The organism is Nitrospirillum bahiense (assembly GCF_007828025.1).
GTDB lineage: Bacteria > Pseudomonadota > Alphaproteobacteria > Azospirillales > Azospirillaceae > Nitrospirillum > Nitrospirillum amazonense.
The window spans coordinates 517,058-573,727 of the sequence record NZ_VITO01000001.1 but is presented as its reverse complement, the minus strand read 5'-3'; the positions used below and the strand labels follow the sequence as shown (position 1 = coordinate 573,727).

Annotated in this window: 49 protein-coding genes (2 of these 49 only partly in view); 22 read left to right on the top strand and 27 right to left on the bottom strand. The window is 68.6% G+C overall.

Going from position 1 to position 56,670, the window contains the following annotated elements; genetic code table 11:
• Positions 1 to 163, top strand: partial view of an MFS transporter gene (locus tag FBZ88_RS02425; RefSeq protein WP_246138458.1) — the end only. The gene continues 1,265 nt to the left of window position 1, outside the view; only the last 163 of its 1,428 coding nucleotides appear in the window; its start codon lies off the left edge, out of view; it ends in the stop codon at positions 161 to 163.
• Positions 160 to 1,857, top strand: a complete 1,698-nt coding sequence (locus tag FBZ88_RS02420; RefSeq protein ID WP_145615230.1) for a tannase/feruloyl esterase family alpha/beta hydrolase — start codon at positions 160 to 162, stop codon at positions 1,855 to 1,857. Before FBZ88_RS02425 ends, FBZ88_RS02420 begins: the two co-directional genes overlap by 4 nt.
• 156 nt (positions 1,858 to 2,013) lie before the next feature.
• On the opposite strand, the gene FBZ88_RS02415 is transcribed toward FBZ88_RS02420, so the two are convergent.
• The gene (locus FBZ88_RS02415; protein ID WP_145615229.1) at positions 2,014 to 3,438 is read right to left on the bottom strand and encodes an amidase; all 1,425 of its coding nucleotides are present in this window, start codon (positions 3,436 to 3,438) and stop codon (positions 2,014 to 2,016) included.
• A 196-nt stretch (positions 3,439 to 3,634) separates the two neighbouring features.
• Between FBZ88_RS02415 and FBZ88_RS02410 the strand changes: the two genes are divergently transcribed.
• Positions 3,635 to 4,516, top strand: a complete 882-nt coding sequence (locus FBZ88_RS02410; RefSeq protein ID WP_145615228.1) for a LysR family transcriptional regulator — start codon at positions 3,635 to 3,637, stop codon at positions 4,514 to 4,516.
• A gap of 52 nt (positions 4,517 to 4,568) precedes the next feature.
• Here FBZ88_RS02410 and aptA read toward each other — a convergent pair whose 3' ends face one another.
• The 3 genes from aptA to FBZ88_RS02395 are packed head-to-tail and all read right to left on the bottom strand — an operon-like array spanning position 4,569 to position 7,625.
• Positions 4,569 to 5,912, bottom strand: coding sequence for an omega-aminotransferase AptA (gene aptA / locus FBZ88_RS02405; protein ID WP_211102475.1), 1,344 nt, complete (start codon positions 5,910 to 5,912; stop codon positions 4,569 to 4,571).
• Positions 5,913 to 5,922: 10 nt separating this feature from the next.
• Positions 5,923 to 7,371, bottom strand: coding sequence for a sodium:solute symporter family protein (locus tag FBZ88_RS02400; RefSeq protein ID WP_145615227.1), 1,449 nt, complete (start codon positions 7,369 to 7,371; stop codon positions 5,923 to 5,925).
• Positions 7,368 to 7,625 (bottom strand): hypothetical protein, encoded by a 258-nt coding sequence (locus FBZ88_RS02395; RefSeq protein ID WP_145615226.1) that lies wholly within the window; start codon positions 7,623 to 7,625, stop codon positions 7,368 to 7,370. Before FBZ88_RS02395 ends, FBZ88_RS02400 begins: the two co-directional genes overlap by 4 nt.
• A 347-nt stretch (positions 7,626 to 7,972) precedes the next feature.
• Here FBZ88_RS02395 and FBZ88_RS02390 point away from each other — a divergent pair, with 347 nt between their 5' ends.
• Complete coding sequence (locus FBZ88_RS02390) at positions 7,973 to 10,336, top strand: TonB-dependent receptor (protein ID WP_145615225.1); 2,364 nt, start codon at positions 7,973 to 7,975, stop codon at positions 10,334 to 10,336.
• A gap of 76 nt (positions 10,337 to 10,412) precedes the next feature.
• On the opposite strand, the gene FBZ88_RS02385 is transcribed toward FBZ88_RS02390, so the two are convergent.
• Complete coding sequence (locus tag FBZ88_RS02385; RefSeq protein ID WP_186464157.1) at positions 10,413 to 11,306, bottom strand: LysR family transcriptional regulator; 894 nt, start codon at positions 11,304 to 11,306, stop codon at positions 10,413 to 10,415.
• Between the two features lie 394 nt (positions 11,307 to 11,700).
• Positions 11,701 to 12,645 carry a LysR family transcriptional regulator gene (locus FBZ88_RS02380; RefSeq protein ID WP_145615223.1) on the bottom strand — a complete coding sequence of 315 codons (945 nt, stop codon included), beginning with the start codon at positions 12,643 to 12,645 and terminating at the stop codon, positions 11,701 to 11,703.
• Positions 12,646 to 12,765: 120 nt separating this feature from the next.
• On the opposite strand from FBZ88_RS02380, the gene FBZ88_RS02375 reads away from it, so the two are divergent.
• From FBZ88_RS02375 to FBZ88_RS02355, 5 genes are all read left to right on the top strand, one after another.
• Positions 12,766 to 13,314 carry a carboxymuconolactone decarboxylase family protein gene (locus FBZ88_RS02375; RefSeq protein WP_145615222.1) on the top strand — a complete coding sequence of 183 codons (549 nt, stop codon included), beginning with the start codon at positions 12,766 to 12,768 and terminating at the stop codon, positions 13,312 to 13,314.
• 86 nt (positions 13,315 to 13,400) lie between these two features.
• Positions 13,401 to 14,261, top strand: coding sequence for an alpha/beta fold hydrolase (locus FBZ88_RS02370; protein ID WP_145615221.1), 861 nt, complete (start codon positions 13,401 to 13,403; stop codon positions 14,259 to 14,261).
• 89 nt (positions 14,262 to 14,350) lie between these two features.
• Positions 14,351 to 14,734, top strand: a complete 384-nt coding sequence (locus FBZ88_RS02365) for a nuclear transport factor 2 family protein (RefSeq protein ID WP_145615220.1) — start codon at positions 14,351 to 14,353, stop codon at positions 14,732 to 14,734.
• A complete protein-coding gene (locus FBZ88_RS02360; RefSeq protein WP_211102474.1) occupies positions 14,731 to 15,498 on the top strand; it encodes an SDR family oxidoreductase in 768 nt (255 codons plus the stop codon). The genes FBZ88_RS02365 and FBZ88_RS02360 overlap by 4 nt, the downstream gene beginning before the upstream one ends.
• Before the next feature lie 55 nt (positions 15,499 to 15,553).
• Entirely contained in the window at positions 15,554 to 16,528 is a 975-nt protein-coding gene (locus FBZ88_RS02355; protein ID WP_246138457.1) for an alpha/beta fold hydrolase, read from the top strand.
• 116 nt (positions 16,529 to 16,644) lie between these two features.
• On the opposite strand, the gene FBZ88_RS02350 is transcribed toward FBZ88_RS02355, so the two are convergent.
• The 20 genes from FBZ88_RS02350 to FBZ88_RS02260 form a co-directional block, all read right to left on the bottom strand.
• On the bottom strand, positions 16,645 to 17,493 hold the full coding sequence (locus FBZ88_RS02350) for a CPBP family intramembrane glutamic endopeptidase (protein ID WP_145615219.1): 849 nt from the start codon (positions 17,491 to 17,493) through the stop codon (positions 16,645 to 16,647).
• 39 nt (positions 17,494 to 17,532) lie between these two features.
• Complete coding sequence (locus FBZ88_RS02345) at positions 17,533 to 20,109, bottom strand: excinuclease ABC subunit UvrA (RefSeq protein ID WP_145615218.1); 2,577 nt, start codon at positions 20,107 to 20,109, stop codon at positions 17,533 to 17,535.
• Between the two features lie 71 nt (positions 20,110 to 20,180).
• Complete coding sequence (locus FBZ88_RS02340) at positions 20,181 to 20,411, bottom strand: DUF2783 domain-containing protein (protein ID WP_145615217.1); 231 nt, start codon at positions 20,409 to 20,411, stop codon at positions 20,181 to 20,183.
• Positions 20,404 to 21,927: an FAD-dependent oxidoreductase gene (locus FBZ88_RS02335; protein ID WP_145615216.1), complete on the bottom strand. Its 1,524-nt coding sequence runs from the start codon at positions 21,925 to 21,927 to the stop codon at positions 20,404 to 20,406. The genes FBZ88_RS02340 and FBZ88_RS02335 overlap by 8 nt, the downstream gene beginning before the upstream one ends.
• A 54-nt stretch (positions 21,928 to 21,981) precedes the next feature.
• Positions 21,982 to 23,718 carry a ubiquinone-dependent pyruvate dehydrogenase gene (poxB, locus tag FBZ88_RS02330; RefSeq protein ID WP_145615215.1) on the bottom strand — a complete coding sequence of 579 codons (1,737 nt, stop codon included), beginning with the start codon at positions 23,716 to 23,718 and terminating at the stop codon, positions 21,982 to 21,984.
• A 79-nt stretch (positions 23,719 to 23,797) separates the two neighbouring features.
• A complete protein-coding gene (locus tag FBZ88_RS02325; RefSeq protein WP_145615214.1) occupies positions 23,798 to 24,784 on the bottom strand; it encodes a C-terminal binding protein in 987 nt (328 codons plus the stop codon).
• Between the two features lie 17 nt (positions 24,785 to 24,801).
• Positions 24,802 to 25,662 (bottom strand): fumarylacetoacetate hydrolase family protein, encoded by an 861-nt coding sequence (locus FBZ88_RS02320; protein WP_145615213.1) that lies wholly within the window; start codon positions 25,660 to 25,662, stop codon positions 24,802 to 24,804.
• 39 nt (positions 25,663 to 25,701) lie between these two features.
• On the bottom strand, positions 25,702 to 26,562 hold the full coding sequence (locus FBZ88_RS02315) for an alpha/beta fold hydrolase (RefSeq protein WP_145615212.1): 861 nt from the start codon (positions 26,560 to 26,562) through the stop codon (positions 25,702 to 25,704).
• A gap of 168 nt (positions 26,563 to 26,730) precedes the next feature.
• Complete coding sequence (locus tag FBZ88_RS02310) at positions 26,731 to 27,348, bottom strand: helix-turn-helix domain-containing protein (RefSeq protein ID WP_145615211.1); 618 nt, start codon at positions 27,346 to 27,348, stop codon at positions 26,731 to 26,733.
• Positions 27,349 to 27,457: 109 nt separating this feature from the next.
• Complete coding sequence (locus FBZ88_RS02305; RefSeq protein ID WP_145615210.1) at positions 27,458 to 28,279, bottom strand: alpha/beta fold hydrolase; 822 nt, start codon at positions 28,277 to 28,279, stop codon at positions 27,458 to 27,460.
• Positions 28,280 to 28,326: 47 nt separating this feature from the next.
• A complete protein-coding gene (locus tag FBZ88_RS02300; RefSeq protein ID WP_145615209.1) occupies positions 28,327 to 28,557 on the bottom strand; it encodes a hypothetical protein in 231 nt (76 codons plus the stop codon).
• 30 nt (positions 28,558 to 28,587) lie between these two features.
• A complete protein-coding gene (locus FBZ88_RS02295) occupies positions 28,588 to 29,550 on the bottom strand; it encodes an alpha/beta hydrolase (protein ID WP_145615208.1) in 963 nt (320 codons plus the stop codon).
• A gap of 21 nt (positions 29,551 to 29,571) precedes the next feature.
• The gene (locus FBZ88_RS02290) at positions 29,572 to 30,132 is read right to left on the bottom strand and encodes a helix-turn-helix transcriptional regulator (protein ID WP_145615207.1); all 561 of its coding nucleotides are present in this window, start codon (positions 30,130 to 30,132) and stop codon (positions 29,572 to 29,574) included.
• A 147-nt stretch (positions 30,133 to 30,279) separates the two neighbouring features.
• Positions 30,280 to 32,760: an ATP-binding protein gene (locus FBZ88_RS02285; RefSeq protein WP_145615206.1), complete on the bottom strand. Its 2,481-nt coding sequence runs from the start codon at positions 32,758 to 32,760 to the stop codon at positions 30,280 to 30,282.
• Between the two features lie 77 nt (positions 32,761 to 32,837).
• A complete protein-coding gene (locus tag FBZ88_RS02280; RefSeq protein WP_145615205.1) occupies positions 32,838 to 34,400 on the bottom strand; it encodes an MFS transporter in 1,563 nt (520 codons plus the stop codon).
• Positions 34,397 to 35,485, bottom strand: a complete 1,089-nt coding sequence (locus tag FBZ88_RS02275) for an HlyD family secretion protein (RefSeq protein ID WP_246138456.1) — start codon at positions 35,483 to 35,485, stop codon at positions 34,397 to 34,399. The genes FBZ88_RS02280 and FBZ88_RS02275 overlap by 4 nt, the downstream gene beginning before the upstream one ends.
• A gap of 4 nt (positions 35,486 to 35,489) precedes the next feature.
• The gene (locus FBZ88_RS02270; RefSeq protein WP_145615204.1) at positions 35,490 to 36,605 is read right to left on the bottom strand and encodes an FAD binding domain-containing protein; all 1,116 of its coding nucleotides are present in this window, start codon (positions 36,603 to 36,605) and stop codon (positions 35,490 to 35,492) included.
• Between the two features lie 3 nt (positions 36,606 to 36,608).
• Positions 36,609 to 36,743, bottom strand: a complete 135-nt coding sequence (locus FBZ88_RS31220) for a hypothetical protein (protein WP_281290093.1) — start codon at positions 36,741 to 36,743, stop codon at positions 36,609 to 36,611.
• Between the two features lie 140 nt (positions 36,744 to 36,883).
• Positions 36,884 to 37,882: an MBL fold metallo-hydrolase gene (locus FBZ88_RS02265; RefSeq protein ID WP_211102473.1), complete on the bottom strand. Its 999-nt coding sequence runs from the start codon at positions 37,880 to 37,882 to the stop codon at positions 36,884 to 36,886.
• Positions 37,883 to 38,126: 244 nt separating this feature from the next.
• Positions 38,127 to 39,134, bottom strand: a complete 1,008-nt coding sequence (locus FBZ88_RS02260) for a LacI family DNA-binding transcriptional regulator (RefSeq protein WP_145615203.1) — start codon at positions 39,132 to 39,134, stop codon at positions 38,127 to 38,129.
• A 126-nt stretch (positions 39,135 to 39,260) separates the two neighbouring features.
• Here FBZ88_RS02260 and FBZ88_RS02255 point away from each other — a divergent pair, with 126 nt between their 5' ends.
• The 11 genes from FBZ88_RS02255 (at position 39,261) to FBZ88_RS02205 (ending at position 53,298) form a co-directional block, all read left to right on the top strand.
• Complete coding sequence (locus FBZ88_RS02255) at positions 39,261 to 40,388, top strand: Gfo/Idh/MocA family protein (RefSeq protein WP_145615202.1); 1,128 nt, start codon at positions 39,261 to 39,263, stop codon at positions 40,386 to 40,388.
• Positions 40,389 to 40,413: 25 nt separating this feature from the next.
• On the top strand, positions 40,414 to 41,469 hold the full coding sequence (locus FBZ88_RS02250) for a sugar phosphate isomerase/epimerase family protein (protein ID WP_145615201.1): 1,056 nt from the start codon (positions 40,414 to 40,416) through the stop codon (positions 41,467 to 41,469).
• A 19-nt stretch (positions 41,470 to 41,488) separates the two neighbouring features.
• Entirely contained in the window at positions 41,489 to 42,481 is a 993-nt protein-coding gene (locus FBZ88_RS02245) for a sugar phosphate isomerase/epimerase family protein (protein ID WP_211102472.1), read from the top strand.
• 343 nt (positions 42,482 to 42,824) lie between these two features.
• Positions 42,825 to 43,463: a TetR/AcrR family transcriptional regulator gene (locus tag FBZ88_RS02240; protein WP_186464156.1), complete on the top strand. Its 639-nt coding sequence runs from the start codon at positions 42,825 to 42,827 to the stop codon at positions 43,461 to 43,463.
• A gap of 125 nt (positions 43,464 to 43,588) precedes the next feature.
• Complete coding sequence (locus tag FBZ88_RS02235) at positions 43,589 to 44,239, top strand: glutathione S-transferase family protein (RefSeq protein ID WP_145615199.1); 651 nt, start codon at positions 43,589 to 43,591, stop codon at positions 44,237 to 44,239.
• Positions 44,240 to 44,298: 59 nt separating this feature from the next.
• Entirely contained in the window at positions 44,299 to 45,231 is a 933-nt protein-coding gene (locus tag FBZ88_RS02230; RefSeq protein ID WP_145615198.1) for a DUF2268 domain-containing putative Zn-dependent protease, read from the top strand.
• A gap of 232 nt (positions 45,232 to 45,463) precedes the next feature.
• Entirely contained in the window at positions 45,464 to 46,888 is a 1,425-nt protein-coding gene (locus FBZ88_RS02225) for an efflux transporter outer membrane subunit (RefSeq protein WP_145615197.1), read from the top strand.
• Positions 46,889 to 46,892: 4 nt separating this feature from the next.
• Positions 46,893 to 48,101: an efflux RND transporter periplasmic adaptor subunit gene (locus tag FBZ88_RS02220; protein WP_246138455.1), complete on the top strand. Its 1,209-nt coding sequence runs from the start codon at positions 46,893 to 46,895 to the stop codon at positions 48,099 to 48,101.
• Positions 48,098 to 51,232: a multidrug efflux RND transporter permease subunit gene (locus FBZ88_RS02215; protein ID WP_145615196.1), complete on the top strand. Its 3,135-nt coding sequence runs from the start codon at positions 48,098 to 48,100 to the stop codon at positions 51,230 to 51,232. The genes FBZ88_RS02220 and FBZ88_RS02215 overlap by 4 nt, the downstream gene beginning before the upstream one ends.
• A gap of 13 nt (positions 51,233 to 51,245) precedes the next feature.
• The gene (locus FBZ88_RS02210) at positions 51,246 to 51,929 is read left to right on the top strand and encodes a winged helix-turn-helix domain-containing protein (protein ID WP_145615307.1); all 684 of its coding nucleotides are present in this window, start codon (positions 51,246 to 51,248) and stop codon (positions 51,927 to 51,929) included.
• Position 51,930: 1 nt separating this feature from the next.
• Positions 51,931 to 53,298, top strand: coding sequence for a sensor histidine kinase (locus tag FBZ88_RS02205; RefSeq protein ID WP_145615195.1), 1,368 nt, complete (start codon positions 51,931 to 51,933; stop codon positions 53,296 to 53,298).
• Here the strand turns inward: FBZ88_RS02205 and FBZ88_RS02200 are convergent.
• Positions 53,295 to 53,987, bottom strand: coding sequence for a DJ-1/PfpI family protein (locus FBZ88_RS02200; protein WP_145615194.1), 693 nt, complete (start codon positions 53,985 to 53,987; stop codon positions 53,295 to 53,297). The two genes, FBZ88_RS02205 and FBZ88_RS02200, sit on opposite strands and share 4 nt — an antisense overlap.
• Positions 53,988 to 54,094: 107 nt before the next feature.
• Between FBZ88_RS02200 and FBZ88_RS02195 the strand changes: the two genes are divergently transcribed.
• Together FBZ88_RS02195 and FBZ88_RS02190 are read left to right on the top strand one after the other, a co-directional pair.
• Positions 54,095 to 55,033 carry a GlxA family transcriptional regulator gene (locus FBZ88_RS02195; protein ID WP_145615193.1) on the top strand — a complete coding sequence of 313 codons (939 nt, stop codon included), beginning with the start codon at positions 54,095 to 54,097 and terminating at the stop codon, positions 55,031 to 55,033.
• A 352-nt stretch (positions 55,034 to 55,385) separates the two neighbouring features.
• On the top strand, positions 55,386 to 56,670 hold the 5' portion of the coding sequence (locus FBZ88_RS02190) for a methyl-accepting chemotaxis protein (RefSeq protein WP_186464155.1). Its footprint extends 587 nt past the window's final position; the window shows 1,285 of its 1,872 coding nt (coding positions 1-1,285); the start codon lies at positions 55,386 to 55,388; the stop codon falls past the right edge of the window.

Sequence of the window (56,670 nt, the reverse complement as noted above, 5' to 3'; positions counted from 1 at the left end):
CGGCGGCGGGTTCGCCCCGATCATCGCGACCGCCCTGTTCGCGAAGTACGCGTCGACCCTGCCGATCTCCATCTTCCTGTTCGGCGTGTGCTTCATATCGCTGACATGCACCTATTTCTTGACCCGGGACGCCAAATCATCTTCCGCCAGGCGAGGTTCATGACCATGAAGGTTTCAGCGCTTAACTTTTCAAAGCTCTTGACCCCGCTCGCCATGGCGATGGCGGCTTTCGCGCTCGCCACGCCGTCACCGGCGGCCGAAACGGCGACAGCGGCCGATGCCGCCCGCTGTGAGGCGCTTACCCAACTGCGCCTCAAGGACACCACCGTCGACAGCGCCGCGATGGTTGAAAAAGGGGCGGGGGTCCCTCCGGGTCTCCGCGACGCATCGACCCTGCCGGCCTTCTGCCGTGTTGTCGCCCATGTCCGATCGGCCCCCGATTCCGATATCGGGGTCGAGGTCTGGTTGCCGGTCGGCACCTGGGGCGGCGTCTTTCACGGCAACGGCAACGGGGGATTCGCCGGCGTGCTTCAGGGCGGGTACGGCAGCATGGTCAGCGGGTTGCGGCGCGGGTACGCCGTGGCGACGACCGATACGGGAACGGCACCCGCGACGCCGCTGGACGGCGATGCGCTTATCGGTCATCCGCGCAAGTGGAAGGACTGGGGCCGTCTGTCCACCCACATCATGACGGTGACCGGCAAGGCCATCGCCCAGGCCTATTACGGCCGGGGTGCCACGCGCTCCTACTACACCGGCTGTTCGACCGGGGGGCAGCAGGGGCTGATCGAGGCGCTCTATTATCCGGCGGACTATGACGGCATCCTGGTCGGCGCGCCCGTCATCAATCGGACCTGGGGACACGCCGCCGTCCTGTGGGACTTCATCGCCGCCAATCGCACACCCGGCAGCCACCTGTCGGATGCCAAGCTTCGATTGCTGAACGACGCGGCGGTCGCAAGCTGCAACCGTCGCGGCTACGGCCTGCAGGGGGACGCCTTCATCACCGACCCCCTCAGCTGTCCCTTCGATCCTGCGGAACTGGGCTGCCAGGGCGCGGAGTCCGACCAATGCCTGACGTCGGCCGAGGTCGCGACCGCCCGCGCGTTCTACGATGGCCCGACCACCGCGGACGGGCGCGCGGTCTTTTTCGGCTGGCCGCCGGGCAGCGAGGTTCAGGGCCGGTTCGGCTGGGCGTTCCTGCAGAGTGCTGCCAACGGCCAGCCGCAATTCGGCAGCCTGTTCAAATGGGTGTTCGGCGCCGACTGGGATTGGCGGGGCTTCGACCTTGATCGTGACATGCCCACGGTCGACCGGGCCCTGGGCGGCGATGTCAACGACGCGACCCGGGGAAGCTTGCGTGCGTTCAAGGCGCGCGGCGGCAAGCTGATTATTTATCATGGCCTGGCTGACACGCTGGTGCCGCCGGGCCAGTCGGTCGCGTTCTATGACCGCCAGGTGCATGAACTGGGGGGCATGGACCAGGCCCGGGATGTTGCCAGGCTCTTTTTGGCGCCCGGGCTGATGCACTGCGGTGGCGGCCCCGGCCCCGACGCGTTCAACTCGGCGCTTGGCGGCACGCCGCAACCGCCCGTCGGCGGTCCGGGGGACGACCTTTTCGCCTCGTTGGTCGATTGGGCCAACGGGGGACGCGCGCCCGACCGCGTGATCGCCACGAAGTTCGCGATGGGAGACCCGAAGACGATCCAGCTTCAACGGCCGCTGTGCGCGTATCCGCAAAAGGCGTCGTATGACGGACGCGGTTCGACCAGCGCGGCGGAAAGTTTCGTTTGCTCGTCCACGCCGAACCATTCGGAGGGGAACCGCCCGGAGGGTGACAAGGACGGGCAACATTGACGCGACGGGATCTTAAAGTCGGGGCCTGGTTGCGGGGCACTGAGATCGGCCACTCTGGCTCTTGTCACTTCCCGCCAAAAGCCCTGATGGAAGGTGGTGACCGTACTGGCCGGGCTGTCCACGGCGAATACGGAATCCAGGCGACGGCCGCCGTCTTCACGACCCACGCACCTGCGCAGAACCTTCCAATAATTCCGACAATTCGCTCCAGGGGCGCTGGGGCCCTCGTGCGTCCTCAAACCAGCGGGAGACGCGCAGCACGCCCATATCGTCGAAGCGCCGTCCCACGATCTGCAGGCCAATGGGCAGGCCCGTCGACGTATAGCCGCAGTTGATCGAGCTGGCGGGTTGCTCGGTCATGTTGAAGGGCATGGTGAAGCCGATGTGGTCGAAGGGCCGCGCGGGGTCGTTGTTGGGGCTGGGTAGCTCGGCCGCGAAGGCCGGCATGGGCGCCACGGGCGACAGGATGTAGTCATAGGCTTGGCTGGCCCGTACGCCCTGTTCCCGGATGGCCATCAGGCCGCTGAAGCCGCTGTAGATGGTCATCGCGTCATAGGCCGCGGCCGGTTCCACCCAGGCCCGGATATAGGGCAGGATCTTCCGGTAGCGGTCCTGGGGCAGATCCTTCGTCTCGGCCCAGAAGCGCATGCGGAAGAAATGGTCGAAGCCGTCGAACATCTCCGGTGTGACGAAGGGCGCCATCGGCTCCACCACCGCCCCGGCCTGCTCGAACAGGCGGGCCGCCGCCGTCACGGCTTCGGCCACTTCCGGCTCGGTGGGGGACCCGCATCCCGCGTCCAGCATCAGGCCGAAGCGCAGGCCCCGGACGTCGCCCGCCAGGTTTCGCCATGGCAGGTCGGCGGGCGGCAGGCTCATGAAGTCGCGCGCGTCGGGGCGGGAGATCACCGTCATCAGCAGTGCTGCGTCGTCCACCGTGCGCGTCATGGGGCCGGCGGAACGGCCCATATAGGGCGGGTCGATGGGAATGCGCCCGTTGTTGGGCTTGAACCCGAAGACGCCGCACCAGCCCGCCGGCAGCCGCACCGAGCCGCCGATGTCCGTGCCGACATGCAGGGGGCCGTAACCCGCCGCCGCCGCGGCACCCGCCCCGGCGCTGGACCCGCCGGGGTTGCGCGACAGGTCCCAGGGGTTGCGCGTCAACGGGTGAAAGCTGGAAAGCCCGGAGGAGAGCATGCCGTAATCGGGCACGGTGGTTTTGGTGAAGGCGATCGCCCCGGCCTCACGCAGGCGCGCCGTGATGGGCGCGTCCTCCGGTTGGGGGATGAGCTCCACAGCGGCCGTTCCCATGGGCTTGGGCACGCCGCGCGTGGCGATCAGTTCCTTGAGTGTCACCGGCAGCCCGTCCAGCGGGCCCAGCGCCGCCCCCTTCCGCCACCGCTCCTCCGAAAGCCGCGCGGCCGCCAGCGCGCCGTCGCCGTCCAGCGCGTAGGTCGCGTGCAGCAGCGGCTCCAGCCTCTCCACCCGATCGAGAACGGCCTCCATCACCTCCACCGGGGAAAGCGTGCCCGCGGCGAAGGCGTCGGACAGGGCGGTCGCGGTCAGGTCGGCGAGGTTGGTCATCAGGCTGTCTCTTTCAGTTGGCCGGGAGAAGGTGAGGAACGGGAAGGGGCCTCAACATAGGGTGGGGATGACGAAGCTCGGGTCGATCACCGCCCCGCCCGAGAGCCAGCGGCGGCTTTCAACTTGAGGATAGGATAAAGACCGGGCATATGTGGAAAAATGCGCATTATCGAGAAACTGTTGGGCGAATATGCCTATGCCGGACTGGGACGACGTGCACTTATTCCTGGCCGTGGCCCGCAGCGGGCGCCTCGTCGCGGCCGGCAAGGCGGTCGGCGTGGATCATACGACCATCGCCCGCCGGCTCGGCGCGCTGGAGGCGGCGCTGGACGTGCGGCTGTTCGACCGTTCGCCGCGCGGCGTGACATTGACGGAGGCGGGGCGCCTGCTGCTGCCCCATGCCGAGCGCATGGAAAGCGAGATGGAGGCGGCGGTGGCGCGTCTGGGGCCCCGGGGGGCGGCACCGTCGGGCGTGGTGCGCATCGCCACCCCGGAGGCCTTCGGCATGGCCATCGTGGCCCCGCATGTCGCGGAGTTCCACCGGCGCTATCCGGATCTGCGGCTGGACCTCGCGCCCGAGCCGCGGCAGGTCAGCCTGGCCAATCATGAGGCCGACATCGCCATCGTGCTCAACCGCCCGCCCAAGGGGCGCGTTTTTGCACGGCGGCTGGTGGATTTCCGCCTGTGTCTCTATTCGTCGGCGGACTACCTGGCGGAGCACGGCCCCGTCGCCAGCCGGGCGGAGCTGCGCCGGCATCCCTTCGTCTGGTACATGGACGAGAAGATCGACGATCCCGAGCTGCTCTACCTCAACGAGGTGATCCCCGATGCCCGGCCGGTGTTCCGGTCCACGTCCATTTCCGCGCAGCAGGGGGCGGTGGCCGCGGGGCTGGGGCTGGGCCTGCTGCACGCCTTCGCGGCCGAGGCCGATGCGCGCCTGGTGCGGGTGCTGCCGGAGGTGGAGGTGAAGCGCAGCTACTGGCTGGTGTTCCACGTCGATCACCAGCACCAGCCGCGGGTGCGTGCGGTGGTGGAGTTCCTGGACGAGCTGATCGAACGCTATCGCCCGCAGTTCTGAAACGCTGGTCCCGGCGGCGCTCTGCCGTTGGGACCAGCGGGCCTCTACGATGTCAGGCGAGGTCGGTCAGAACCTTGCCGATCTGTTCGAAAATGCGGGCGATCTGCGCCGGTGTGACGATCAGCGGCGGCGACAGCGCGATGATGTCGCCCGTGACACGCACCAGTACCCCCTCATCGAAGCAGCGGTGGAACACCTCCATCGCCCGCGCGCCGGGGGCGCCGGGGCGGGGGGCCAGTTCGATGCCGGCCATGAGGCCGAAATTGCGCACGTCGACCACATGGGGCGCCCCCCGCAGGGAATGGGCGGCCGTTTCCCAATGGTCTTCCAGCGCCCGAGCGTGGGCGAACAGCCCGTCACGCTCATAGATCTCCAGCGTGGCCAGCGCCGCTGCCGTGGCCACGGGATGGGCCGAGTAGGTATAGCCGTGGAAAAGCTCGATGCCCGGCTCGGCACTGTTCACGATGGTGTCGTGGACGTCGCGCGAGACGGCGACCGCGCCCATCGGCACGGTGCCGTTGGTGATGCCCTTGGCCATGTTGAGCAGGTCCGGCGTGACCCCGAACCGTTCGGACGCCGTGGCCGCCCCCACCCGGCCGAAGCCGGTGATGACCTCGTCGAAGATCAGCAGGATGCCGTGGGCGCGCGTGATCTCGCGCAGGCGTTCCAGATAGCCGACCGGTGGCACCAGCACGCCGGTCGAACCGGCCACCGGCTCCACGATGACCGCCGCGATGGTGTGCGCCCCGTGCAGGGCGATCAGCGCCTCCAGCTCGTCGGCCATCGCGGCGCCGCCGGCCGGCTGGCCGCGGGTGAAGGCGTCCGCCGGCCGATACGTGTGGGAAAGATGGTCCACCCCCGGCAGCTGCGTCTGGAACCCCTTGCGGTTGCCGCCGATGCCGCCCACCGCCATGCCGCCGAAATTGGTGCCATGGTACCCGCGCGCCCGGCCGATGAGCCGGTTCCGGCCGCCTTGGCCCCGGGCCAGGTGATAGGCCAATGCGATCTTGAGCGAGGTATCGGCGGACTCCGAACCGGAATTGGTGAAGAAGATACGGTCCAGCCCGGCCGGCATGATGGCCGACAGCCGGCTGGCCAGCTCGAAGGCCTGCGGGTGGGCCAGCTGGAACGTGGGGGCGAAGTCGAGCGTGGCGGCCTGCCGGGCGATGGCGTCCACGATTTCCGCCCGGGCGTGGCCGGCGTTGACGCACCACAGGCCCGCCGTGCCGTCCAGGATCTCCGCCCCGTCGGGCGTGCGGTAGGTCATGCCGCTGGCGCTGGCCAGCAGGCGTGGGTTCTTCTTGAAAAAGCGGTTGTTGGTGAACGGCATCCAGAAGGTGGACAGGTCGGCCTCGTTGCTCCGCAGCGGCGGGCTGCCGGCGACATCTTCAAGCATTCTCAGGATCCTAGTCATGTGAAGGAAGGGAAGGGGCCGCGCGCAGGCGCGTCAGCAGGGTGGCAGCCTGCCGGCGCGGGTGCAGGGCCGCGGCGGTGAGCATGACGGCGGTATTGAGCACCAGCCCCACCAGCCCGGCGTTGAGGCCGCCCACGTCGACGGCGGCCAGGTAAATCCAGAAGGCGGTGGCGTACCCCGCCGCCATGCCCAGGATCACCGCGCTGGCCCTGACGCGCGGCAGGAACAGCGCGGCGAAGAAGGCGGGCAGCGACTGGGCGATGCCGAAATAGAAGATGTTGTTGAGGGTTACGATAAATTTGCCCGATACCTCGGTGCCGATGATGGACAGCAGGATGTAGAGCGCGGTGACGACCTTGGCCCAGCGCCGCTGACCGGCCTCGGTCAGGCCTGAGACGATGTTGCGGGTAACCAGGGGACTGATGGCCAGGCACACGCTGCTGAGCAGCACCAGGCCCGAAAGCGTGATCGTGGCCAGTACCACGCCCACCACCCATTCCGGCAGCAGCGCCTGGGCGGTGGTGATGAACACGAAGTCCGGCTGCGGCGGTTGCAGGCCATGGAACCGGGCGAAGTAGGCCACGCACATAAGCAGGGGAAAAAGCAGCAGGTACAGCGGCGAAACCACCTGCGCCCTGCGGATGGCGCCGGGGTCGCGGGCGGAGAACAGGAAGGCCCAGGTTTGCGGGATCATGGCGAAGCCCGCCGCCTGCAGCACCATGGTCGATAGGGCGAAGACGAGGCCCTTATGGTCGCTGCCGGCCTGGGCGGATGCTGCCAATGCCGCCGCGCCGCCGACCTGCCCACCACCGGCCTGCCCGCCATCGATGTGCCAGTGGGCGATGGCCACGCCGCTGACCAGCAGGATCGCCGACAGCATCAGCACGTCCTTCAGGATGGCGACGAAGGCGGAGGCGCGCAGCCCGGCGATGATCACGTAGAGGAAGGCCATGCCCCCCGCCAGCGCCAGCAGCACCACCGGCGCCACCGGCAGTCCCAGGGAGGCCAGCACGATCTTCAGCCCCATGAACTGCGTGGTTCCCACCGGCACCAGCAGCAGGATGGCGGAGCCGGCCATCACCAGCTCCAGGGCGCGGCTGTCGAAATGGCTGCGGAAGAAATCGGGGATCGTGGCGGCGCCGTAGAGGACGCCGGCCCGCCAGATGACCGGCCCCACGCAATACAACACCGGGGCCGCCAACAGGATGTAGCCGAAGAACCAGGTGATGAAGTCGCCGCCCTTGGCATAGACCCCGCCGGGGAAGCCCAGCATGCTGGTCACGCTGTACGTTTCCCCTACCGACAGGAAAAAGAACAGGACGGCGCCGAATTGTCCGGAGGCGGTGAAGAATTCCTTCGCACCCTGATGGGCGTGCCCGCGCTTGGAAAACAGCGCCAGCAGCAGGGAGGCGGCGATGATCGTGACGAAGGCCGGGATCATGGTTTCCCCTCCCCCTGGCCCTTTCCCTGGGCGCCGAAAAGACGGTTGCAGGCCAGAAGGCACAGGCTGGTGGCCGGCGCGCAGGCGAACAGGCACCAGATCGAACCCCGGATGCCCAGGAACGTGACCGAGGCGAAGGGCGCCCACAGCGTCAACCCAAAGAGCAGGGTGACCGGCAGGCCCAGCGCCAACAACGCCAAACCCGATCGCGGCATGTCCCTGCCCAGCCCGTCCTCTGTCCGTTTTTCCGCCATGCGGGGCTCCTTCCGGTTTGGTTTGGGGGCGACCTCCACGCGGGCACCCGCGAAGGGACGCCGGCCCATGTTCGAAGGATGCCGTGCCCGCCCGCCGCCGCCTAGCACCTCCTGCGGGACAGGGTGTCGCGCAAATCGGCCGGCATTGCAGGGGGGTTACCGCCGGAGGACGTGCCCCGGAAAATGCGACAGGGTGACCGCCTTAAAGTGCTTTCACCCGATTGTGCGTTGCAGCAGCATGAATGCGAACAGGTTAGGTACGGCGCATAAATCGCGAGAAAACAGCGAAGCGCCCTGGTTGAGAGAGGGGGAGCCCCCCTATGACCATTCATGTTTGGGGATGACAGATGAGCAGGCTTGTCCTTGATAAGGGCGCCCATCCGTGGCGCGATGACTTCCGTGGCGGCGTGCCCGGCAAAGGAAGAAGCACGGGATTGGACCGGGCGGCGCTGCGCACCGGCACGGCGCTGGCGCTGCTGCTGGCCCTGGCGGGCAATGCCGCCCGGGCGGCCGACCAGGCGCCAGCGGCGGAGCAGGCCGCCGACAAGGGGGCCGGGCTGGAAGAAATCGACGTGCAGACCATCCTGGTGACAGCCAACCGCCGTCTGGAGAACGCCCAGCGGGTGGGCACCTCGATCGACGTCGTGACGGGCAGCGACCTGGTCGACCGCAATGTCCAGAACGTTTACGACCTGCAATACCTAACGCCGTCGCTGCAGGTGACGCCCCAGTTCGGCAGCGGCCAGCCCGCCTACCAGATCCGCGGCGTGGGCTTCAACGACTACGCCAGCAATAATGCGCCGGCGGTGGGCATCTATGTCGATGAAGTGGCCTACCCCGTCCCCTTCGCCAGCAACGGCGCCATGTTCGACGTGTCGCGCGTCGAGGTGCTGCGCGGGCCCCAGGGCACGCTCTATGGCCGCAACACCACGGGCGGCGCCATCAACTACATCATGAACAAGCCGACCAAGGAGATGACGGCCGGCGTGGCGGTCCAGTACGGCAGCTTCGACGCCGTGACGTCGGATGCCTTCGTCTCCGGCCCGTTGAACAACAAGCTCGCCTTTCGCGTCGCGGGACAGGTGCAGGAAGGGGGCGCCTGGCAGCATAACCGCGACACCGGTGAGGCGCTGGGCGACGCGGACAGGCAGGCGTTGCGCGCGTTGTTGGATTACGACAGCGGTTCCAACCTGCGTGTGGGCCTGAACTTTCACTGGAGCCGTGACCGCTCCGACGCGGCGGGCACCTATCTCCTCTCCCCGCTGACGGCGCTCAACGCCAAATACCCCAGCCAGTATCCGGTCTACCCGGCCGATACCGCGCGCGACGCCACGGGATGGGGCACGACGCCGCAGTTCGCCTCGGAAATCGGCATCTCGCCCACCACCAAGCCCTTCTCCCACATCGACACGGTTGGCACCAGCGTGCGGGCCGACTGGGACTTCGAGTTCGCCACCCTGACCGACCTGGCCAGCTTCGACCACGCCACGCGGCAGGAATACGACAATTTCGACGGCTCACCCCGCAGCACGGGCGATGTCTATTTCGATACCCGCGCCAACGTGGCCGCCAATGAGCTGCGCCTCACCTCGACCGGGGACCAGGACTGGCACTGGGTGACGGGCCTGTATTATGCCAACCAAGTCCTGCACGACCGCTACGCCACCGGCTACTACGAACTGAACGGCTTCGACCGCAACGTCACCTATGGCCAGACGGTGAATACGGGCAGCGCCTTCGGCCAGGTGACCTACGACCTGACCGACAAGCTCAGCCTGACCGGCGGCCTGCGCCTGGAATACGAGAAGCGCGAACTGCGCGACTTCGACGCCTTTTACGTCAACAACGGCGTCGTCACCAACCCCGGCAACGTCGTGCCCTATCGCGACACCGATTTCCTGGAACCGTCGGGCAAGGCGGAACTCCAGTACCGCTTCACCGACGACGACATGGCCTACGTCTCGTTCAGCCGGGGCATCAAGTCGGGCGGCTTCACCGCCTACAACTCGAACGTCGCCCAGACCTCCACCACACCTTTCAAGCCGGAAACGATCTTTGCCTATGAGATCGGCAACAAGCTGGCGGTGCCGGAATATCACCTGCGCTTCAATATTTCGGCCTTCTATTATGATTATCGCGACCAGCAGGTGCAGTCGGCGGTGGTCAACCCGCTGACGGGCCTGGTCGGTTCCATCATCAACGCGCCAAAGTCCCATCTGTACGGTGGCGAGGCCGACTTCATCTGGGAGCCGATCAAGAACCTGCGCATCAATGAATCGCTGGCCCTGGCCAAGGGCTCGTTCGACGAGTTCTCCACCATCGGCACCGCGGTGAAGGTGGGCGGGATCTATGTCGGCGTGCCGACCGACCGGGCCGGCGAGACCGAGTTCGCGCCCAAGTTCACCTCGAACGGGTCGGTTTCCTATCTCTGGAACCTGGGTGACTATGGATTGACGACGGACATGTCCTATTCAAGCCGCAGCACCTACAACTCCATCTTCGGTTCGCTTTACAACGTGGCCGGCTACACGCTGGTGGACGCCAGCATGACCCTGGCGCCCAAGGACGACCGCTGGAGCCTGAAGCTTTTCGGGAAGAACATCTTCGACAAGCGGTATGACGTGACCCGCAACTTCTTCGTCGCGGGCAACAACATCGCGCTGGCCGGCGAGCCCGCCACCTGGGGCATGCGCTTCTCGGTCACCTACTGACCGGGGCCGGGGCAGGGGGCGAAGGAGGGGGGCCGGTGCGTCCGGCCCCCCTCCTTCGTCTCCGGCAAGGCCGCGTTCAGGCGCCCTCCAGCGCGTGGCCGATGGCGGCCGACAGCTTGCGCGCGGCGAAGGACAGGCGCCGGCCGCGGGCGCAGCAAAGGTCCACCGTGGTGATCATCGCGTCGCGCTCCTCAAAGGGCAGCGCGATCAGCTGTCCCGTCTCGATCTCGCGCTGGCAGCACATCAGGGGCAGCACCAGCGCCGCCACCTTGCGCAAGGCCAGTTCCTTGTGGACCTCGACGGAACTGCTCTCGAAGACCGGTTCCAGCGTCACGTGGGCTTCGCGCGCCATCTGGTTCAGCCGCATGCGCGACCCGTGGCTGGCCCCCGCCAGCACCAGCGGCACGCTGGCCAGCTGGCGCAGCGACACGCGTTCCTCCCCGGCCAGCGGGTGCCCGGGCGCCACGATGATCTTGTGCTCGACATAGCTGCTCAGACGGATTTCGACCTTGCTGGTCTCAGGCGAGAACATGGTCAGGCCCAGGTCGGCCTTGCCGCTTTCCACCGCGTCGAACACGTTGCTGGCGCTCGCCGTCTCGATGTGGAAAAGCAGGCCCGGGTACTGGACGTGCAGATCCGCCACCACGCGCGCCAGGATGCCGGCCGCCGGGGCGCCGGCGGCATAGATGGTCACGTTGCCGCGCTCCAGCCCCCGCAGTTCGTCCGTCGCCGCGCGCGCCTCGCGCACGTTGGCCAGGATGGTGCGCGCATACCCCAGCAGCAGCCGGCCGGACTCGGTCAGCGTGATCCCTTCGGCGTTGCGGTCGAAAAGCTCCGTGCGGAAATAGTATTCAAGCGCCTCGATCTGGCGGCTGATGGCGCTGGCCTTCACCCCGTGCGCACGGGCCAGCTGACGGAAGGATTCCGCCTCGCCCAACTCGACAAAAACCTCCAGCGCCTTCAAACGCATGTCGCCGCCCAGCCTTGCCCCACCTGCCTTCACCAGGGCACCCGCGCGTCCAGCTGGGAAACACACGTGCACCTGTTTCCTATTTTTTCCTGCGGATTCAGGCGTCAAGCCGGTCTCCGGCCCGCCACCCCCCACAGGTGTTAACCCTGACGATGTCGGCTTCGGCCCTGGGAAGTCAAGCGGCATCGGGCGGCATGACTGTGGACTGGCATCGAAGTGGGCCTCTTGGGAAAAGAGACGCAATGTGTTGAAACAGCTGAAGAAGTGACAAAGAACCGGATCCTGACCGGCGCCGGTCGGGCCCCGCCCTCAATACACTTTCTGCTGATTTGTCAGGCTGTCGAGCGCGAACAAGCCTGGGGCTTCCTTTCGGCGCCGGTTCACAGTCTGTTGCTTAAACCGGAACCTCGACCCGCGCCTGTTCCGCTTCGAACACCTGTCCTACGGTTCGTAGCCGCTGCTGCAGGCGTGGCGCGACGAAGTCGAGGAACGCCTTGAGCTTTAGCGGCTGATGCGGACGCGGCGCATACACGATCTGCACGGGAAAGGGTGGCGGCGCCCATTCCGAGAGAACCGGTACGAGAACACCGTCGCGAACGCTGTCAGCCGCTTGGTAGGAGATGATGTAGGCGATGCCGATGCCGGCGGCCGCTCCCGCGATGATGGCGTCTGCCGTGTTCACGGAATAGCGCGGGCGGATGATCGTGGTTTGCTCGCCGCGCGGGCCCGCGAAGGTCCAATCTCGCCAAAGTTTCAGCCCCTCATAGGCGATGCATGCGTGATTGCTCAGCTCTTCCGGAGACGAGGGGGCGCCATGGCGGGCGATGTAGTCTGGGCTGGCGCAGGTTACCCAGCGGACTTCGCCCACGCGTTTGGCCACCAGCGTGCTGTCGGGAAGATTGCCCAGCCGCACGGCGACGTCGACGTGTGACTCGATCAGATCGACGACGCCATCCGTCAGCGCCAGCCTGACGGTCACCTCCGGATAGGCGCTGAGGAAGTCGTGAATGATCGGCGCGACGTGCATCTTGCCGAACATGATCGGGGCGGTGACCAGCAGTTCGCCCCGTGGCGCCCGGTATTCGCCCGACGCGGCACGTTCCGCCTCGGCCAGTTCTTCCAGAACGCGCCGGGCCGAGGCGACATAGGCCGATCCGGCTTCGGTCAGAAGCAGCTTTCGGCTTGTGCGCACCACCAGTTGCGATCCGAGCATGGTCTCCAGGTCCGAGACGCGCCGGCTGACAGTGGGCAGGGGAATGTTCAGGGTCCGCGACGCGGCCGATAGACTTCCGCCATCCACGGCGGCCACCAGGGTACGCATTGCCTCGAACCGATCCATCAATCCTCTCACATAACGGAAGCCTGGGTTCCAAACCTACTGTCTACTGTGGGAATGTGGAAGGCGATAATTCTTTTCCCACAGGCAGATCACAGCCGAGTTGATCAGGAGGCAGAGCCCATGGCGCGGATACCGACCCCCACCGTGGAGGAAGCGCCGGCGCGGTCGCGGCCACTGCTCGCCGAGGTGGATCAGCGGCTTGGGGCGATACCGAATTTCTACCGGGTGGTTTCCAACAGCCCGGCGGCGCTTGAGGCCGTGCTGGGCTTCCAGGCCACGCTTCAGGGCGGCGCACTGGACGGCCTGGTCACCGAGCGTATCGCGCTCACGGTGGCTGAGGTGAATGGCTGTGACTATTGCCTTTCGGCGCAAACCTACCGGACCCGCAGGGCCGGGTTGCTGGATGATGCCGAGATCACGGCGAACAGGAACGGCGCCTCGAACGACATCACGGTGGATGCGGCTCTGCGCTTTGCAAAGAAGCTGGCGCGCGAGCGCGGGCATGTCACCGAGCGCGATGTCGATGACGTCAAGCGGGCGGGATACTCGGATGCGGAGATCGTTGAAATCGTTGCGCATGTCGCTCTCAACGTCTTCACCAACTTCATCAATGAAGCCCTGAAGACGGAAATCGATTTCCCCAAGGTCGGCACCCGCCGGCCGACCTGACCGCTCAATCATTTGGAATTCAACACCGCCGGCGCTGACACGCGTCGGCGAACCCTGGCTCACGCCCTCGAACAAGGAGAAGTGCAATGACTGTTCAATTCAAGACCACCGACGTGGACGGCCTCAAGGTCTTTTACCGCGAAGCCGGCGATGCGACCCGGCCAACGGTTCTGCTTCTGCACGGCTTCCCCAGCGCCAGCCACATGTTCAGGGACCTGATCCCGGAACTCGCCGGCCAATACCATGTCGTTGCGCCGGATCTGCCGGGTTTCGGGCAGACGGAGCAGCCGTCACGCGACAAATTCGACTACACCTTCCAGAACCTCGCCAAGGTCATCGGCCGTTTCACCGAGGTGATTGGCCTCGCCAAGTTCGCGATCTACGTCTTCGACTATGGCGCGCCGGTCGGTTTCCGGCTGGCGGTCGAACACCCGGAGCGCATCACCGCGATCATCACGCAGAACGGCAACACTTATCTGGAAGGCGTGTCGGAAGCCTTCGCGCCGATCCAGGCCTACTGGAAAGATCCGACCCCAGCCAATCGCGATGCCCTGCGTGGCTTCCTCGCGCCGCAAACGACCCTGTTCCAGTATACGCACGGTGTCGCCGACCCGAGCCTGGTCTCGCCGGATGGCCGCACTCTCGACGACTTCTACCTGGCGCGCCCGGGCAACGACGAGATCCAGCTCGACCTGCTCCTCGATTACCAGGGGAACGTCGCGCTGTACGACACCATCCAGGCCTATCTGCGCACGCATCAGCCGCCGGTCCTTGCGGTCTGGGGCAAGAACGACCCGTTCTTCATTCCGCCCGGCGCCGAGGCCTTCAAGCGCGACGTCCCCTCGGCCGATGTCCGGTTCGTCGATAGCGGACACTTCGCCCTGGAGACCCACGCCGCCGAGATCGGCGCGGCAATGCGCGAATTCCTCGTCAAGCACGTCGGCTGAGGCCGCGACCACACCCCGGGCGTCGCTGCGGTGACGCCCGAGGCTTGCTCAACAGCCGGCAACACCAAGGCCGGCACCAGGAGGCCGACATGAAAAACCCCGCTGAAACCATCCGCGGCTTTTACGAAAAGCTTGGCGCCGGCGATGTGGCCGGTGTTCTCGACCTGATCGCTCCAACCATCGAGTGGATCACCATGTGGCACTATAAGGTCACGGGCCCCGGGGTGGTCGGTGTCGTTGACGGCATCATCAAGCCGCTCGTCGCCGAATGGCCGCGGCATTCCCTGGTTTCGACGGAGTTCATCGTCGATGGCGACACCGTCGTCTCGCTCGGCGACTTTACCGGCGTCCATGGAACGACCGGCAAGGAAGCTCGGGCCCGCTATGCCCACGTATGGACCGTCCGGGACGGGCTGATCGTCCGGTTCCGCCAGTATATCGACACGCTTGCGGTGGAAGGGGCTCGATCATGAGCCGCGTTGCCATCGTCACGGGCGCGAGCCGGGGCATCGGTCGCGCCACGGCCATCCGTCTCGCGCGGGATTTCGAGGCGGTCACCATCGTCGCGCGATCGGCCGATACTTTGGCCGAGACCGCCGACATCGTTCGCTCGGCGGGTGCCGAGCCCCTGGCGCTCCCACGGGATTTGCGGACACCGGAGGCTTGTGCGTCGGTCATCCGGGCCACGCTTGACCGCTTCGGTCGCATCGATGCGTTGGCCTGCATCGCCGGGGCGGTTGCCCAGGCGGACCTCTTCGCTCTGACCGACGAACAGTGGGACGACGGCCTTGCGCTGAAGTTCCACTCCGCCCGTCGCCTGACTCTCTCGGCGTGGGATGCGCTGAAAGCGTCGCGGGGTTCGGTGGCGATCACCTCGGGCGCGTCGGCCTATACCCCGAAGGCATCGCTTGCGGCGGTTGGCACCATCAACGCGGCGATCGTGGCACTTGCCAAGGCTTTTGCCGACAGCGGGATCAAGGACGGCGTCCAGGTGAACTCGATCCTGCCGGGTTCGGTGATGACCGGCCGCCGGCGGACCATGTTGCAAGGTTATGCCGACAGGCATGGGCTGCCGCTTGAGGCGGCGGCTGAAAAATTCGCCGCCGAAATGGGCATCGCCCGTTACGGCGAGCCTGACGATATCGCCAACGCCATCGCCTTTCTGTTCGCGCCGGAAAGCCATTGGATGACCGGGACGGCGCTGCGGGTCGATGGTGGCGAGACGAAAGTCGTCTGAACCTGGTTTCAGAGCGCCGACGATGACGCAAACATGCGTCGCATGGAGATTTACAATGACCAGAATATTATTCGCTCACATCAAAGCCCGTCTGTTGAGGGTGGCGGCCGTTGCCGTCGCAACGCTGGCCATGGCTGCGCCGGCGTCTGCGGCACCGCTGGAATCGACGGCGTCGACCACCAGCTATCACCGTGTGAAGGTCGACGGCGTCGGAATCTTTTATCGTGAGGCCGGGCCGAGGAATGCGCCGACAATCGTGCTGCTGCACGGCTTTCCGTCGTCGTCTCGCGAGTTCGACACGCTGATCCCTTTGCTGGCCCCTCGTTATCACGTGATCGCGCCTGATTTTCCGGGCTTCGGGCAAAGCGATGCGCCAGCGGCGTCGGCTTACGCCTACACGTTCGACCATCTCGCGGGGGTGATGAATGACCTTCTGACAGACCTTGAGATCGACCGCTACAGCCTCTACATCCACGACTATGGCGCGCCGGTGGGATTTCGGATGATGGTGGCGCATCCGGAACGGCTGCAGGCGCTCATCACCCAGAACGGCAATGCCTATCAGGAAGGGCTGGGCACGAAATGGTCCAAGATTGCCCAATATTGGGCCGATCCTGAAGGCCATCCGGAGGTGGTTGACGCCTTCCTGTCGTTCGAGGCGACGGAGCTGCGTCACACGGCGGGGAGCACCCATCCGGAGCGCTACAATCCGGATACCTGGACGGACGAGTTCGCGCACCTGTCGAAGCCTGGCCAGCGCGAAATCCAATCGGCATTGCTCTACGATTATCGGACCAACGTCGCGGCCTACCCGCAGTGGCAGGCATGGCTTCGCGAGCATAAGCCTCCGACCCTCGTCGCGTGGGGCGCCAACGATCCGTCGTTCATCGCGCCGGGAGCCACGGCGTTCAAGAAGGACCTTCCCGACGCGGAGGTGCACCTGCTGGATGCCGGGCATTTCGCGCTCGACGAACAGACGGATGAGATCGCGCGCCTGATCCTGAACTTCCTGGCCGGACATCCAGGATGACGCCGTCTGCTGCGGACAGGCACTGAAGTAGGCCTCCATCGCCTACTACACCAGGCGATGGGACGTGACCTTGATCGGTGTCAGGCGACCGTGTGACCTCGCCTGGCGGCCGGCGGTCATACCGCCGCATGCAGCATGGGGTAGGTGAACAGGAAGAAGTGGGTGGCGTTCAGGCCCACGTGGGCCAGGATGGCCGCCGGCAACCCGCCCCGGCGGTAGGCCAGGCCATAGCCGGCGCCGGCTATGGTGCCCAGCACCACCCAGCGCGGGCCGCCGCCCAGGTGGGCCAGCCCGAACAGGGCCGAGGCCGCCAGCAGGGCGGCCGTCCGTCCCCAGGGCCGGCGTTCCAGCAGACGCGTCAGTCCGCCCTGGATGTAGCCGCGGAACAGCGCCTCCTCCGCCACGGTCACGAAGGCCAGGTTGTCGACCAGCCAGAGGCCGGCGCCGGCCGGGTATTTCGGTGCCCAGGCGACGGCGCCCAGCGCCAGGGCCGCCGTCAGGCAGGCGACCGAGGCGCCCAGCCAGCCTGCGGCCGCCGCGGTCAGCGTGGCACGCGGCGGCCGCAGATCGCGGATCGCCGGCATCACCATCAGCAGCCACAGGCCCGCCAGCGGCTTGTCCAGGTTCAGGTAGAGGCTGAAGGGCACGGCATCTGGCGTGATGCGCGCCGGCCCCAGGGCGCGCGGGTTGTGAAAACCCGGCCACAGATGGGCCGACAAGGCGACGACCAGCGCCAGGAACAGGCCGTGACCCAGGGACCGGACCAAGGGTGGGCGGTGCGGCCCCACCGCCCAGGCCGCAAGACCCAGCAAGGCCAAGGCCCCGCCCGCCGGCCAGCCCAGCTGCCCATTCACGGCCGCCGCCGCGTAGCCCATGGCCAGGGCCCCCAAGGCCCAGAGGCGGGAACGATCCGTCCAGGCGGCGGCCGTGGCCAGCGCCAGGGCAATCCAGGGAAGGGTGGTCATCGGCGTCCGGTCTTGAGTGGCGGGGCGGCTCGGCCTTCCCTAACCCAAGCGCAGGAAGGGCCGCAAGTGGGGCGCCGTGCGGCTGTCGGGCGATGCCGCCACCACAGCCGGCACCCCGGCCGCCACCACGCGCCCGCCCTCGTCGCCGGCGCCGGGGCCGATGTCGATCACCCAGTCGCTGGCCGCCGCCACGCCCATGTCGTGGTCCACCACCACCACCGTGTTGCCGGCCGCGACCAGGGCGTCCAACTGGGCCACCAGCCGCTCCACATCCGTGGGATGCAGGCCCGTGGTGGGCTCATCCAGCACATAAAGGGCGCCGCCCCGCTGGGCCCGCTGCAGTTCCGTCGCCAGCTTGATACGCTGCGCTTCCCCGCCGGAGAACTCGGTGGCCGGCTGCCCCAGCCGCAGATAATCCAGCCCCACGGCACGCAGCACCGTCAGCGACCGTTGGATGGCCGGTACGTCATGAAAGAAGTCGGATGCCGCCGCCACCGTCAGGCCCAGGACGTCCGCGATGGTCTTGCCGCGATAGGTGATCTCCAGCGTCTGGGCGTTGTAGCGGGTGCCGTGGCAGACGGGGCAGGGGGCGTAGACGCTGGGCAGGAACAGCAGCTCCACCATGACGAAGCCCTCGCCCTCGCAGCGGGGGCAGCGCCCCTTGGCCACGTTGAAGGAGAAGCGGCCGGCATCGTAACGCCGCCGCTTGGCCTCGGGCGTCTCCGCGAACAGGGTGCGCACATGGTCCAGCAGGCCGGTGTATGTCGCCAGGTTGGACCGGGGCGTGCGGCCGATGGGCTTCTGGTCCACCCGGATCAGGCGCTTGATGCCGCCCAGCGCGTCCTTGGGCCCGCCTTCGATGCGGCCCTCGGTCTCGGCCACCGGTTCCTGTTCCAGCATGGCCTCGGCGTCGGCCGGCGGCTCCTCCACCGCCACCGGCGCGCCCAGGGCCTTGCCCACCAGGTCGACCAGCGCCTGGCTGACCAGACTGGACTTGCCGGAGCCGGAGATGCCGGTGACGGTGGTCATGACGCCCAGCGGGAAGGCGCAGTTCAGGTTGGTCAGGTTGTTGCGGGTGACATCGGCCAGGCGCAGCCAGCCCTGGGGTTCCCGCGGTGTCCGCCGCTGGCCGTGGTCTGGCGCGAACAGATGGCGGGCGGTTTCGGAGGCCGCCACGCGGCGCAGCCCTTTGGGCGGCCCGCTGTACAGGATGCGCCCGCCGCCCTCACCGGCCGCAGGGCCGACATCGACGATCCAGTCGGCATGGCGCACCACGTCCAGGTCGTGCTCGACCACGAACAGGGAATTGCCCACGGCCTTCAGCCCGTCCAGTGCCCGCAGCAGCGCCTGGGTGTCAGCCGGGTGCAGGCCCGCTGACGGCTCATCCATCACATAGACCACGCCGAACAGGGTGGAGACGACCTGGGTCGCCAGGCGCAGGCGCTGCAATTCCCCCGGCGACAGGGTGGGCGTGCTGCGCTCCAGCGTCAGGTAGCCCAGGCCCAGGTCCAACAGCACGGCCAGACGCCGGCATAGGTCGGCGGCGATGCGGGCGATGACGATGGCCGTTTCCGGCCGCGTCCGGCGCAATTCCTCCAGCCGCTCCGAGCCATCGCCGGCATAGGCGGCGAACAGGGACGCTATGCGCTTCAGCTGCAGCTGGCCCATGGCCGCGATGTCCAGGCCTTCGAAGGTCACCGACAGCGATTCCGGCCGCAGGCGGCGGCCGGCGCAGGTGGGGCAGGGGCTGCTGACCATGAAGCTGGCCGCGCGCTTTTTCATCATGGCGCTGTGGGTGGTGGCGAAGCTGTGCATGACGTGGCGGCGCGCGCTGGAGAAGGTGCCCATGTAGTTGGGTGGCAGCTTGCGCCGGATGGCCTCCCGCACCTCCGCCACGCTGAAGCCGGGATAGACCGGCACCTCGGGCTGTTCCTCGGTGAACAGGATCCAGTCGCGCGTCTCGCGCGGCAGGTCGCGCCAGGGCGTGTCGACGTCGATGCCCAGGGTGATCAGGATGTCGCGCAGGTTCTGCCCGCCCCAGGCGGTGGGCCAGGCCGCCACCGCCCGCTCGCGTATGGTCAGCGACGGGTCGGGCACCATGCTGGCCTCCGTCACCTCATGCACCCGGCCCAGGCCATGGCAGGTGGGGCAGGCCCCCTCCGGCGTGTTGGCGGAAAAGGCTTCCGCTTCCAGCAGGGGCTGGCCCGGCGGATAGTCGCCGGCGCGGGAGTACAGCATGCGCAGGAGGTTGGACAGGGTGGTGACGCTGCCGACGGAGGAGCGCGCGGTGGGTGACCCGCGCTGCTGCTGCAGGGCCACGGCCGGCGGCAGCCCCTCGATGGCATCCACGTCTGGCACGCTCATCTGGTGGAACAGGCGGCGGGCGTAGGGCGACACCGATTCCAGGTAACGGCGCTGCGCCTCGGCATAGAGGGTGCTGAAGGCCAGGGAGGATTTACCGGAACCGGAGACGCCGGTGAACACCACCAAGGCATCGCGCGGAATGTCCACGTCGACATTCTTCAGATTATGCTCCCGTGCACCCCGCACCCGGACGAAGCCAACCTTGGCCGTGTCCTTGTCGGCGGCGTCTTCGGGATCATGACGGTCGTGCATCCATGCCTCCTCGCGCCGGGCCAGGTCCCGGGCTAGGGGCCAAGGTGCCACAGCCGGCCGGCCCGTGGCATTCAACCTTGGTCGGGCGCCGCCGTTCGTGCCCGTCCGATGGCGGCCAGCACCAGGGGCACGTCACCCACGGCGTTGGCCAGCAGCAGGACCAGGCGGGCGTTCAGGGCGGCGCTGGCCTCGAACGCCAGGCCCTCGTGCGCGGCCAGCAGGGCGGCGTAGATGTCGTCACCCCGGCCCCCTAAACGGTCTTGGGCCAGGCGATCATCGGCCAAGCGATCGGTGTCAGTCATGGGCGGGTTCTCCCAGGGCGCGCCGGTGGGCGCGGCGGATGGCGGTGGCGGCGACCCCGGCGGGGAACCGGGCGGCGACATGCTGGTCGGGCCTGATGAGATAAAGCGCGCCGGTGCCGTAGCGCTGGGCCGCCAGGCCGCCGGCCGGCAGCCGCAGCAAGGGCAGGCCCGTTTCCGCCGGGACCACCGTGTCGCCCACCGCCAGCAGGATGAATCCCCGCCCCAGATGGTCCAGCAGGAAGCCGTCATCCAGCGGCGCGTCGGGGCAGGGTACGCCAGGGGCCAGCAGACCGGGGGCGCCGGGCCCGGCTGGGGTCTGCAGCGACTGGCCGGCCAGGGAACAGGGCAGGGACAGGCGGCCGGAATTGACCAGGCGGCGGGCGAAGGCATGGTCGGCCGCCAGGTCCAGCACCGCCTGGCGGAACAGGCGTTCCATGGCGCTCTTGGGTGTCATGAAGGTGGTGGAGCGGGCCGAGTTCAGGATGTTCTCGTCCGCGCCCCGGCCGCGCTCGTCATCGTAACTGTCCAGCAGGGCGGCCGGCGCCCGGCCTTGGATCACCAGGGCCAGCTTCCAGGCCAGGTTGTCCGCATCCTGGATGCCGCCATTGCCGCCCCGGGCACCAAAGGGGGAGACGACATGGGCGCTGTCGCCGGCGAAGATCACCCGCCCGTGCCTGAAGCGTGCCAGCCGCCGGCACTGGAAGGTGTAGACGGAGGTCCAGACCAGGCGGAAGGGACGGTCACCCACCATGGCGCGGACGCGGGGGATGATGCGCTCCGGCCGCATTTCCTCCGCCGGATCGGCATCGGGGCCCAGTTGCAGGTCGATGCGGTAGATGTCGTCGGGCTGCTTGTGCAGCAGGGCGGACTGGCCGGCGTGGAAGGGCGGCTCGAACCAGAACCAGCGCTCCGCCGGGAAATCGGCCTTCATCTCCACATCGGCGATGAGGAAGCGCTCCTCAAAGGCCTGGCCGGCGAAATCCAGGCCCAGCAGGCCGCGCACCGGCGACTTGGCGCCGTCGCAGGCAATCAAATAGTCCGCTGCCAGGTCATAGGCGCCGTCGGGCGCCTCCACCCGCACGGCCACACCCGCGTCCGCCGGCGTGACGGCCACCACCCGGTGGCGCCAGCGCAGGTCGATCAGGTCGGGGAAGTCGGCGCAGCGCGCCACCAGCAGACGCTCCACCTCATGCTGGGGCAGGTTGATGAAGGCCGGCATGCGGTGCCCATCCTCCGGCAGCAGGTCGAAGGCGTAGACCTGGCGGGGACCATGGAACAGGCGCCCTACCTTCCAGGTGACACCCCGGTCCACCATGGGCCCGGCGACACCCAGCCGGTTGAAGATCTCCAGCGTGCGCTTGGCCCAGCAGATGGCGCGGGAGCCCACGGGCAACCGGTCATTGTCGTCCAGCACCACGGTCGCCACGCCCCTCAGAGCCAGGTCGATGGCGACCGCCAAGCCCACCGGTCCGGCGCCCACGACGACGACCGGCGGGCGCCTCTCGTTCCGGTCCATTCCCCAATCCCCCCCGGACGCACTGTAGACGCCCGGGGGAGGCGGGCAAAGGCCTTACCGCCAGAGGTTGGTCTTGGCCAGGTCCACCAGCTCGTCGCCCCGGCCGCTCATCACCGCCTTCAGCATGTACAGGGTGAAGCCCTTGGCCATTTCGACGTTGATGGCCGGCGGAATGGGCAACTCGGTGCGCGCCACCACGGCGTCCACCAGCACGGGGCCATCATGGGCGAAGGCCTCGCGCAGGCCGGGTTCCACCTCATACGGGCGTTCAAGGCGGATGCCCTTGATGCCCACCGCCTCCGCCAGCGCGGCGAAGTTGGGGTTGTCCAGGCCGGTGCCGAAGGGCAGGAAGCCGGTGGACTTCTGCTCCACTTCGATGAAGCCCAGGGCGCCGTTGTTGAAGACGATGATCTTGGCCGGCAGCCCCCGCTGCTTGAAGGTCAGCAAATCCCCCATCAGCATGGTGAAGCCGCCGTCGCCGGACAGGGACACCACCTGCCGGCCGGGGAAAGCCGCCTGGGCGCCCAGCGCCATGGGCATGGCGTTGGCCATGGACCCATGCCAGAGGGAACCGATCAGGCGCCGCCGGCCGTTCATGGCCAGGTAGCGCGCGGCCCACACCGTGGGCAGGCCGACGTCGAAGGTAAAGACGGCGTCCTCGGCCGCCAGGTCGCTGACGGCCTTGGCCACCTGCTGCGGATGGATGACGCCGTGGCCGGCGCCAGGGGTGGCAAGGGCGTCCAGGTCTGCCCGTGCGCGCTGGTAGTGTTTTACCGCCTTTTCCAGATGGGCGGCGTCCGTCTTCGGGGCCAGGCGAGGCAGCAGGGCGCGCACGGTGGCGCCGACATCGCCCACCACGCCCAGATCCAGCGATGCCCTGCGGCCCAGTTGGCCGGGGCGGATGTCGACCTGTGCCACCGCGACACCCGCGCCCTTGGGATAAAACTGGCGATAGGGGAAGTCCGTGCCCAGCATCAGCAGCATGTCGGTATCCAGCATGGCGTAATAGCCGGAGGAAAAGCCGATCAGGCCGGTCATGCCCACGTCATAGGGATTGTCATACTCCACATGCTCCTTGCCTTTCAGGGCATGGACGACGGGGGCCTTCAGCGCCTCCGCCAGCGCCACCACGGCGTCATGGGCGCCGGCGCAGCCCGAGCCGCACAGCAGGGTGACGCGGCCGCTGCGGTTCAGCAGATCGGCCAGGGCGTCCAACTCCGCGTCCGCCGGCACCACCAGGGGCGGCTTGGGCACCAGACCGGCGGGTTTGGGCCGCACCTCCGTCACCGCTTCCTTCAAGGCGACGTCGCCGGGGATGACGACGACGGAAACACCCTGCTCGCCGATGGCGGTGCGGATGGCGATTTCCAGGCTGCGCGGCATCTGGGCGGGATCGGACACCAGCTCGCAATAATGGCTGCATTCCCGGAACAGGTCCTGGGGATGGGTTTCCTGGAAATAGCCGGATCCGATCTCGGGCGAGGGGATGTGGGCGGCGATGGCCAGCACGGGCACGCGGGACCGGTGGCAGTCGAACAGCCCGTTGATCAGGTGCAGGTTGCCCGGCCCGCAGCTGCCGGCGCAGACGGCGATGGTGCCCGTCAGGTGGGCGTCGGCGCTGGCGGCGAAGGCCGCCACCTCCTCATGCCGCACGGGGATCCATGTGATGTCGCCCCGCCGGCGCAGGGCGTCGGTCAGGCCGTTCAGGCTGTCGCCCACGACCCCATAGATGCGTTTGACACCGGCGGCGGCCAGCGTGGCGGCGAATTGGTCGGCAACGGTCATGGACATGGGCGGCAGTCTCCTCATGAGGGCGGGTCAGGGGCAAACGGACCCCGGGGGGCAGGGGTTCCCCCGGGGGGGCGGTTCGTCACAGGCCGGCGCGCGACCGGCCCAGGACCTTGCGGTTCACGACGTGCAAGGGCATCTCGCCCCGCAGCACCCGGGCGACCTCGCCCGGCGCACCGCTCTGCAGCTCGGCGAAGGCCTCGACCGAGTACCAGGCGGCGTGCGGGTTGAGGATGACGGTGTCGCGGCCGCGCAAGGGGTGCTCCGCCGGCAGCGGTTCCGGCACCGTGGTGTCCAGCGCCGCGCCCGCCAGGCGTCCGGCGTCCAGCGCGCGGACCAGGGCGTCCTGGTCCACCACCGCGCCCCGGGCGCAATTCACCAGGATGGCGCCGGGGCGCATCTTGGCGAACGCGGCGTCGTTGAACAGGCCGCGCGTTTCCGGCAGCAGCGGGCTGTGGATGGAGACGAAATCGGCCCGGGCCAACAGGGTGTCGAAGTCCACCTTCTCCCCCGGCGCGTCGAATTGCCCGGCCTGGACGAAGGGGTCGTACCACAGTACGGCCATGCCGAACGCGGCCAGGCGGGCGGCCACCCGGCGGGCGATGTTGCCGAAGCCCACCAGGCCCAGCGTCTGGGTGGACAGGCGGCGCATCGGCGCGGCCGCCATCACGTCCCAGCGGCCGCCGCGCACGCTGCGGTCCAGCAGCGCCGTCTTGCGCGCGGCGCTCAGCAGCAGGGCCACGGTGTGGTCCGCCACCTCTTCCACGCAGTAGGTCGGGTTGTTGGTGACGATGATGCCGGCGTCGGTGGCAGCGTCCAGGTCTATGGTGTCCACACCGATGCCGTAGCGGGCGATGATCTTGCAGCGGTCCATACGGGCCATGGCCTTGGCGGTGATGGGCCCGGCATAGGTGTTCAGCAGGGCGTCGCAGTCGGCTGCCGCTTCCAGGAATTCATCCTCCGTCTTGGTGCGCAGGGCCACCACATCGACGTTGGGGCCCAGGATGCGACGCTCCACGTCCACGCTGTCCCAGACATAATCGGATATCACGACTTTCAGTCGGCTCATGATGTCGTCCCCTTGGATCAGGTGGGCCGGCCGGCCGGCCAGGCGCGGATTTCCTGGCGCTGGGAGCCCAGGCCCCCCAGGCCCAGGGTCACCACGTCGCCGGGTTTCAGGAACACGGGCGGCTTCTGCCCCAGGCCCACCCCGGCGGGCGTGCCGGTGGCGATGAGATCGCCCGGCTCCAGCCGGAAGAAGCGCGAGACGTAGCTGACGATGGCCGGCACGCCGAACACAAGGTTGCGGGTGTTGCCGTTTTGGTAACGATGGCCGTTGACCTCCAGCCAAAGCGGCGCCTCGGCATACCCGGGCAGGTCATCCGGGGTCACCAGCCAGGGCCCCATGGGGGCGAAGCCGGGAAAGCTTTTGCCCTTGGTCCACTGCCCGCCGTGGTCCATCTGGTAGGACCGTTCCGACAGGTCGTTGACCAGGCAGAATCCGGCGACGTGATCCAGGGCCCGGGCCTCGTCGATGTACAGGCCGCCTTGGCCGATGACGATGCCCAGCTCAACTTCCCAGTCGCCCTTCTCGGCGCCCTGGGGCAGGGTCACGGGATCGTTGGCGCCGGTGGGGTGGCAGCCCTTCATGAAGATGGTGGGTTCCACCGGCAGAGGCAGGCCCACCTCTGCGGCGTGGTCAGTGTAGTTCAGGCCGATGCAGACGATCTTGCCGACGCCGGCCACGGGGGGGCCAAGGCGCGCGTCCTGGTCGGAGACCAGGGGCAGGCTGTCGGGGTCCAGCGCCTTCAGCCGCGCCAGTTCGGCTGGCGCCAGGGCGGTGGGGGTGATGTCGCTGATGTGGGCGCCGAGGTCGCGCAGGCGGCCGGCGGAGTCCACCAGGGCCGGCCGCTCCCGGCCAGGCGCGCCGATGCGTGCCAGTTTCATGGGATGTCGTCCTTATCGCGTTGGGGGATGGGCGGGGCTTCAGCCCTTCCAGGGGGCTAGGAAGTCCAGCAGCAGCGTGTTCACCACCGCCGGCCGTTCCTCCTGGGGCAGGTGGCCGCAGTCGGGGATGGGGACGGTCACCAGGTCGTCGGCCATCTCGGCCCAGACCTTGGCCATGTCGAACAGCTTGCCCACGGCATGGAAATCGTTGCCCCACAGGGACAGCACGGGGCAGGCGATCTTGACGTCGGCGTCGGCCCGGTCCTGGGCCAAGTCCTCCGCGTTGGCGCGGTAGTCGGCCATGGCGCCGCGCACGGCGCCGGGCGCCTGATAGGCCCGGACATAGGTGTCGAACGCCTCGCCCGAGATGGCACTGGGGTCGAAGGTCCAGTCCGAGAAGAAGTGGCGCAGCCAGATATGCTCCCGCCCCGCGATCAGCGCCTCCGGCAGGTCTGGCACCAAGTGGAACAGGAAAAACCAGTAGGACTTGGCGATGGCGGCGTTCAGGTCCCGCGCCACGATGCGGGTGGGCACGTTGTCCATCACCACCAGCCTGTCCACCAGATGCGGGTGGTCCTTGGCGAAACGGGTGGCGACGCGGGCCCCGCGGTCGTGGCCCACCAGGGCGACCTTAGGAATGTCCAGCGCCCGCATCAGCTCGACGATGTCGCGGGCCATGGTGCGCTTGTCATAGCCGGCGGCCGGCTTGTCCGTCTCACCGTATCCCCGCAGGTCGGGGGCGATGACGCGGTAGCGTTCCGCCAGGACGGGAATCTGGAACCGCCAGGCGTAATTGGTTTCGGGGAAGCCGTGCAGCAGGATGACAGGCGGGCCGTCGCCAGCCTCCACCACGAACTGGCGGATGCCGTTGGCTTGCAGGGTGTAGCGTTTCTGGGTCATGGGTCGGGGTGCGCTCCATCGCCGTCAGTGGTGTGGATGACCCCGATCTTTCCCTCGTGGACGGGTGCCGGTCTTGTTGGAGGTACCGGTGGTTTGAAGGTTAGGCGGGCAAGGGCGGGCCGTTGCCCGGAACGCTGCGACCGACGCCGGAAACCGGAACGGACGCCTTCAATTGTCCCGGCTGTGCGTGGGCCGCCGCCAGGTGCGCCGCCAGCGCAACGGGGTCTCCCCCACGAACTGGCGGAACAGCCGGGTCAGGTGGGCCTGGTCGGCCATGCCGCAGCCATAGGCGATCTCGCTCAACGGCTGGTCGGTGGTCAGCATCAGGATCTGGGCCTGGCGCACGCGGCGCTTCACCACATAGGTGTGCGGCGTTTCGCCGACGCTGGCGCGGAAGGCGCGGGTGAAGTGGTTGGTGCTGAGGTTGGCCAGGGCGGCCAGCTGATCCACCGGCAGGGGCCGGGCCAAGTTGGCCTGGATATGGCCCATGACGCAGCGCAACTGCCAGGGGGCCAGGCCGCCCTTGCTGGCCCCGGTCTCGGTCGCGCGCGCCGCAGGCAGCAGGATGGCCTCGTCCACCGGAGCCTTTTCCGTACCCTCCAGCAAGGCGGCCAGCTGGTCCAGGCAGCCGCGCGCCCGTTCCAGGTCGTGGTCCAGCGCCGCCTGGGCGGCGGTGACCAGTGTGACGATGCGTCGGTCGTCCCACGGCGCCGCATGAGGCAGCGGAGCCGGCGGCGGCGAAGGGAAGGAAACGGGCCGCGTCGGGGTCTGGAGGTGCGCTTGCATGGGACAGGCTCCTGGGCAGGGCGTGTTGACGTCGCTACCGTGCCCCTTCGCCCGTCCCGGAACATCCCATACCTAGGTTTGCCACCCCGCCCCCGCGTCCGCTTTGGCCTCAGCTTCTCAGGAACGCCAGCAGGTCGGCGTTCACCTGGTCCTTGTGGGTGGTGCAGGTGGCATGCGGCGCGCCGGGATAGATCTTCAGCTTGGCCCCGGGGACCAGGCGTGCCGTGGCCATCGCGGTCGGCCCCATGGGCGCCGTCTGGTCGTCATCTCCGTGGATGATCAGGGTGGGTAGGCGGATGTCCGCCATCTCCCGCCGGAAGTCGGTTTCGGAGAACGCGGTGACGCAGTCGATGGTAGCCTTGATGGACGCCTGTGCCGCCATTTGCTGCGTCTGGTCCAGGATCCCCTTGGACACCGCGGCCCCCGGCCGGTTGGTGCCGAAATAGAGGACGCTGAAATCCGCGACGAACTGGGGCCGGTCCTGGGCGATGGCGGCGCGGATGCCCGCGAAGCCTTCGGCCGGCATGCCCTCGGGGTTGTCGTCGGTCTTCAGGAAGAAGGGTGTCACCGCGCTGACCAGCGCCAGCTTGGCGACGCGGCCGGCGCCGTGGCGGGTGAGATAGCGCACCATGTCGCCCCCGCCCATGGAAAAGCCCACCAGCACCACGTCCCTCAGGTCCAGGTGTTCGATCAGCTGCGCGACGTCGTCGGCCAGGGTGTCGTAGTCATAGCCGTCCCATGGCTGGCTGGACCGGCCGAAACCCCGGCGGTCGAAGGCCACGGCGCGGTAGCCGTTCCGCGCCAGGTACAGCATCTGGTATTCCCACATGTCGGCGCTCAGCGGCCAGCCGTGGCTGAACAGGACGGGTTGGCCGTGGCCCCAGTCCTTGTAATAGAGCTCGGTGCCGTCGCGCAGGGTCAGGGTGCTCATGGGGACTTCCTCGGTTTCATGGGGGAGAGGGCGGACGGTACCGGCCATCAGCGGGGTGGGCTTGAAGGAAAGGCGGGCGTCTGTCCGAATTCTCCGCCCGTCATCAGCGGCATCCCGTCTTTCTTCCTGCCGCCTTGTCCATTGCCCGACGCCCAGGTCCGCAGACGGGGCATCAGCCAGTCGACCTGGGCCAGCAGCAGGGCACCACCGCCGGGACCGGTGCAGCAGGTGCCGGCCAGGGCCAATAGAACACGCAGGGCGGGGGCGGGCGGTGCCATTTGGCGCTCCGTCGAAGGGGATTGGGTGGCTCAGCGGCCGAAGGCGTCGGCCAGCGCGCGTTGCGCCACAGCCAGGGCCGACAGGGTGGGGGCGGTGTCCGCCAGCCCATCCAGCCAGAAGAAGTCGTGGATGGTGCCCATCAGGCGCAGGGCGCTGGCGTCCACCTCCGCCCGCATCAGGCGGCGGGCCAGCGCCTCACCGCCCTCCCGGGCCAGGTCCGCCTCCGCCGTCAGGATCAGCGTGGACGGCAGGCGGCGCAGGCGATCGGGGGACAGGTCCAGGGGCGACAGCCCCGTCCAGGCCGGCTGGCCGGGAAAGGCCTGGGCCATCAGTGCCGGCAGGTCGCAATGGTCCAGCCAGGGGGAGGATGGGGTGTCCGCCGCCGCCGGCCCCAGCAGGGGATGAAACAGCAACAGCAGGCGAAAGCCCTCGCTGGGCGGCAGGCTTGCGGCCAGCAACGCCGCCATGGCCCCGCCGCTGCCGTCGCCGGCCACGGCCATCCGCGCGGTGTCCAGCCCGTGGTCCTGTCCTTGAGCGCGCGTCCAGTCCAGGGCGGCGCGCGCCTGCCTCAGGGCCTGGGCGGCCGGCATCCCGCCATGGTCGACGAAGACCAGGGCGGCGCCGCAGGACCGGGCCAGCGCGGCGGCAGCACCGCCATGGGTGTCCCAGCCGCCCAGCGCCCACAGGCCGCCGTGCAGGTAGAACACCACCGGTACCGGGCGCGCCGTCCCATGGGCGGGACGGCAAAGGTGCAGCGATATCGCCTCCGCGCCCGGCACGGCGAGGTGGACGACGGGTTCCTCCACCGGTGGCGCGTCCGCCTGCAGGCGGACGGCGATGTTCCGCCGGACAGCCGGGGCCAGGCTGGGCGCGTAGGGCAGCAATTCCGCCTCCACCACACGGTCAAGGAAGCTTTGCACGCCCGCATCCAGGGTCAGGCAGTGCGCGGCGGGGTCCAGCCGGGGGCCCTTGGCGGTCAGGTCGTGGATCATGGGGCTGCGGTCCGGCAAGGGTCAGGCGATCAGGGAGACGTCGACGGCGTTGGCGCGGCGCCAGCTGGCGGGGCTGCTGCCCGTGGCCTGGCGGAACAGGCGGCTCAGGTGCGCCTGGTCGGCGAAGCCGCAGGCGTCGGCGATCTCCGCCAGGGCGTCATCGGTGTCCAGCATCAGGGCCTTGGCCCGTTCCACCCGCCGGCTGACGATGAAGGCGTGCGGCGACATGCCGAAGGTCTGGCGGAAGGCGGTGCAGAAGTGGCTGGTGCTGAGCTTGGCCTCGGTGGCCAGGTCCTCGTTGCACAGGGTGCCGCCCAACCGCCGCTCCACCAGGGCTGCCACACGGCGGGCCTGCCAGGGTGCCAGGCCGCCGCGCGCCGCCTCTTCCTGCGGGCGGTGCAGCAGCAGGTCGCGCACCTTGACGATGCGGTCGCGCGCCTGGGCCACGTCATGCTCCACGGCGTGCATGGCCTCTTCCAGCAGGCGGGTGACGGTGGCCAGGTGGCCGGCGGCCGGCAAGCCGGCGGGGGGCAGGCCGGCCAGGGCGTGAAAGGCGTCCAGGGCGGCGGCAGGTGCGGTCATGTCTTCCTCCATCCGATGGGCGTCCCCTTCCGCAGGTGTGTCGGGCGGGGGACCGTGATGAAGGCAGTGTCGGTCAGGCGACCGTCAGGCTGGGAGTTAAGCGATGTGAAGCGTTGTGTACCGTCCCACGCCGTTAAGCCGGGGGTGTTAAAGCAGGGGGCCGTGCCAGCCGGCGCGGGGCTCCGGTCGTGCCAGGACCATGGCCCGCGCCTCTGCGTTGCCGGCCACGGCGAACATCTCAACCTGCATGGCGCTGGCGGCGGCGATGGTGTGGCCCCCCAATCGGCCCAGGGCGGCGCCATAGCCATGGACGAAGATGTTCCAGTGGTCCAGGGCGTGGCGGGTGGTGCGTTGGGCCAAGCGGTCGATCCAGCCGGTGGCGAGATCCCTCTCCCCGGCGGCAATGGCCACCGGGATGGCGCCGATGGCCAGGCAGTAGCACAATGACAGCGCGTGATCGATGGATGAGGCGTCCTCGGTCGCCGCGCGCGCCAAGTCCAGGGCGCCGCGCACATCTCCCATGGCCCAGCGCAAGCGCATCAGCAGGGTCAAGGCGGCCAGCTTGGCATCCACCTGGGCATGGTTGGCCAAGTTGACACGCACCGGATCGGCATCGGCCGCCATGACGGTTTCCAGCAATGCCAGGCCTGCCGCATGTTCCCCCCGGAAATGGTGGGACATGGCGCGCATGCGCATGCCCGTCAGGCGCTCCGTCAGGCCACCCTCGGCCCCCACGCGGGCGGCGAACGCCTCGGCCGCCGACAGACTGTCCGCGTAAGCACCGGCCAGGGTGTGGTAGGCCCAGATGCCCCATTGGGCACGGCGCGCCAGTCCCTCGTTGCCAATGCCTTCCGCGATCTCCAGCGCCTGGCGGAAGGCCTGGCCCATTTCCGGGACGGGCCCCCGGGTGTGCCACAGGGCATGGCCGTAGGCGGCCAGCAGTTCGACCCGCCGTGCCGGATCGGCGGCGCCCTGTTCATCCAGGATGGCCAGGATACGCTCCGCCCAGCCCAGGAACTCGTGCGGCAGCGACAGGTGGAACCACAGCGAGGCGCTGGCGACAATCAGCGTCAGGCCCAGGCCGATGTCGCCGTCCTCCCCCGTTGCCCAATCCAGGGCGCCGCGGATGTCGTCGATGCGGCGGCTGTGGATGGCCAGCCAGTCGCGCGGGGCCTTCCCCTCCCACGCCGCCTGCGCGTCGGTGAACAGTGAGGTCATGTGGCGGGCGTGGGCGGCGCGGACGCGGCCGTCGAGGCCGGTGTCGGCCAGGCGCTCATGCCCGTAATAGCGCGTGGTGTCCAGCAGGCGGTAGCGGGCGGCACCGCCCTCGCGGCTGCTGACTACCAGGGACTTGGCAACCAGGTCGGCCAGGCCGTCCAGTACCTCCATCTCACCGCCGCCGGTCAGCCCCCGGGCGTCTTCCGCGTCGAAGCCGGCGCGGAAGACCGACAGGCTGATCAGCAGCACCTTCTCCTCCGGCGCCAGCAGCTCGTAACTCCAGTCCAGGGCGGCGCGCAGGGTGCGGTGGCGGGGCAGGGCGGTGCGCCGGCCGCGCGTCAGCAGGTTCAGCCGGTCGTGCAGGCGGCTGGCCAATTCCGGCATTTCCATCAGGTCGACGCGGGCGGCGGCCAACTCGATGGCCAGGGGGATGCCGTCCAGGCGGCGGCAGATCTCGGCCAGCGCGGGGGCGGTCGCGTCGTCCACGGTGAAGTCGGACCGCACGGCCCGCGCCCGCTCGAAGAACAGGGCGGCGGCGGGATAGGACAGCACGGTGGCCGCGTCCTGGGCCTGGCCGTCGGGGATGGGCAGGGCCGGCAGGCGGTGCACCCATTCGCCGGCGGCACGCAGCGGCTCCCGGCTGGTGGCCAGGATCAGCAGGCCGGGCACGGCGAGCAGCAGCCGCTCGGCCAGGTCGGCCACGGCGTCAACCAGGTGCTCGCAATTGTCCAGCAGCAGCAGGCTGGGGCTGGCGGCCAGGTTGGCCACGATGGCGGCGAAGCAATCCGCGCCGGAGGCGGGCAGGCCCAGCGCGGTGGCCAGGGTACCCTCCACCCACGCCGCGTCGGACACGGGCGCCAGGTCGACGAAGCGCACGGTGGCCGTCTGGGCCAGCGCCGCCGCCGTGGCCAGGGCGACGGAGGTCTTGCCGATGCCGCCCGGGCCGGCCAGCGTCAGGAAGCGCCGCTCCGGCAGTTCCGCCGCCAGGGTGGCCACCACCTCCGACCGTCCCAGCAGGCGCACCAGGGGGCGGGGGGCAGCGGGCTCAGCGGCCGGCCGGGTGGGGACCTCCACCGCCGGTGTCTGGGTCTGGGCGCCGCGGGTGACGGGCAGGGTGAGGCGATAGCCGCGCCCGGCCTCGTTCACCACCAGGCCGTCATCGCCCAGGGCCTTGCGCAGGCCGGACAGGTGCACGCGCACGGCGCTTTCGTCTATGGCCTGGCCGGGCCAGACCTCGGCCAGCAGGCGGTCGCGGGTCACCAGCCCGCCTCCGGCGGCGGCCAGCACGGCCAGCAGGTTGGCGGCGCGGCCGCCCAGCTTCACCGGCTGCCCCGCCTTGGCCAGCGTCATCTGCGGCACATCGAAGGTGAAGTTGCCGAAGGTGTAGCGTACGCCCTGCCCGTTCATCATCCGAACCGCCAACCCCCAAACCGCATGACGCAATCATCCTTTTATTTCAGCGTTTTACGCACAAACCCACCTTACCTTCAAGCCTTGGCCGGCGGTGGGCGCAGCCAGGCGGCCAGCGCGATGCAGGCAACGGCGCCGGCCGCCGCTGCCGCGAAGCCGTCGATATAGGCCAGGACCGAGGCCTGCTGCGCCACCGCGCTGGCCAGCAACCGGGTCGCCCCGGAAACAGGGTCGACACCATGGGCGGACAGCACGGCCTGGGACCGGGCCAGGCGGTCGGCGGTGGCGCCGGCCAAGGGGTCGACATGCAGGCCCAGCAGATTGGAATGCAGCTGTTCGCGCATGCGCACGAAGGTCTGCATGAAGGCGACGCCGATCTCACCGCCGAACAGGCGGGCGGCCTGCAGCAGAGCGCCGATGGAGATGGCGTCGGCCGGCGTGATGTTCCGCACCACCAGCACCACCAGGGCCGTCAGCGCCAGGCACTGCCCCACCGCCTGCAAGGCCTGGGACGGCAGGAAGTCCAGGGTGGCCCACTGGCTGGTCAGGCTGGTGGCCTGCAGGCAGGCGATGGCGATCAGCAGGGCGCCGGCGGCCAGCACCCAGCGACCATCCACCCGCGCCAGCAGCCAGCCGAGCGGCAGGATCAGGGCGAACTGGGGCAATGCTATGAACAGCAGCACCGGGCCCACCTGCAGCTCGCGGAAGTTCTGCACCACCTGCAGGTAGACGGGGATGATGTAGGCGGTGGACAGGATGATGAAGCGGAAACCGGCCAGCAGCAGCATGAGCAGGAACAGGTTGCCCCGCAGCATCAGGCGCAGGTTCAGGAAGGGGCGGCGGCTGATGATCAGCTCGCGTATCGCGAACAGGGCGGTGATCAGGCCGCCCGCCACCAGCAGGCCCACCACCAGGCCGTTGCCCGTCCAATCCAGGCGGTTGCCTTGGTCCAATCCTGCGTACAGCAGGCCGAAGCCCACAGCGGCGTAGGCGACACCGGGCCAGTCGTGCTGCTTCAGCAGGTCGGTGTTCAGCGGTTCCCGCGGGACGCCGATCCACACGCACAGGAACATGAGGGGCAGGACCAGGCAGTACTGCCAGTTCAGCCAGGCGATGGACCAGTTCTCGGCGTACCAGCCCTCCAGCGCCGCGCCGATGTTCTGGGAGAATTCCGAATTCATGGCATAGGCGGCCAGGCCGTACAGCGTCAGCCGGGCCGGCAGGTTCAGGACGATGAAGCGGATGGTCAGGGGGATGAAGGTGCCGGCCCCCAGGCCCGACAGGAACTGCATGGCCAGGTAGGCCGTCAGGTTGGGTGACAGCGGCGCCAGCAGGCTGGCCATGAAGAACAGGCCGATGCCGGCGAACAGCACCCGGCGGGCGCCGAAGATGATGCCCAGGTAAGGGCAGGCCACCCCCACCACCATTTGCCCCACGCCATAGGCGGTGGTGATCCAGGCGCCCTCGTCGAAACCGGCGTGCAGGCCGCCGCGCAAATCGGTCAGGCCGAAGGTGGTGACGCGGGAACCCAGGGTGGAGAGCAGCGCGCCCAGCAGCACCCCCAGAATGCCGATATAGGCCCGCGCGCCGTCCAGCGTCGGCCAGGGGTACGGTGTGGCGGGCGCGGTGGCGGCGGTCATTTACGGTCGTCCACATCGATGGTGGAGACGACCGACATGCCGGGCCGCACCAGGGTGCCCAGGGCCGGCACCGGGTCGAGGACAATCTTCACCGGCACGCGCTGCACCACCTTGGTGAAGTTGCCGGTGGCGTTGTCAGGCGGCAGCAGGGTGAAGACGCTGCCGGTGCCGGGGGACCAGCTGTCGACGTGGCCGTGCAGCTTCAGGTCGGGGAAGGCGTCCACCGTCACCGTGGCGGGGTCGCCCACCCGCACGTGGGTCATCTGGGTTTCCTTGTAGTTGGCTACCACCCACACCTTGGGCAGGGCCATGACCCCGATGATCTGCGTGCCGACGTTGACGAACTGCCCCGGGCGCACCTGGCGCTGGCCCACCATGCCATCCGCAGGGGCGGTGATGCGGGTATAGGCCAGGTTGTTGCGCGCCAGGGCCAGCTGCGCCTCGCCCTCCCGCACCTGTGCCGTCAGCTGCTGTTCCTGCACGTCCAGGCTGGCCAGCTGGGCCTTCTGCTGGGCCAGCTGGGCGGTGGCCAGTTGCGACTGGGCCACGGCCTTGGCCGCGTCGGCATCGGCCTGTTCCACCTTCTGCTCCGTCCCGGCGATCCTGGTGCGCAGCAGGTCGCGCTGGCGTTCCGCTTCCAACCGGGTGCGGGTCATGTCGGCGGCGGCGCTGGCGATGCCGGCTTCCGCCTGATGGACCAAGGCGCGCTGTACGTCCTTCTGGTTGGCCAGGTTGGCCAGCGCCGCTTGAGCCGCGGCCAGGCTGGCCTGCGCCAGATCCAGCTGGGCCTGGTAGTCCGACGGCTCGATCTGGGCGATCAGGTCCCCCTTGCGCACCGCCTGGAAGTCGTCCACCGCGACCGTCTGAACATATCCGGAAATCTTGGCCGACAGGGGCGTCAGGTCGCCGGTGACGTAAGCGTCGGATGAGGACTGGTGGCGGGCGGCGCCCAGCCAGCGATCCCAGTGCCCGGCCACCACCCACACCAGCACGGCAGCGCCGGCCAGGACCAGGGTGCGCAACACGGAAGGCAGCCAGCGGCGGCCGGCTGGGGCATCTCCAGGGGTCGTCGCGGTGGTATCCATGGGGTCACTCCAATGCCGCGCCCAGGCGGCGACCATAGGCGGTGATGGCGGAACCGGCGGCGCAGCGCTCATGACTGTACTGCGCCAGGGCGTCAGTGACGCTGGGCGCCTCGGCCAGATGGCGGCGCAGCGCCATGGCGTCGCCGGCGGCCTTGGCGACGCCCATGGCGGTGTGCGGACGCGCCACGAAGGCGGCGTCTCCCAGCAGGGCGACATGGCCCGTGGCCATCACCGGCGCTTCGTAGTCGAAAATGGCCTGGATGAAGGGTTCCGGCTCCGCCACCACCACGGCGGCGAAGGGGGGCGGCAACAGCCGTGCGGCGTCCGCCCTCAGGGCCGCCGCCGCCTGCGCCCGCACCTGGCCCGGGGCCAGGGAATGGGGGTGGGGCCGGCCCTCCAGATCGGTCAGCGTCGCCTCCAGGGCCGCCGCCGGTACAGGCCGGTACCAGACCCAGTTGTACCGCCGTTGGCCCGGCGTCGTCTCGCCGCCCGGTCCCGGCACCAGGTACCCCAGGGCGTGGGACCGGGGCATCGTGTAGAAGGCGAACCGGTCGCGCAGCAGGGCGGCCTCCGCCGGCAGCCGGTCCTCCGGGAACAGGCCGCGCCAGGCGACATAGCCGGCATAGCTGTTGGACGCGGGGCCGCCGGTCACGACCGGGCGCACGACCGACCCCAGGCCGTCGGCGCCGATGACCAGGTCGGCCTCTTCCTCCCCGCCGTCGCTGAACAGCAGGCGGGCGCCCTGGGGGCCTTGCGTTACGGTACGCACGGCCCGGCCCAGGACGTAGCCGTGATCGGGCACCTTGGCCCGCAGGGTACGGTACAGATGGTCCCAGGAGATCTGGGTTTGGGGGGTGGCGTGGCTCTCGGCGATGCCGCCGTCGCGGTCGAAATAAATGCGCTCGAACGCGACCACGCCGATGCGGGCCACATGCTCGCACCCCACGGCCCGCAGCAGGGCGAACAGCTCCCGCTGGCTGACCAGGCCGGCGCCCCGGCCGGCCAGGCCGCCGGCCGACCGCTCGTAAATTCGGACATCGTGCCCGTCCTGCTGCAACAGAGCGGCGGCGGCCAGTCCGCCGATGGAGCCGCCGACGATGCGGATGCGCAAGGAAGCCATGACCTATTCCCCCTTACGGCCGGCGCGGCGGCCCAGGATCAGCATGGCCCGGATGGTGAAGGTCGGCGCGCCGGTCGGGGCGGGCGCCGCGGCGACCGGCGGCGGCGCCGACAGGTCCGGGGTGGGGGGGTGAGTCATCGGGAGGCTCTTGAACGGGAAGGGGCGGATGGCCGAACGATGCCTGAACCACGCCCGCGCGGCTTGGACGCCTCACGCCGGATTTGAACATGCCTCGGATGGCGATGAAGGTGTGCCGGCGCGGCTGGCGCTGTCGCGGGTCAGCGCGCCTGCGTCAATCCTACGGTCGTATAATTGGCCGGCAGCCAGCGATAGGCGCCGTCCTGCCGGGTGATGTGGCCCAGGCCGGGGAAGGCGATATGGGCGGCGGCGACCCAGCTGCCGTCCCGCGCCGCCTGCGCCATCAGCTGGTCGCGGGCATGTGCGGCGGCCGCCTGGTCGCTGTCATATTTCACGGTGGCGGCGGGGTTTGCGACCTGCACGGCGGCGACATGGACGATGTCGCCCCATGCAAACAGCGTCTGGCCGTCCCGGCTGCGCACGCGATAGGCGGTATGGCCCGGTGTATGGCCGGGACTGGGCAGGGCCTGGACGGCGGGGTCCAACTGGGCCTCGCCGTCGAAGGGCCGCACCCGGCCGGCATCGACATAAGCCCGCAGGCTGTCGATGGCGCCGTCGAACATGGGGCCCAGGAAAGGGGGCGCCTTGGCCTTGTTGGCCGGGTTCAGCCAAAAGTCGGCGTCGCGCCGGTTGACCCGCACGATGGCGTTGGGGAAGGCCATGCGCCCGCCCTGGTCCATCCCGCCGACATGATCGCGGTGCAGGTGGGTCAGATAGATCTCGTCCACCTCGTCGGGCGTGTAGCCCGAGGCGCGCAGGTTGGCCATCAGGTGGCCGCCGTCGGCGCCGTACAGCACGCCGGCGCCGGCGTCGATCAGGATCAGCCTGACTCCGGTGTTGATCAGGAAGGCGTTGATCGACCCTTCCACCGGCGCCGCCAGGTCGGCGGCCGCCAGCAATTTGTCGGTCTCGGCCGCGGTGATGCCGGTCATGACCTCATGCACCGGGAAGGGGTGGGTGCCGTCCAACAGGGCCGTCACCTCGATATCGCCCAGCATCATGCGGTAGAAGCCCGGCGCCTGGGTGCGGGCCTGGGGCGCTGCCGCCCGTGCCGCCGGGGCGGGAACCGCCAGCGTCAGGACGGTGCTGAGCGCCAGGGAAAGCACGAGCGCCAGCGTGTTTGCGGGATGGCCGGCCATGATCTGAACTCATCGAACTGGAAGGGTCGGCGGAAGATGACGGGAGGCGCGCCGTCCCGTCTTGGCGCTTTCGTCGCCCTTTTGTCGCTCAGTGGGGGTATCGAGGGCCCGTCCACAATTCGTTGAGGCAACAATATGTCGCCCGCCCGAACCGTCAACTGACGAAGCTAAATGGCGCTGCCGTCGTGGCGGCCGTGGCCGCCCGCGGAATGCATTTGCGCTCCGGCCGCAAAAGCCGCGCCCTCTAATGCCGCGCCGGCCCGGTGCTGCCGCGCACGGCCAGGTGATGGGGCAGGGTGACGGAGCGGGGGGTGGTCTGCCGGCCGGCCAGGATGTCCAGCAGCAGGGCCACCGCCGTCCGGCCCAAATCCTCCATGGGCTGGCTGACGGTGGTCAGCGCCGGGTCCAGATAGCGGGCGAAGCGGATGTCGTCGAAGCCGACCAGCGACAAGTCGTTCGGGCAGCGACGTCCCGCTCGGCGCGCGGCGGCCAGGGCGCCCATGGCCATCTCATCGCTGAAGCAGAACAGCGCGGTCGGCGTGTCGCCGCCCGCCAGCAGGCCCTGTGCCTCCCGCTCCCCCGATTCCACGGAGAAGTCGCCGGTGGCGATGCGCAGGGCCGTCTCGGCGCCATGTCGGGCGGCGGATGCCCGCACGCCCTCCAGGCGGTCGCGGCTGATGGGGCTGGCCAGGGGCCCGGTGATGACGCCGATGGCGCGATGGCCCAGGCCGTACAGCAGATCCATCGCCTCCGCCGCTGCGGCCGCGTTGTCGATATGGGCGCTGGATACGCCCAGGTCGGGGCTGAACTCGCAGCCGTTGACCACCGGCGCCCTGGCGCCCTGGCGGCCGATCAGTTCGGCCAAGGTGTCGGGCAGGCGGTGGCCCAGGAAGATCAGGCCGTCCGCCTCTTTCCGGCGCAGCATGCCGGCGTACTGCTCCTCCCGCTCCGTGCTGTGGCGGGTGTCGCCCAGCAGCACGGAATATCCCGCCGCCTGCGCCGCCTCCTCCGCGCCGCGGATGACGCTGGAGAAGAAGGGGTTGGAGATGTCGGGCACCGTCACGACGATCTTGGCCGTGCGCAGGGTGCGCAGGCTTTTGGCGGCGTGGTTGGGCTCATAGCCCAGGGCGTCGACGGCGGCCATGACCCGTTCGCGCGTCGCCTCGCTGACCACCCCGGGGGTGCTCAGGACACGGGAAACGGTGGCGGTGGAAACCCGGGCCCGGCGGGCCACGTCTTGGATGGTCGGCATGGGGGGAGGGTGCTTTCGATCTGCCTTGCCTGCAAGAGTTGCGAGGGCATGGCTTCACTGCTAGGATCATGTAATCGATTTCATCATTTGTGCCACGCTTGAATGGGACGGTCCGGGGGATGGGTGATGTCTGACGCGGTGATCCGCATGGCGATGGTGGGCGGCGGTCCCGGTTCCTTCATCGGGCCGGTGCATCGTATGGCGGCCGAACTGGACGGCCGCATCCGCCTGGTGGCCGGCGCCTTCAGTCGGGATGAGGCCAAGTCCAAGGCCGCCGCCATAGGCTATGGCATAGATCCGGCCCGCGCCCATGGCGACTATCGCCAGATGCTGGCGGCCGAGGCGGCGCGGCCCGACGGCGCGCAATTCGTGGCCATCGTCACCCCCAACCATGTGCATTTCCCGGTGGCGAAGGCGGCGCTGGAGGCGGGCTTTCCCGTGCTGAGCGACAAGCCGGCGACCGCGACCCTGGAAGAGGCGGAGGACCTGGCCCGGGTTGTGGCGGATACCGGCCGCCTCTATGGCCTGACCTACACCTACACCGGCTACCCCCTGGTGCGCGAGGCGAGGGCCATCGTACGGCGGGGCGACCTGGGCGCCGTCCGCAAGGTGGTGGTGGAATACTCGCAAGGCTGGCTGTCGGAGGCGCTGGAGAAGACGGACAACACCCAGGCCGCCTGGCGGGCGGATCCGGCGCGATCCGGCCTGGGCGGCTGCATCGGCGACATCGGTGTGCACGCCTTCAACCTGGCGGAATTCGTCAGCGGCCTGGCCGTCACCCGCCTCAATGCCGACCTCAACAGCGTGGTGCCGGGCCGCCGGCTGGACGACGACTGCAACATCCTTCTGAGGTTCGGCAAAGACGTGCCGGGTGTGCTGGTGGCCAGCCAGGTGGCGGCGGGGGACCGCAACGGCTTGCGCCTGCGCGTCTATGGCGCCCAGGGCGGGCTGGACTGGTGCCATGAACGGCCGGACGTGCTGACCCTCAACTGGCTGGACCGACCCACCCAGACGCTGCACGCGGCAGCACCCTATCTGGGTCCGGCGGGGCGGGGACCGGCCCGTCTGCCCACCGGCCATCCCGAAGGCTTCATCGAGGCCTTCGCCAACATCTATCGCGACTTCGCCACCGCCATCGCCTCGGGCGGCGGCCTGGGCGGCACGCAGGTGCCCACCATCCAGGACGGCCTGCGCGGCATGGCCTTCGTTGCCCGCGCCGTGGCCGCCAACGGCGCCGGCTGGGTTCAGCTGTAAACGGACCCGAGCGAGGATACTCACCATGAGAACCATCAAAGGCCCGGGCATATTCCTGGCGCAGTTCGCGGGAGATACCCCGCCCTTCGACACCTTGGCCGGCTTGGCCGGCTGGGCAGCCGCCCTGGGATATCAGGGCGTGCAGGTGCCCACCGGGCCGGCCAGCCTGCTGGATTTGGAGAAGGCGGCGGACAGCGTCGACTACGCCCAGGAATTCGCCGGCACGCTGGCGGAAAACGGCGTGGCGGTGACGGAACTCTCGACCCACCTGCAGGGGCAGCTGGTGGCGGTGCACCCCGCCTATGACGCCCTGTTCGACGGCTTCGCCCCGCCGCATGTGCGGGGGAATCCGAAGGCCAGGCAAGAGTGGGCGGTGAATCAGCTGATGCTGGCGGCCCGCGTCAGCCGCAACCTGGGCCTGAGCGCCCACGCCACCTTCTCCGGCGCCTTGGCCTGGCCCTACATGTACCCCTGGCCGCAGCGTCCCGCCGGATTGGTGGAGGAGGCGTTCGCCGAGCTGGGCCGCCGCTGGCGTCCCATCCTGGACGCCTTCGACGCCGCCGGCGTCGACCTCTGCTTCGAGCTGCATCCGGGCGAGGACCTGTTCGACGGCGCCACCTTCGAACGCTTCCTGGACGTGGTGGACCACCATCCCCGCGCCACCATCCTTTACGACCCCAGCCATTTCGTCCTGCAGCAGCTGGACTACCTGGCCTTCATCGATCGCTACCATTCCCGCATCCGCGCCTTCCATGTGAAGGACGCGGAATTCCGGCCCGATGGCCGCGCCGGCGTCTATGGCGGCTACCTGCCCTGGGCGGAACGGCCGGGCCGCTTCCGCTCCCTGGGTGACGGGCAGGTGGATTTCGGCGCCATCTTCGCCAAGCTGGCGCAGTACGACTACCCCGGCTGGGCCGTGCTGGAATGGGAATGCGCGCTGAAGCATGCGGAGGATGGGGCCCGGGAAGGGGCGCCCTTCATCCGCGACCGCATCATCCGGGTGACGGAACGCGCCTTCGACGACTTCGCCGCCAGCGGCGTGGACACGGCCCGCAACCGCGCCCTGCTGGGCCTACAATAAAACAAGCCGAGGAACACCCATGATCACCCCAATGGTCACGACACGAACCAGCCGCCGCGCCTTCATCGGCGGTGCCGCAGCCTTGGCCGGCCTGGGCCTGGCGCGGCTGTCCACCGCCGCCCCCACCCCCTTCTTCAAGGGCAAGGGCCTGCCCATCGGCCTTCAGCTCTACACCCTGGGCGACCTGGTGGAGAAGGATTTGCCCGGCACGCTGAAGGCGGTGGCGGGCATGGGCTATCGCGCGGTGGAGTTGCCGGGCTTTTACGGCCATACCGCGGGCGACTTGGCGGCGGCGCTGAAGGCCGCCGGCCTGGTGTGCGAAAGCGCCCATATCAATGCGCAGGGCAGGAGCCCGGCGCCCAGCCTGTCCGGCGACCTGGACGCGCTGGTGCGCGATGCCCACACCATCGGGCTGAAGTTCATTGTCATGCCCATGTTCACCGTTCCGGCGCGCCTGGGCGGGCTGCAAGCGGGCGAAGGCTTCGGTGATTTCCTGGCCCGCGTGGCGTCGCAGTTCACCGCCGACGACTGGAAGTCCCAGGCGGCCTTCCTGAATGAGAAGGGGGCGGCCCTGAAGAAAGCCGGGCTGCAGCTGGCCTACCACAATCACAATCCGGAATTCGCCGTTGCGGGCGGCCAGGGGGCCGGCGGCACCGCCACCGGCTACGACATCCTGCTGGCCGAGACCGATCCGGATCTGGTGAAGATGGAGATGGATGCCGGCTGGGTGGCCGCCGCCGGGCTGGATCCCGTGGCGCTGTTGCAGGCCCATCCCGGCCGCTTCCGCCTGATGCATGTGAAGGATCTGAAGGCCGGCACGGTCCCCAACACCCGGCTGAAGATGGACCCGGCGGAGGTCGGCGGCGGGACCTTGGACTGGCACCGCATTCTGCCCGCCGCCCACGCCGCCGGCATCAACCATTTCTATGTCGAGCAGGAGCCGCCCTTCGCCCGCCCCCGGCTGGAGGCGGCGCGCCTCAGTGCCGACTATCTGGGCAAGCTGGCGGTATAGCCCCGCCAGGGCGGCGTCTGCCATCTTCGGCCGTGTCCGCCTCAGATCCCGTTGTTCCACGACACGGCCCTGGGCTGGGCGGATCGGATCCAGTGCCACGGCACGCACCAGGCTGGCGTACCGGCCACCGCGGAGGGCGGCCGGATTTTTGACATGCGTGGGGCATGCATGCCTGTGGTACGATAAACATCCAGAACCAGGACGATCGTTCTATTATTAGCTGGATCAAGTCCCAGCCAGCAGCCAAGGCCGCCGTCAGCGGGTGAGACTTCGGCTTGCGAGCGGGAACGGGATGATGGACCCGGGTCGTTGGTATCCAGGTGCGTTTGTCGGGGGAAGAGTGATGGAAACGTTGGCGCGCATGCCCAAGCAGAACCGCAGCCACGCGTCGTTTGAACGCGTGCTGGAGGCGGCTACGGCGCTGCTGCAGGAGCGGGGGTATGAAGACTTCACCCTGAATGAGGTCAGCCGCCGCTCCGGCGTTTCCATCGGATCCATCTATGGCCGGGTGGACAGCAAGGACGCGCTGATCCACACGGTGCAGGCCCGGGCCCTGGTGGATATCGAGGAGAAGGAGCGGCGGGTGACCGATTCCGCCCGCTGGCAGGGTTACGGCCTGGACCGGCTGGTGCCGGGCGTCCTGTCGGAGGTTGGGGAATTCCTCAAGGAAAACAGTGGCCTGCTGCGCGCCTTCATGGTGCGTGCGCCCATCGATCCGGTGATCGCCCAGACGGGCAAGCGCTCGCACGAGGCCATGGCCGTGCGCTTCGAAACCCTGCTGCTGTCCCGCCGGAACGAGATCAGCCATCCCGAGCCGGAGCGGGCGGTGCATGCCTGCTTCGCCATGGCCTACGCCTCATACGCCCGTTACCTGGGCTTGGGCTCCGCCATGGATGCGGCGGGGGAAGGTGACTGGACGGCGCTGAAGGGCGACATAAGCCTGATGGCCCTATGCTTCCTGAAGTATCGGCCGGCGTCCTGACGGCGTGCCGGCGCTGACCATCGCGTGATGGGCCCTTTTATTGTCCGGGGGACAACATGGGCCGTGCGGGATGCGGCTTTCCGGGGAAGACTGGGCGGCACGCCCGCTTTCCCGGAGAACGCCCCATGTCCGATAAGCCTGTGCCCCATAAGCCCACGATCATCGGCCGCGCCACGTCCATCAACGTGCGCAAGGTGCTGTGGACCTGCGCCGAAATCGGCCTGGACCATACCTTCGACGGCGACTGGGTGGGGGACGCCGCCGTGCGCCGGCGGGATGAGCTGCTGGCCCTCAACCCCAACGGCCAATTCCCGGTGCTGCTGGACCAGGCCGGACCGCTGTGGCAGTCCAACACCATTTGCCGCCACCTGGCCGTGATGGCGGGCCGCGACGATCTGCTGCCCACGGCGCCCCGTGCCCGGGCATTGGTGGAGCAGTGGATGGACTGGCAGCTGGGCGACCTCAACCCCGCCTGGCGCTACGTCTTCATGGCCCGGGTGAGGCGGGCGCCGGGCTACACCAATGCCGAAGAGATCGCAGCCGGCGTGGCCGCCTGGAACCAGGCCATGGGCCTGCTGGACCGACAGCTGCAAGCCACCGGCGCTCATGTCACCGGCCCCACCTTCACCCTGGCGGATATCGTGCTGGCGCTGTCCGCCAACCGCTGGCGCCTGACGCCCATGGATCATGCCGATTGCCCGGCGGTGGATGCCTGGCTGGACAGGCTGGCGACGCGGCCGGGCTTCACCGTCCACGTGGGACCTGGCGTGCCGTGAGGCTTGCGCGCCACGCCGCCGCCACCCATCATTCCCCGCAATGAAGGCAGGGGGTGGGAATGCGGTCCTGGCGATTGGCGTTGGTGGGGCTGGTCGCCCTGGGCGGCACGGCGTCGGCGGCCGCACCGGAAATCCGCATCCAGGACGTAATCGACTTCTACCGCGTGTATGACGCCGGCCAGGGCGCGCCCTCGGCGGCGGCCTTGCAGGGCTATCTCGACCATGGTAGCGACGGGCTGCGGCAGTTCGTGGCCTTGCGCCATCTGACGGGCGAATCCATGGCCGCCGCCATGGAAAAGCACCCCAAGATGTTCGCCGACGCCAAGACCTGCTTGGACGTGCTGCCGGCGGTGAAGCGGCGCCTGGCGCAGGCCTTGCCCCGCCTGGGCCAGATCTATCCCCAGGCCAAATTTCCGCCCATCACCATCCTGGTGGGCCAGGGCAACACCGGCGGCACCACCAGCGCGTCCGGTGTGCTGGTGGGGCTGGAGGCGCTGTGCGGCGCCAGCTGGATGGACCCGAACGCGGAGGACCGCTTCGTCCATCTGGTGGCGCATGAATACATCCATGTGCAGCAGCCGGCGGCCCAGACGGAACCGGAACACCCGATCCTGCTGTTTCCCGCCCTGATCGAGGGCGGGGCGGAATTCCTGGCGGAACTGATCTCCGGCAACGTCGGCTATGTCCGCCTCAAGGCCTGGACCAAGGGCCGGGAGACGGAGGTGGAGACCCAGTTCGCCGCCGACATGGACACGGCCAACATGAAGCCGTGGCTGTACAACGGCGTCGGTACGGAGGACCGGCCGGGCGATCTCGCCTACTGGGTCGGCTACCGCATCACCAAGGCCTACTACGTCCAGGCCCAGGACAAGCGCGCGGCCATCGCCCGCATCCTGACCATCGACGCCGACACGGCCAAGGCCTTCCTGGCCGACAGCGGCTGGACGCCCGGCATGGCCCTGCCGGACAAGGTGGCCTTGCCCAGCCCCTGACGCCTCATTCGCGGGCTCCGCCACGTGCCATGGGGCGGAGTCCTGGGGCGCCTCTGTTGGGGGCGGGCAAACCTAAGTAGGGGATGAGTCGGGGCCAGATTAAGCGGAGTTAATAAATCGCCCACGCTGGCTAAACCCCGCCGGCGTTAGCGTCCCGCCCAAGGTGCACCAACCCTTGGCCTTGCGCGCCTTGGCCTTCCGCGACATGCCCCCGACCTGGACGATGCTGCCGATGTCTTCCCCCCTCTCTCATCGCGCCCCCCGGTTCCGCGCCCTCAAGCGGTGCTGGCTGGCGGGCGCGGCCGCGCTGGCGCTGGCCGGCTGTTCCGTGGGGCCGGATTACCAGCGCCCCGACACCCCGCCGCCGGCGGCATGGAAGGAGGACGCGCCCAAGGCGGGCGCCCCCGCCTGGCCGGCGGCCGACTGGTGGAAGGGCTTCGGTTCCGCAGAGCTGGACGCCTACATCGCCCAGGCGCAGACCGCCAACGACGACCTGGCCGCCGCCATGGCGCGGGTGCGTGAGGCCGACGCCCAGGCCCAGGTGGCGGGCGCCGCCTTGCTGCCGTCGGTGGGCGCCAGCGCCGATGTCGATCACCAGCGGGCCAAAAGCGCCGGCGCGGCCCAGACCGCCACCGCCCACAGCGTGGGCCTGAACGCCAGTTATGAGCTGGACTTCTGGGGCAAGAACCGGGCGACGGCCAACGCCGCCCTCGCCACGGCGGATGCCAGCCGCTACGACCTGGAAACGGTGCGCCTGTCGGTGCTGAGCAGCGTGGCCACCAGCTATTTCCAGTCCCTGGAACTGCGGGAGCAGGTGCGGGTGGCGGAGGACAACCTGGCCAACGGCCAGGCCACGCTGGACGGTCTGCGCCGCCAGGCCGACGCGGGCATCGCCACGGCGCTGGACGTGGCGCAGCAGGAAACAACCGTTTCCACCCTGAACGCCAAGCTGCCGCCCCTGCGCCAGCAGTACCGCCAGTCGGTGCACGCCCTGGCCATCCTGCTGGGCCGGATGCCGGAGGCCGTGGAGCTGTCGGAAGACGATACCCTGGCCCGGCTGTCGCTGCCCCAGGTGACGCCGGGCCTGCCGTCGGAATTGCTGGCCCGCCGGCCCGACGTGGCCCAGGCGGAGGCGCTGCTGAAGGCGGCCAACGCCAACATCACCGTGGCCCGTGCCGCCTTCTTCCCCAGCATCGACCTGACGGCCTCCGGCGGCTATGCCAGCAATGCCCTGTCACACCTGTTCGATCCGGGCAGCGCCCTCTTTTCCCTGGCCGCCGGGCTGACCCAGCCCATCTTCGAAGGTGGCGCGCTGGAAGGGCAGTACGCCAACGCCCAGGCCCGCTATGACGAGCTGCTGGCGACATACCGCAAGTCCGTCCGCGCCGCCTTCGGAAATGTGGAGGATGCGCTGACCGCCGTGCGCGAGACGACCGAGCAGCTGGCGCGGCAGGAGCAGGCAACGGCTACGGCGCGCCACGCCTATGAACTGGCGCAGGCCCAGATGGCCGCCGGGACCATCACCGTCCTGACGGTGCTCAACACCGAAACCGCCTTGTTCACCGCCAACGATGCCTTGGTCCAGGCCCGCTTCGCCCGCCTGCAGGCCTTGGTCAGTTTGTACAACGCCCTGGGCGGCGGCTGGAAGCAGAGCTGACATCATGAGCGAGAACCCCATCTTGAAGCCTATCCGCATCAGCCGCACCCGCGCCGTCATGGCCGGCCTGGGCGGCGTCTTCATCCTCGCCGCCGCCGGTGCCGAGCTGTTGCCCAGCACCGCTGGCAAGGCCGCCCCCCCAACAGCCAAGGCGGGCGGCGCCGTCGCCGTGGACACGGCCGTGGCCACGCCGGCCGATGCGCCCGTCTATTTGGCGGGCCTGGGCTCCGTCCAGTCGCTGAACACGGTGACGGTCACCACCCGCGTGGATGGCGCCTTGGACAAGGTCGCTTTCACCGAAGGCCAGACGGTGAAGCCGGGCGACCTGCTGGCGCAGATCGACCCGCGCCTGTACCAGGCGGCGTACGATCAGGCGCTGGCCACCAAGGCCAAGGATGAGGCGCAGCTGGCCAACGCCCGCGCCGATTTGGAGCGCTACACCCGCCTGGCGCCGCAGAACCTGGCCAGCAAGCAGACGGTGGACACGGCCAAGGCCCAGGTCGACCAGTTGCAGGCGCAGATCAAAAGCGACCAAGCCGCCATCGACAATGCCCGGACCCAGCTGGACTACACCCGCATCACCTCCCCCATCCAGGGGCGGACGGGCATCCGTCAGGTCGACCCTGGCAACAACCTGCATGCGGCCAGCGGCACCGGCATCGTGGTGGTGACGCAGATGCAGCCCATCTCCGTCATCTTCACCCTGCCGGAAGAGGACCGCCTGGCCGTCAGCCAGGCCATGGCCCAGGGGCCGCTGACCGTCACCGCCGTATCACGCGACGGCAAGACGGATCTCGCCACCGGCACCGTCATGCTGGTCGACAACCAGATCGACCCCACCACCGGCACCGTGCGGCTGAAGGCCCAGTTCCCCAACACGGATGAGCATCTGTGGCCGGGCCAGTTCGTGAACGTGAAGCTGCTGAAGCAGACGCGCCGCGGCGCGCTGACCATCCCCAGCGCCGCCTTGCAGCGCGGGCCCAACGGCCTGTACGCCTATGTCGTGAAGCCGGACTCCACGGTGGAGATGCGGCCCATCGAGACGGCGGAGACCACCGGCGACACGGTCGTCGTGGCCAAGGGCCTGCAGGCTGGTGAGCGCGTCACCACCAGCAACGCCTACCGCCTGCAGCCGGGCGTCAAGGTGACGGTGGCCGGCGAGGCCAAGACGGCCGACGCCACCCCCACCAATACGGAAGGCAAGCAGCCATGAGCCTCTCCAGCCCCTTCATCACCCGGCCCATCGCCACCTCACTGCTGATGCTGGGCGTGCTGCTGGTGGGCATGGTGGCCTATCCGCTGCTGCCGGTGGCGCCGCTGCCGCAGGTGGACTTCCCCACCATCCAGGTCTCGGCCAACCTGCCGGGCGCCAGTCCGGAAACCATGGCGTCCAGCGTGGCGCAGCCGCTGGAAACCCAGTTCGCCGCCATCCCCGGCGTCAGCCAGATGACATCGACCAGCACGCTGGGCAGCACCCAGGTGACCCTTCAGTTCGACCTGAACCGCAACATCGACGCGGCGGCGCAGGATGTGCAGACCGCCATCGACGCCGCCGGCGGCCAGTTGCCCAAGAACCTGCCGTCGCCGCCCACCTACCGCAAGATCAACCCGGCCGACAGCTCCATCCTGGTGTACTCGGTCCACTCCGACAACCTGCCCCTGACCACGGTGGACGATTTCGCCGAGAACGTCATCGCCCAGCGCCTGTCCCAGATTCCGGGCGTGGGCCAGGTCTCCATCGGCGGCCAGCAGAAGCCCGCCGTGCGCGTGCAGGTGGATCCGGCCAAGATCGCGGCGCTGGGCATCCAGCTTGAGGATATCGCCGCCGTCATCCCCACGGCCACGGTCAACGCGCCCAAGGGCTCCATCAACGGCATCGCCCACAACTTCGTCATCTACAACAACGACCAGCTGTTGAAGGCGGAGCCTTGGAACGACGTCATCGTCGCCTACAAAAACGGGGCGCCGGTGCGCATCCGCGACATCGGCGTGGCGGTGGACGGGCCGGAGAACAACCAGCTGCTGGCCTGGCAGAACAACGGCCCCGGCATCATCCTGCAGGTGTTCAAGCAGCCCGGCGCCAACATCATCGACATCGTGTCGAAGGTGGAAAATATGCTGCCCCAGGTCATGGCGGCGGTGCCCCCGGGGGTGAAGATGGACAAGGTCATCGACCGCACCACCACCATCAAGGCCTCGGTGGAGGATGTCCAGTTCACCCTGCTGCTGACCATCTTCCTGGTGGTCATGGTCATCTTTCTTTTCCTGCGCAACCTGTGGGCCACGCTGATCCCCGGCGTGACGGTGCCGCTGGCCCTGTTCGGCACCGCGGCGCTGATGTACCTGCTGGGCTTCAGCCTGGACAACCTGTCGCTGATGGGCCTGACCATCGCCGTGGGCTTCGTCGTCGACGACGCCATCGTGATGGTCGAGAACATCTACCGCCACATCGAGGAGGGCATGTCGCCCAAGGAGGCGGCGCTGAAAGGGGCCGGGGAGATCGGCTTCACCATCATGTCCATCAGCGTGTCGCTGGTGGCCGTGTTCATCCCCCTGCTGCTGATGGGCGGCATCGTCGGCCGGCTGATGCGTGAATTCGCCATCACCGTCACCATGACCATCGCCGTCTCCGCCTTCGTCTCGCTGACCCTGTCGCCGATGATGAGCGCCCTGTTCCTGAAGGATGAGAAGCACGCCCGCCATGGCAGGGCCTACCTGTTCATCGAGGGCTGTTTTGACTGGCTGGTGGCCAAGTACGGCCGCGGCCTGGACTTCGTGCTGCGGCACCAGCGCCTGACCCTGATGGTGTTCTTCGCCACGGTGGCGGCCACGGGCGTGCTGTACGTCGCCATCCCCAAAGGCTTCTTCCCCCAGCAGGACACCGGCATCATCGCCGGCCTGGCCGACGCCTCGCAGGACGTGTCCTTCAATGAGATGGTGCGGTTGCAGCACCAACTGACCGATGTCGTGGCGCAGGATCCGGACGTGGCCGCCTGGGCGACATCCGTCGGTGGCGGTGGGCGACCCATCAACAACGGCTTCATCGTCATCAGCCTGAAGCCACGCGGCCAGCGCACCGCCACCGCAGACCAGATCATCGCCCGGCTGCGGCCCAAGCTGGCCAAGGTCAAGGGGGCGACCCTGTTCCTGCAGGCCAGCCAGGATCTGAACGTGGGCGGCCGCCTGGCCCGCACCCAGTACCAGTACACCCTGCAGGACGCCGACCTGGGCGAACTGAACGACTGGGCGCCCAAGCTGCTGGACAAGCTCAAGGGCCTGCCCCAGCTGCGCGACGTCGCCACCGACCAGCAGACCAACGGCACCACCCTGAACCTGGTGATCGACCGCGACCAGGCCGCCCGCTTCGGCATCCAGCCTTCGCTGATCGACAGCACCCTCTATGATGCCTTCGGCCAGCGCCAAGTCACCCAGTACTTCACCCAGCTGAACAGCTACCACGTGGTGCTGGAGATCACGCCGGAGCTGCAGTCCAACCCCGACACCCTGAACAAGCTGTACATCAAGTCACCGGTGACCGGTCAGCAGGTGCCGCTGTCCACCTTCGTGAAGTACGACACCAACCATGTGAACTTCCTGTCCATCAACCATCTGGGCCAGTTCCCGGCGGTGACCCTGTCGTTCAACCTGGCGCCCGGCGTGTCCCTGGGCGAGGCGGTGCAGGTCATCCAGCAGGCCCAGGCGGCGATGGGCATGCCCTCCTCGGTCAACGGCACCTTCCAGGGCACGGCCCAGGCCTTCCAGGCCTCGCTGGCGACCCAGCCCTACCTGATCGCCGCGGCGCTGGTGGCCGTCTACATCATCCTGGGCATGCTGTATGAAAGCTACATCCACCCGCTTACCATCCTGTCCACCCTGCCGTCGGCGGGCGTGGGGGCCCTGCTGATGCTCATGATCTTCCACTACGACCTGTCGGTCATCGCGCTCATCGGCATCATCCTGCTGATCGGCATCGTGAAGAAGAACGGCATCATGATGGTGGACTTCGCCATCCAGGCGGAACGGGAACAGCACATGGCACCCATCGAGTCCATCCGTCAGGCCTGCCTGCTGCGCTTCCGCCCCATCATGATGACCACCATGGCGGCCCTGCTGGGCGCCCTGCCGCTGATGCTGGAGAACGGCACGGGCTCGGAACTGCGCAAGCCGCTGGGCATCACCATGGTGGGCGGCCTGATCCTGAGCCAGATCCTGACCCTGTTCACCACGCCGGTGGTCTATCTCTACCTGGACCGGGTGAACGACTGGTTGAACCGCCGGGGCAAGGCCAAGACGGCGCATGAAGGTCACGCCCGGCCGCACGCGGTCCTGGGCACGGGCGATTGAGGGGGGACGCGCCATGAAGGTGCTGCTGGTGGAGGATAACGAACGGGTGTCGCGCTTCGTTGTGAAGGGATTGCGCGAGGCCGGACACACCGTGGAGCATGTCGATAACGGGCGGGACGGCATGTTCCTGGCGACGGGCGAACCGTTCGACGTCATCGTCATGGACCGCATGCTGCCGGGCGACATCGACGGCCTGACCATCATCGAGACCTTGCGCAAGATGGGCACGCAGACGCCGGTCCTGATCCTCAGCGCGCTCAGCAGCGTGGATGAGCGCATCAAGGGCCTGCGCAGCGGCGGCGACGATTACCTGACCAAGCCCTTCGCCTTCGGCGAGCTGCTGGCGCGCCTGGACGCCCTGATGCGCCGATCGCCCACCGGCGCCGTGCCGGAAACCAGCCTGGCGGTGGGGGACCTGCGCATGAACCTGCTGTCGCGCAAGGTGAGCCGGGGCGAGCGGGTCATCACCCTGCAGAACCAGGAGTTCAAGCTGCTGGAGTACCTGATGCGCCACGTCGACCAAGTGGTGACCCGCACCATGCTGCTGGAAGGCGTCTGGGGCTATCACTTCGACCCCCAGACCAACGTGGTCGACGTGCACATCAGCAAGTTGCGCCAGAAGATCGAGGGAGAGGGGGAGCCGCCGCTGCTGCGCACGGTGCGCAACGCCGGCTACATGATGACGGCGGGCGGCTGACATGGCGCCGGCCCCCGCCTCGCCCTTGCGCTCCTCCGCCTACACCCTGGCGCTCAGCTATGTGCTGCTGGGCCTGGTGACCCTGGTGCTGTTCGCCGCCCCCCTGGGCTATGCCTGGCGGGTCACCATCGACGACGGCCGCACCGAGATCTTGCAGGAGGACGCGCAGCGCTTCACCGAAGTGTTCCGCCAGCGCGGGCCCGATGGCTTGGTGGCCTTCCTCAATGAGCGCATGAGCATGCAGATCGCGGCGGAGCGCCTGCTGCTGCTGACGGACGCGGCCCACACCGTGCTGGCGGGCAACCTCCCGGCCTGGCCCGGCGACTTCCCCGAACGGCAGGGCGTTTACAACGCCCCCATCAAGCTGAACGGCCGGACGGTGCAGGCGCGCCTGGTGCATGTGGTGCTGCCCGGCGGCTATCACCTGGTGGTGGCGCGCGACATGGCCCATTTCCGTCCCCTGGAGCAGCGCTTCTGGTACAGCCTGCTGGCGGCCATGGGCGTCCTGCTGCTGCTGGGCATGTTGGGCGGCTTCCTCATCCGCCGGGCGGTGCTGCGCCGCATCGACGATCTCAGCCGCACCGCCACCGGCATCGTCCAGGGCGACCTGTCGCGCCGCCTGCCCACCACCCGGGGGCAGGACGAGTTCAACACCCTGTCGCGCACCATCAACGGCATGCTGGACCAGATCGAGCAGTTGGTGCACGGCGTGCGCAACGTCTCCAACGCCATCGCCCACGATTTGCGCACCCCCTTGGCGGAGCTGCGCTCGCGGCTGGAGGAGGTAAGCGTCACCCGCCCGCCCCTGGCCGAGACCTATGCCGAGGTGGACGGGGCGGTGGCTGACGTCGACCGGGTCATCGGCATCTTCAACGCCCTGCTGCGCCTGGCGGAGATCGATACCGGCGCCCGCCGTTCCGGCTTTGCCGAGGTCAACGTGGCGGAGGTGGCGGCGGGCGCCGTGGACTTCTACCTGCCGGCGGCGGAACTGAAGGGCGTCTCCCTGACCTTCCAGGGCGACGAGGGCATGATGACCATCCTGGGGGACCCCATCCTGCTGGCCCAGGCTGTGGGCAACCTGATCGACAACGCCCTGAAGTTCACGCCCGAGGGCGGCGCCATCACGGTGGAGGTCAGCAGCGGCGCGGATGGCAAGGTCGAGATGTCGGTGAGCGACAACGGTCCCGGCATCCCGGACGATGAAAAGCCCCGGGTGACGGAACGCTTCTATCGCGGCGACATGGGCCGTGGCACCCCCGGCGTGGGCCTGGGCCTCAGCCTGGTCAGCGCCGTCGCGAAGCTGCACGGCGGCGCCTTCGACCTGGCGGACAATCATCCGGGGCTCAAAGCCCGCATGAAGTTGGCTTAAGGCGTCATCCGGGTCGCGTATTCCGCCACCTCGGCCACACGCGGGGCCAGAATCCTTCCGTAGATTTCATCCACCCGCTGCCTCACCTCCGGCCGTGCCAGTTCCGGGCGGCCGCCGGCGAAGGGCGGTTCGGGCGCGTATTCCAGCATCAGCAGCAGGGCCTCCGCCGCGTCGGGCCCCACGATCTCGGCGGCCACGGTGAAGGCGAAGTCCAGGCCGGCGGTGACGCCGCCGCCGGTGATGATGTCGCCGTCGCGCACCACGCGGCCAGCGTCGGGAATGGCGCCGAACCGGGCCAGCTGGCCGCGCCAGGCCCAATGGCAGGCCGCCCGCTTGCCCTTCAGCAAGCCGGCCCCGGCCAGGACCAGCGACCCCGTGCAGACCGAGGTCAGGTAGCGGGCGCCCTCGGCCAGGCGGCGCACCTGGGCCATGGTTTCGATGTCGTTCAGCACGGCGGCGATGCCCATGCCGCCGGGAACGAACAGCAGGTCGCAGGCCGCTATGTCGGCCAGCCGCTCCGTCCCCTCGAACCGCAGGCCCTCGTGCGAGGCGATGGTGCCGCCGGTGGCGGACGCCACGCGGGTGGCGATGCCGGGCAGGCGGCTGAACACCTGGTGCGGGGCGGTGAAGTCCAATTGGGTCATCAGGGGGAAGACGACTTCCACGACGGTGAAGGCGGGTTGGCTCATGGGAAAGCTCCAGGCTGACGGCACGGGATGGCCCAACGGTGCTCTCGACAAGCCCTGGCAGCAATGCCATAAATCCCACCTTTTCTGCCAATAACGGTACAACGCCCATGGCCCGCACCATCGCCTTCCTGGCTTATCCCGGGTTCCAGATCCTGGACGTCACCGGACCCTTGGCGGCGTTCGAGATCGCGGGCCGCTACGCCCGCCAACCCTATGACATCCGCGTCATGGCGCTGGCGGCGGGGCCGGTCGCCAGCTCCTCCGGCGCCGTGCTGATGGCGGGGCCGCTGGCGGACCCGGCGCAGGTGGACACGCTGGTGGTGGCGGGTGGCGAGGGGGTGAACGCCGCCAGCGCCGTGCCCGCCTTGCTGGACTACGCCCGTGCCGTGGCGGGGCACGCCCGGCGGGTCACCAGTGTCTGTTCCGGCACCTTCCTGCTGGCCGCCGCCGGCCTGCTGGACGGGCGGCGGGTCACCACCCACTGGTACCGCACCAGCTCTTTCGCCCGGCGCTTCCCCCAGGTGCGGCTGGAGGCCGATCGCATCTTCATCCGCGATGGCGCTTATTGGACGTCGGCCGGCATCACCGCCGGCATCGACCTGGCGTTGGCCCTGGTGGCGGAGGACCAGGGCGAGGCCATCGCGCGGCGCACCGCCCGCCAGCTGGTCGTGCCCTACCGCCGCCAGGGCGGACAGTCGCAATTCTCCACCCTGCTGGAGATGCAGGGCACCAGCCGCCGCTTCGGCGATCTGCTGGCCTGGATGCGCGACAATCTGGCGCGGTCCCTGACGGTGGAGGAACTGGCGGCGCAGGCGGCCATGAGCCCGCGCAACTTCGCCCGCGCCTTCGCCGCCGAGCAGGGCCTGACCCCGGCCAAGGCGGTGGAGCAGCTGCGGCTGGAGGTGGCGCGGGATTTGGTGGAGGAAAGTCCGGCGTCGCTGGATCGTATCGCCATCGAAACGGGATTCGGTGATACCGAGCGCATGCGCCGGGCCTTCATCCGCACCTTCGGCGCGCCGCCCCAGTCCCTCCGCCGGTCGGCCTAGTGCCGCCGAAAGATGGGCAAGCGCGGAAATCCGGGGCCGTGCCCGGCGGCAAGGTTCACGGCAATGGCGAATTTTATGGGCGTCCGCTGCCTTGGTCGAAGGCGGTTGCCCTTTAAAGGTGCAGATGCGGAAAACTTCTCGCACATGCAAAAATTTGGCGTTTAACCTCTTTGAAAACTGATCTAGTCTGTTGCTTAACGGGGCTGGCCTTGACCGTCCCTATAAACAGACATGACAGTGCGAGGGGGCAATGAACTCCAGACCGTATGCTGGCATGCGCTCGATTGAGCAGACGGGCAAACGAACGAAATTTGTCTACAGGATTGTCGCTTTCACCGCAGTATTCGTGGCGTTGGCTTTCAGCGTCCTGGGATATGTCATTTATTCCGTCTCAAGCGATACTCTGACCACCCAGATCAATACTCAGATCAAATCGACGGGAGAGTCGGCCGCCGATGGCATCCAGAAATGGCTGATGGGCCGGGTTTCGCTGGTGCGGAACCTGGCCGATGACGTGGCGGCCGGCGACGGCGCCCATGTCATGGGCCTGCTGCAGGGACCGACGTTGAGCGGCACCTTCAGCCCCGTCTATTACGGCGACACCGCCGGCGTCTTCACCATGGTTCCGGCCTTGGATTTGCCACCGGGCTATGACCCGCGCCAGCGCGGCTGGTACAAGGCGGCCGATGCCGCGAAGCAGACCATCATGACGCAGCCGTATGTCAGCGCGTCGGGCGGCAACCTGGTGCTGACCATCGCCAGCCCTGTCATGAAGAATGGCGCGCTGGCGGGTGTGGCCGCGGGCGACCTGGACCTGGAGATGGTCAAGACCTTCTTGAAGTCCTTCGATCTGGGCGGCAACGGCCAGGTGTTCCTGATCGACGGCGACGGCACGGTGCTGGTCCATGCCGACAAGGACCGGGTGATGAAGAAGCTGGCCGAGGGCTTCGACATCCAGCAGCACCTGGGCCGCACGCCGGAGCAGCAGGGCGACACCCTGACCTCCTTCTATCCCATCAAGGACCTGCCCTCGGCCCGCTGGTACGTGGGTGTGACCATGGATGCGACCAAGGCCTTCGGGCCCCTGCGCTCCCTGGGCATGCTGATCATGGTGGCCACGGGCGTCACGGTGGCGGTGCTGGTGCTGCTGCTGGGGGCGGTGACCTACCGCCTGGTGGCGCGGCCCATCGATGAGATCACCGGCACCATGATCGCCCTCAGCGAGGGTGCCGTCGACGTGCCCACGCCGGCGCTGGACCGGCGGGATGAGATCGGCGCCATGGCCCGCGCGCTGGAGGTGTTCAAGCGCAATGCGGCCGAGGTGGGCAAGCTGCACCAGGAACGCACCCAGCTGCAGGAGGCGGCGGAGCGGGAACGCCGCGCCACGGCGGAACGGCTGGCCAACGACTTCGAGGCCAACGTCTCCTCCGTCCTGAGGCTGGTGGCCCAGGCCAGCGGCCAGGTGGACGCGCAGAGCAACCATCTGGCGGCCGGCCTGGCCGACGCGCGGCGCAGCAGTGACGCCGTGCGCGCGGCCACGGACGAGACGTCCAGCAGCGTGGAGACGGTGGCGGTGGCGGCGGAACAGCTGTCCGCCTCCATCGGCGAGATCGCGACCCGGGTGACCGAGAGCGCCG

Bases quoted from the DNA above. Each gene is read 5' to 3' on its own strand.
- FBZ88_RS02420 (WP_145615230.1), top strand. From the start codon at position 160: ATGACCATGAAGGTTTCAGCGCTTAACTTTTCAAAGCTCTTGACCCCG.
- FBZ88_RS02415 (WP_145615229.1), bottom strand. From the start codon at position 3,438: ATGACCAACCTCGCCGACCTGACCGCGACCGCCCTGTCCGACGCCTTC.
- FBZ88_RS02410 (WP_145615228.1), top strand. From the start codon at position 3,635: ATGCCGGACTGGGACGACGTGCACTTATTCCTGGCCGTGGCCCGCAGC.
- aptA (WP_211102475.1), bottom strand. From the start codon at position 5,912: ATGCTTGAAGATGTCGCCGGCAGCCCGCCGCTGCGGAGCAACGAGGCC.
- FBZ88_RS02400 (WP_145615227.1), bottom strand. From the start codon at position 7,371: ATGATCCCGGCCTTCGTCACGATCATCGCCGCCTCCCTGCTGCTGGCG.
- FBZ88_RS02395 (WP_145615226.1), bottom strand. From the start codon at position 7,625: ATGGCGGAAAAACGGACAGAGGACGGGCTGGGCAGGGACATGCCGCGA.
- FBZ88_RS02390 (WP_145615225.1), top strand. From the start codon at position 7,973: ATGAGCAGGCTTGTCCTTGATAAGGGCGCCCATCCGTGGCGCGATGAC.
- FBZ88_RS02385 (WP_186464157.1), bottom strand. From the start codon at position 11,306: ATGCGTTTGAAGGCGCTGGAGGTTTTTGTCGAGTTGGGCGAGGCGGAA.
- FBZ88_RS02380 (WP_145615223.1), bottom strand. From the start codon at position 12,645: ATGGATCGGTTCGAGGCAATGCGTACCCTGGTGGCCGCCGTGGATGGC.
- FBZ88_RS02375 (WP_145615222.1), top strand. From the start codon at position 12,766: ATGGCGCGGATACCGACCCCCACCGTGGAGGAAGCGCCGGCGCGGTCG.
- FBZ88_RS02370 (WP_145615221.1), top strand. From the start codon at position 13,401: ATGACTGTTCAATTCAAGACCACCGACGTGGACGGCCTCAAGGTCTTT.
- FBZ88_RS02365 (WP_145615220.1), top strand. From the start codon at position 14,351: ATGAAAAACCCCGCTGAAACCATCCGCGGCTTTTACGAAAAGCTTGGC.
- FBZ88_RS02360 (WP_211102474.1), top strand. From the start codon at position 14,731: ATGAGCCGCGTTGCCATCGTCACGGGCGCGAGCCGGGGCATCGGTCGC.
- FBZ88_RS02355 (WP_246138457.1), top strand. From the start codon at position 15,554: ATGACCAGAATATTATTCGCTCACATCAAAGCCCGTCTGTTGAGGGTG.
- FBZ88_RS02350 (WP_145615219.1), bottom strand. From the start codon at position 17,493: ATGACCACCCTTCCCTGGATTGCCCTGGCGCTGGCCACGGCCGCCGCC.
- FBZ88_RS02345 (WP_145615218.1), bottom strand. From the start codon at position 20,109: ATGCACGACCGTCATGATCCCGAAGACGCCGCCGACAAGGACACGGCC.
- FBZ88_RS02340 (WP_145615217.1), bottom strand. From the start codon at position 20,411: ATGACTGACACCGATCGCTTGGCCGATGATCGCCTGGCCCAAGACCGT.
- FBZ88_RS02335 (WP_145615216.1), bottom strand. From the start codon at position 21,927: ATGGACCGGAACGAGAGGCGCCCGCCGGTCGTCGTCGTGGGCGCCGGA.
- poxB (WP_145615215.1), bottom strand. From the start codon at position 23,718: ATGTCCATGACCGTTGCCGACCAATTCGCCGCCACGCTGGCCGCCGCC.
- FBZ88_RS02325 (WP_145615214.1), bottom strand. From the start codon at position 24,784: ATGAGCCGACTGAAAGTCGTGATATCCGATTATGTCTGGGACAGCGTG.
- FBZ88_RS02320 (WP_145615213.1), bottom strand. From the start codon at position 25,662: ATGAAACTGGCACGCATCGGCGCGCCTGGCCGGGAGCGGCCGGCCCTG.
- FBZ88_RS02315 (WP_145615212.1), bottom strand. From the start codon at position 26,562: ATGACCCAGAAACGCTACACCCTGCAAGCCAACGGCATCCGCCAGTTC.
- FBZ88_RS02310 (WP_145615211.1), bottom strand. From the start codon at position 27,348: ATGCAAGCGCACCTCCAGACCCCGACGCGGCCCGTTTCCTTCCCTTCG.
- FBZ88_RS02305 (WP_145615210.1), bottom strand. From the start codon at position 28,279: ATGAGCACCCTGACCCTGCGCGACGGCACCGAGCTCTATTACAAGGAC.
- FBZ88_RS02300 (WP_145615209.1), bottom strand. From the start codon at position 28,557: ATGGCACCGCCCGCCCCCGCCCTGCGTGTTCTATTGGCCCTGGCCGGC.
- FBZ88_RS02295 (WP_145615208.1), bottom strand. From the start codon at position 29,550: ATGATCCACGACCTGACCGCCAAGGGCCCCCGGCTGGACCCCGCCGCG.
- FBZ88_RS02290 (WP_145615207.1), bottom strand. From the start codon at position 30,132: ATGACCGCACCTGCCGCCGCCCTGGACGCCTTTCACGCCCTGGCCGGC.
- FBZ88_RS02285 (WP_145615206.1), bottom strand. From the start codon at position 32,760: ATGATGAACGGGCAGGGCGTACGCTACACCTTCGGCAACTTCACCTTC.
- FBZ88_RS02280 (WP_145615205.1), bottom strand. From the start codon at position 34,400: ATGACCGCCGCCACCGCGCCCGCCACACCGTACCCCTGGCCGACGCTG.
- FBZ88_RS02275 (WP_246138456.1), bottom strand. From the start codon at position 35,485: ATGGATACCACCGCGACGACCCCTGGAGATGCCCCAGCCGGCCGCCGC.
- FBZ88_RS02270 (WP_145615204.1), bottom strand. From the start codon at position 36,605: ATGGCTTCCTTGCGCATCCGCATCGTCGGCGGCTCCATCGGCGGACTG.
- FBZ88_RS31220 (WP_281290093.1), bottom strand. From the start codon at position 36,743: ATGACTCACCCCCCCACCCCGGACCTGTCGGCGCCGCCGCCGGTCGCC.
- FBZ88_RS02265 (WP_211102473.1), bottom strand. From the start codon at position 37,882: ATGGCCGGCCATCCCGCAAACACGCTGGCGCTCGTGCTTTCCCTGGCG.
- FBZ88_RS02260 (WP_145615203.1), bottom strand. From the start codon at position 39,134: ATGCCGACCATCCAAGACGTGGCCCGCCGGGCCCGGGTTTCCACCGCC.
- FBZ88_RS02255 (WP_145615202.1), top strand. From the start codon at position 39,261: ATGTCTGACGCGGTGATCCGCATGGCGATGGTGGGCGGCGGTCCCGGT.
- FBZ88_RS02250 (WP_145615201.1), top strand. From the start codon at position 40,414: ATGAGAACCATCAAAGGCCCGGGCATATTCCTGGCGCAGTTCGCGGGA.
- FBZ88_RS02245 (WP_211102472.1), top strand. From the start codon at position 41,489: ATGATCACCCCAATGGTCACGACACGAACCAGCCGCCGCGCCTTCATC.
- FBZ88_RS02240 (WP_186464156.1), top strand. From the start codon at position 42,825: ATGGAAACGTTGGCGCGCATGCCCAAGCAGAACCGCAGCCACGCGTCG.
- FBZ88_RS02235 (WP_145615199.1), top strand. From the start codon at position 43,589: ATGTCCGATAAGCCTGTGCCCCATAAGCCCACGATCATCGGCCGCGCC.
- FBZ88_RS02230 (WP_145615198.1), top strand. From the start codon at position 44,299: ATGCGGTCCTGGCGATTGGCGTTGGTGGGGCTGGTCGCCCTGGGCGGC.
- FBZ88_RS02225 (WP_145615197.1), top strand. From the start codon at position 45,464: ATGTCTTCCCCCCTCTCTCATCGCGCCCCCCGGTTCCGCGCCCTCAAG.
- FBZ88_RS02220 (WP_246138455.1), top strand. From the start codon at position 46,893: ATGAGCGAGAACCCCATCTTGAAGCCTATCCGCATCAGCCGCACCCGC.
- FBZ88_RS02215 (WP_145615196.1), top strand. From the start codon at position 48,098: ATGAGCCTCTCCAGCCCCTTCATCACCCGGCCCATCGCCACCTCACTG.
- FBZ88_RS02210 (WP_145615307.1), top strand. From the start codon at position 51,246: ATGAAGGTGCTGCTGGTGGAGGATAACGAACGGGTGTCGCGCTTCGTT.
- FBZ88_RS02205 (WP_145615195.1), top strand. From the start codon at position 51,931: ATGGCGCCGGCCCCCGCCTCGCCCTTGCGCTCCTCCGCCTACACCCTG.
- FBZ88_RS02200 (WP_145615194.1), bottom strand. From the start codon at position 53,987: ATGAGCCAACCCGCCTTCACCGTCGTGGAAGTCGTCTTCCCCCTGATG.
- FBZ88_RS02195 (WP_145615193.1), top strand. From the start codon at position 54,095: ATGGCCCGCACCATCGCCTTCCTGGCTTATCCCGGGTTCCAGATCCTG.